Origin of the sequence: Sphingomonas radiodurans (genome assembly GCF_020866845.1) — a bacterium.
Classification (GTDB): Bacteria; Pseudomonadota; Alphaproteobacteria; order Sphingomonadales; family Sphingomonadaceae; genus Sphingomonas; species Sphingomonas radiodurans.
In genome coordinates, this window is sequence record NZ_CP086594.1 from 3,328,629 (window position 1) to 3,386,111 (window position 57,483).

Sequence of the window (57,483 nt, forward strand, 5' to 3'; positions counted from 1 at the left end):
GCCTCCTCCGCCTCGCGCGGATCGGCTGCGCTGACATTTTCGCGGCGCAGGCGAGGGCGGTCGGCCAGTGAGCGGCGAGGGCGATCAACCCCAGGCGATCCGCAAGCTCGCGCCCGGAAAGCTGGTGATTGCCAGCCACAATCCGGGCAAGGTACGCGAGATCACGGCGTTGCTCGAAGGCCACGGCCTCGATGTCGTCTCGGCTGCCGAACTTGATCTGCCCGAGCCCGAGGAGACCGGCACCACCTTCGTCGCGAATGCCGAACTGAAGGCGCGCGCGGCGGCGGACCTGTCGGGGCTTCCCGCGCTCGCCGACGACAGCGGGTTGTGTGTCGAAGCGCTCGGCGGCGATCCGGGGATCTTCTCGGCGCGCTGGGCTGGGGAAAGCAAGGACTTCGGCGAAGCAATGCGCCGGATCGAAACCAAGCTCGCCGCGATTGAGGGCGCTTCGCGGACGGCGCATTTCGTCTGCGCGCTCGCACTTGCCTGGCCCGACGGCCATGTCGAATGGTTCGAAGGCCGCGTCGACGGCACGCTGGTCTCGCCACCGCGCGGCGACCGGGGCTTCGGCTATGATCCGATGTTCGTCCCCGACGGCCGCACCGAGACGTTCGGCGAAATGGACCAGGACGAAAAGCACACGATCAGCCACCGCGCGGACGCGTTCCGGCAGATGGTGGCGGCGGTGTTCTGACGGCCAAAGATGGCCGTCACCCCGGCCTCGAGCCGGGGTCCCGCTTCTTCTGCTCGTCCAGCGACGAGTTAGCGGGACCCCGGGGTCAAGCCCGGGGTGACGAAATTTGAGATGCTTGCTCGCTTTATTCGTACGTCCCTTACCCGCTCGCTCTCACCCGAACGTCAGCTCCACCATGATTTCCCCCGAGATCTCCTCCAGCGCGGCGATCACCGTGTCGCTCTCCATCTCGGCCGGCAGGCGCAACGTCGCCGTCGCGCGAAACATGCGCTGGCCGGACTCCGCGCCGCTATCCACCCGCGTGTGAAGATCGTCGATGTTCACCCCGAGGTCGGCCAGCACTGCGGTTACCTCACGCACGATCCCCGGCCGATCCTGGCCGACCAGGTCGAGCGCCAGCGTCGGCCCGGCGAACTCTTCCGGCCCGGTGGGCAGCACGCTCACCGTCAACCCCCGCATGTCGATCGCGCGCGCCGACGCCTGCAGATGCGGAACCGCATCCTCGGCCAGCTCGACCAGTACCGATCCGACATATTTCCCGCCCAGCGTCGCCAGGTGGCTCTCCAGCCAATTGCCGCCCGCCGCGAGCACCGCATCGGCCAGCGCCTGCGTCAGTCCCGGCCGGTCGCTGCCGGCGACGGTCAGGATCACCTGCGTCGTCATCTCTTCTCTCTCCCCCAACGCCAACTGGCCGATCCGATTCGTTGATCAGAACGCCCGCTCGCCTACCACGTTGCCGCTTGGGCTGTAGCGGCAGACGAGAAATCGTCGCGCGCGTTCGATGCGAATGCGCAGCCGACCCGCGTCGTCCGCCGCCAGACGATCTGCGTGTAGTGCGCCACATCCTGCCAGCGCCCTGTGCGGCTGAACATCGGCGTTGCGCCATTCACGAAATCGCGCTTCTCGGCGACCCAGTAACCGATCATCTCGTCATAGGCATAAGCGTTGCGCGTGCCGGTCCACAGGTTTTCGCCCTCGCGCGTCGGCCCGTGCGGCTGCGCAGCGTGTTCGAACCGCCCGGTGCGCGCCATTTCCCGCGCATAGCCAAGCGCCGTCGTGACGAGCGCCTCGTCCCACACCAGCGGCGGAAGGCCCACATCGGCGCGCGCGCGATCGTGCGCGGTCAGCATCGTCCGGCGCAACAGTGCCTCGCTGCGCCGCGCGGGCAGCTCGTTGACGCGCTGCTCCACCACACGGTCCGGCGGGCGTTCCGGCCCGCGCTCCACCCCCGGCGCGCAGCCGGCGAGAAGCAATGACAAGGCGATGAGGTGGCGTCGGGCGATCATCGCCGCCATATCGGCGCCGCCATGGCCTCCGACAATCCTCTCGCGCTCTACATCCACTGGCCGTTCTGCGTCTCGAAATGCCCCTATTGCGATTTCAACAGCCATGTCCGCGAGGCGGTCGATCAGCAGCGCTGGCGCGACGCGCTGCTCGCCGATCTCGCGCACGAGGCGGCGATGCTGCCCGGCCGCGAGCTCGGGTCGATCTTCTTCGGCGGCGGCACGCCCTCGCTGATGCCGCCTGCGACGGTCGCAGCGCTGATCGGCGCCGCGGCGCGGCACTGGCGCTTCGCCCGCGGGATCGAGATTACGCTGGAGGCGAACCCCTCGTCCGTCGAAGCGGCGCGCTTCGCTGATCTCGCCACCGCCGGGGTCAACCGCGTGTCGCTCGGGCTGCAGGCGCTCGACGATGTCGCGCTGCGCTTCCTCGACCGCGCGCATGACGTGAACGAAGGGCTCGCCGCTCTCGGCATCGCGCAATCCGTGTTCCCGCGCGTCAGCTTCGACCTGATCTATGCCCGCCCTAGCCAGACGCTCGCCGCCTGGGAGGCGGAGCTGACCCGCGCGCTGAGCTTCGGCACCGAACACCTCTCGCTCTACCAGCTGACGATCGAACCCGGCACGCGTTTCGCCACCGAGGCGGCAGCGGGCCGGCTCACCATCCCCGACGAGGATACCGCCGCCGACCTGTTCGAGAAGACGCGCGCGATGACCGCCGCGGCCGGCATCCCGGCCTATGAAATCAGCAACCATGCCCGCCCCGGCGCGGAGAGCCGCCACAACCTAGCATACTGGCGCTACCGCGATTACGCCGGGGTCGGCCCCGGCGCGCACGGGCGTCGGGGCGGGCTGGCGACGGTGCGGCGGCGCAAACCCGAGAACTGGCTCGCCGCGGTCGACCGTAACATGCACGGGATCGAGATCGAGGAGCCGCTCGCCCCCGGCACGCGATCGTCGGAGGCGCTGCTGATGGGGCTGCGACTGCGCGAAGGCGTCGATCTCGCCCGCGTCGCGCGGCTCGCGGGCGCCGAGATCGCCGACGTCGTCGACGAACGCGCGATCGCCCGGCTGCCCGATTTCATCCAGCGCGACGGCGATCGCCTGCGCGTTACCGACCGCGGGATGCTGCTGCTCGATGCCATCCTGCCGCAAGTGGTGAAGGACGTGGTGCCGGCATAAACTCTTCGTCACCCCGGACTTGATCCGGGGCCCCGCTCTCTAACCGGCAGAAGAAGCGGGGCCCGGGATCAAGTCCGGGGTGACGGATAATGGGCGTGACGCAAGCGAAGTCACAAACCCCACCACACCAGCACCATCAGCACCAGCGCCACCACCACGAACGCCAGATGCCCCCGCCCCGGATCACGCTCGGGTCGATCGACGAAGATCGCCGGCGCATCGGGATCGGGGATGCCGGGCGGCGGGCCGTCGAGCGGCGGTTCGCGTCTGTCGGTCATGCGATCAACTCCCCACCGTCGGCCAGCCACGCCGTCATGCGTGGTGCAGGCCGCGCTGGTCAACCGGTGACCGCGGTCGCCTCGCGCAGCCACTGGCTCACCGCCTGGATGCGCGGCGCGGTCTGGCCGTCGGCGTGCGTCACGAACCAGAAGGCGCGCGTCAGCACTAGATCGGGCAGCACCGACACGAGCGCCGCATCCTTCGCCGCGACGAAATCGGGCAAAATCCCAATGCCGGCGCCCGATCGTACCATCGCATGCTGCACGTTGATGCTGGTCGATCGCAGCCGCGCGACCAGCCCGTCGTGGACCTCCGACAGATAGTCGAGCTCGGGCGCATGAATATGTTCGGGCACGTATCCGATCAGCACATGCCGCTCGAGCGCCGCGCGATCGGCGGGCGTTCCATGCGCCGCCAGATGCGCCGGCGTTGCGTAAAGCCGCAGGCGATAGTCCGCGAGCCGTGTGGCGATCAGCTGCCGGTTGCGCGGCCGGGCGAGCATCACCGCGATATCCGCCTCGCGCTTCGACGGATCGAGGAAGCCCGACGCGGTGATCAGGTCGAGCCGAATACGCGGATGCGCCGCCTGAAACCGCGCGAGCCGCGGCGCGAGCACATGCGTCGCCAGCCCCTCCGCGACGCTCAGCCGCACATGCCCCGCCACCCCGCTGCCGCGCTCTCCTTCCGTTGCGGACAGGATCGACGCGTCGATCGTCTCGGCGTGCTGCAGCAATTGCTGCCCCGCTTCGCTCAACCGCCGTTCGCCACCGACCGTCTCGAACAGCGGCTGCCCGATGCTCGCCTCCAGCCGCTGGAGCCGACGCCCCACCGTCGTCGTATCGATCCCCAGCGCCCGCGCCGCCGCCGCGATCCGCCCGGCATGCGCGACGGCGAGGAAGATGCGCAAATCGTCCCAATTCTTCATGCGTTCACCACCTTGGTCGCTGTCCTAACCTCCGTTCGTGCTGAGGAGGTACTGAGCCGAAGGCGAAGTGCCGTCTCGAAGCAGATGGCGGGGCATGCCCTTCGAGACGGCATCTCGCTACGCTCGGCACCTCCTCAGGGAGAACGGAGGTGGCGGGGCAAGACGGGCCTGAAGCGAATGTCTTGCATTTTCGCACCCCCACCCTGCGAAATCAACCTCTTGTATGCAGAAACGCCCAGCGGCTACAAGGCGGCAACGATATTCCGGAGAGACCCATGCGCATCATCGATCACTATATCGCCGGAGCGTCCGGCGCAGCCGGCGGGCGCACCTCCGACGTATTCGATCCCAACACAGGCCAGGTGCAGGCAACGGTGAACCTCGGTACGCAGGCCGATCTCGACCGCGCCGTCGCCGCCGCGCAAGTCGCGCAGCCAGCCTGGGCCGCGACCAATCCGCAGCGCCGCGCGCGCGTGATGTTCGCGTTCAAGGCGCTGGTCGACGCGCATATCGACGAACTCGCACACATGCTGTCGTCCGAGCACGGCAAGGTGATCGCCGATTCGAAGGGTGACATCCAGCGCGGCCTCGAAGTGATCGAATTCTGCTGCGGCATCCCGCACGTGCTGAAGGGTGAATACACGCAAGGCGCCGGCCCCGGCATCGACGTCTATTCGATGCGCCAGCCGCTCGGCATCGGCGCGGGCATCACGCCGTTCAACTTCCCCGCGATGATCCCGCTGTGGATGAGCGGAGTCGCGATCGCCACCGGGAACGCCTTCATCCTGAAGCCATCGGAGCGCGATCCCAGCCTCCCGGTCCGCCTCGCCGAACTGTTCCGCGAGGCCGGGCTGCCGGAGGGCATCCTGCAGGTCGTCAATGGCGACAAGGAAATGGTCGACGCGATCCTCGATCACCCCGCGATCTCGGCCGTCAGCTTCGTCGGCTCCTCCGACATCGCGCATTATGTGTACCGCCGCGGCGTCGCAGCGGGGAAGCGCGTCCAGGCGATGGGCGGCGCGAAGAACCACGGCATCGTCATGCCCGACGCCGATCTCGACCAGGTCGTCGCCGATCTGTCGGGCGCCGCCTTCGGCTCTGCCGGCGAGCGCTGCATGGCGCTGCCCGTCGTCGTCCCTGTCGGCGAGAAGACCGCCATCGCGCTGCGCGAAAAGCTGCTTCCCGCCATCGCCGCGTTGCGCGTCGGCGTCTCGACCGACAATGATGCGCATTACGGCCCGGTGGTGAACGCCGCGCACCGCACCCGCATCGAGAACTGGATCCAGACAGGCGTCGACGAGGGTGCCGAGCTGGTCGTCGACGGTCGCGGCTTCCAGCTGCAAGGCCACGAGCAGGGCTTCTTTATCGGGCCGAGCCTGTTCGATCACGTCACGCCCGACATGAGCGCGTACAAGGAAGAGATCTTCGGCCCCGTCCTCCAGATCGTCCGCGCGAAGGACTTCGAGGAAGCGGTGCGCCTGCCGAGCGACCATCAATATGGCAACGGCGTCGCGATCTTCACCCGCAACGGCCACGCTGCGCGCGAGTTCGCCGCGCGCGTCAACGTCGGCATGGTTGGCATCAACGTGCCGATCCCGGTGCCGGTGGCGTACCACACCTTCGGCGGCTGGAAGCGCTCGGCGTTCGGCGACACCAACCAGCACGGCATGGAAGGCGTGAAATTCTGGACGAAGGTGAAGACGATCACGCAGCGCTGGCCCGATGGCGGCACCGGCGACGCCGCCAATGCGTTCGTCATCCCGACGATGGGGTGAACGGCATGATTAGGACGATTGTGACAGGGCTGGGGGTGTTGCTGCTCGCTGGCTGCGAAGTGCCGATGCCCGAGCAGGCGAACGATACGCCGATGACCGAAGGTGGCTTCAACATGGTCCACGCGGCCGATGCCAGCGTGCCGACGGTGGAGCCAAGCGCCGACACGGCCGGTCGATTGCCGGCGGCGTTCCTGGGCCGCTGGGGCCTGGTGCCGGCCGATTGCACCTCCACGCGCGGCGACAACAAGGGGCTGATGACGGTCGAGGCCGATCGCCTCAGCTTCTACGAATCGCGCGCGACGATCGCGAAGCTCGCAATCATCTCCCCCACCGAGCTACGCGCCACGCTCGCCTTCACCGGCGAAGGGCAGGAATGGACGCAGGATACGCCGCTTATGCTCGAGCATGAAGGCAATGTCCTGACGCGCTTCGCCGACGGACAGACCTTGCGCTACACCCGCTGCGGCGTTTGAGAGACCCAATGGAAAATCAGTTCGACCTCACCGATGACCAGCGCGAGATCCAGGAGCTGGCGCGCCGCTTCACCGCGGACCGGATCACGCCGCATGCCGCCGAGTGGGACGAGAAGCACATCTTCCCGCGGGACACGATCAAGGCCGCGGCGGAGCTGGGTTTCGCCGCGATCTACGTGAGCGAGGAGAGCGGCGGGATTGCGCTGGGCCGGCTCGAAGCCGCGCTGATCATGGAAGCTATGGCCTATGGATGCCCCGCGACCAGCGCGTTCATCTCGATCCACAATATGGCGGCGTGGATGATCGACCGCTTCGGTTCAGACGACGTGAAGGCGCGCTATCTGCCCGATCTCGTCACGATGGAGCGGATCGCGAGCTATTGCCTCACCGAACCCGGCTCGGGCTCGGACGCCGCCGCGCTCAAGACCAGCGCACGGCTCGACGGCGATCATTACATCGTCAACGGCTCGAAGCAGTTCATCTCGGGCGCGGGCGAGAACGAAGTCTATGTCACGATGGTTCGCACCGGTGCGGACGGGCCGAAGGGCATCTCATGCCTGGTCATTGACAAGGACATGCCCGGCGTGTCGTTCGGCGCGAACGAGCGCAAGCTCGGCTGGCACGCGCAGCCCACACGGCAGGTTCTGTTCGACAATGTGAAGGTGCCCGTCGCCAACCGCGTCGGCGCGGAAGGCGAGGGGTTCCGCATCGCGATGATGGGGCTCGACGGCGGCCGGCTCAACATCGGCGCCTGCTCGCTGGGCGGCGCGCAACGCTGCCTCGACGAGGCGATCGCCTACACCAAGGATCGCCAGCAGTTCGGCAAGCCGATCGCGGACTTCCAGAACACCCAGTTCATGCTCGCCGACATGGATACCGAGCTGCAAGCCGCGCGCTATTTGCTGTACGTTGCCGCCGCAAAGGTCAGCGCGAACGCGCCCGACAAGACGCGCTTCGCCGCCATGGCAAAGCGGCTCGCGACCGACACCGGATCGGGCGTGGTCGATCGCGCGCTGCAGTTGCACGGCGGCTACGGTTATCTGATGGATTACCCGATCGAACGCTTCTGGCGTGACTTGCGCGTCCATTCGATCCTTGAAGGGACGAACCAGGTGATGCGGATGATCGTCGGGCGCGAGCTGACGCGACAGTAAATTTATAGATCCTCCCCGGAACGGGGAGGGGGACCATGCGAAGCATGGTGGAGGGGGGCCGCCACAGACGGTCAGGTGGGGGCAAGCCCCCTCCACCACCGGCTTCGCCGGCGGTCCCCCTCCCCGTGCCGGGGAGGATCGATGACGCAAGACCTGATCGTTACCACCGAAGGCGCCGCCGGCCGCATCCGGCTCAACCGTCCCAAGGCGATTCACGCGCTCAACACCGCGATGTGCGACGGCGTGCTCGAAGCGCTCGAAGCCTGGCGCACCGACGATGACGTCCGCGCAGTGATCATCGACCATGCCGAGGGGCGTGGCTTCTGCGCCGGCGGCGACATCCGCATGCTGGCCGAAAGCGGTGCCAAGGATGGCGTCGAGGCACGCCAGTTCTTCCACACCGAATATCGCATGAACCACCGGCTGTTCACGTACGCCAAGCCGGTGATCGCGTTCATGGACGGCATCACGATGGGCGGCGGCGTCGGCATCTCGCAGCCGTGTGACTATACGATCGCCACCGAGAATACGAAGCTCGCCATGCCCGAAACCGGCATCGGCCTGTTCCCCGATGTCGGCGGCGGCTGGTATCTGTCGCGGCTGCCGGGGCGGATCGGCCAGTACCTCGCGCTCACCGGCCACCGGCTAGACGGCGCAGAATGCTATGCGCTCGGCCTCGCGACGCACTTCATCCCCGCCGCGAAGCTAGAGACGGTGAAGGCGCATATCGCCGAGGATCCCGCGCTGCTCGACGCGATCCTGCTCGACGCCTCGGCCGATCCCGGCAAGGCCAAGCTGCTCGACCGCCGCGCGGAGATCGATCGCCTGTTCGCCTCCGATGCGCTCGAAGAGGTGTTCGCCGCGCTCGAAGCCGATGACAGCGATTTCGCGCGCGAGACGTTCGCCACGCTCAAGACGAAGTCGCCACAGACGATGAAGGTCAGCCTCAAGCTGCTGCTCGACGGCGCGACCATGCCGACTTTCGAGGACGAGATGCGCCAGGAATATGCCGTCGGCGCGAAGGTGGTGCAGCGCCACGATTTCCTTGAAGGCGTCCGCGCGGTGATCGTCGACAAGGACAATGCCCCGCAGTGGGCCCCGGCGACGCCCGAAGGCGTGAGCGACCACGTCATCGACCAGATCTTCGCGCCGCTGCCCGATACCGAGGCGTGGACGCCCGAGTAACACTCGTCATCCCAGCGAAAGCTGGGATCTCGTGCCACATGGGTCGCATTCGCGGCCAGCGATCCCAGCTTTCGCTGGGATGACGGAGGGACCAATGACCACCTACGCCAACATCCTCGTCGAACAGCGTGAAGCCGTCACGCTCGTCACGCTCAACCGCCCGCAATCGCTCAACGCGCTCAACACCGACGTGCTCGCCGATCTCGCCGCCGCGTTCGGCGCCTATGACAAGGACGAAAGCCAGCGCTGCCTCGTCCTCACCGGCGCCGGCGAAAAGGCGTTCGCGGCGGGCGCCGACATCAAGCAGATGGCCGATCTGCCCGCCGCCGACTTTTTCCTGCAGGATTTCTTCGCCGGCTGGCAGACCGGCGTCGTCGCAACGCGCAAGCCGTGGATCGCCGCAGTCAACGGCTTCGCGCTGGGCGGAGGCTGCGAACTCGCGATGATGGCCGACTTCATCTATGCCGCCGATACGGCGAAGTTCGGCCAGCCCGAGATCAAGCTCGGCGTCGCGCCCGGCATGGGCGGCTCGCAGCGCATGACGCGGGCGATCGGCAAGGCCAAGGCAATGGAAATGTGCCTCACCGGCCGCATGATGGACGCCGCCGAGGCCGAACGCAGCGGGCTCGTCGCCAAGGTCGTCCCCGCCGCCAGCTTGATCGAGGAAACGCTCAAGACCGCCGCGCTCATCGCATCGATGCCGCCGATGGCCGCGATGGTGAACAAGGAAATGGTCAACACCGCGTTCGAAACGAACCTAGCCCAAGGCATCCTTACCGAGCGCCGCTTGTTCCAGATCCTCACCGCGACGCAGGACAAGGCGGAAGGTATGGCCGCGTTCATCGAAAAGCGCGCGGGAGTGTGGACGGGGCGGTAACGTCACAAGGCTCAAGCCCCTCCCCTTCAGGGGAGGGGTCGGGGTGGGGGCTCTCCACAAGCGCCCGGCCTGCGGATGTAGGTCTCGGTGAGACGGGCAGCCCCCACCCCAACCCCTCCCCTGAAGGGGAGGGGAGTTTCTAGGAGAATCAGAATGGCACGCGTCGCATTCATCGGTCTGGGCAACATGGGCGGCGGCATGGCTGCCAACCTCGCGAAGGCGGGGCATGACGTGCGTGCGTTCGATCTCAGCCCCGAGGCGCTCGATCGCGCCAAGGCTGCCGGCTGCCTCCCCGTCGCCAGCGCCGCCGAGGCGGTCGATGGCGCCGAGGCGATCATCACCATGCTCCCCGCCGGCAAGCACGTCGCGCAGGTCTATGCCGAGGCGGTGTTCGGCAACGCGCCACCCGCGGCGATCCTGATCGATTGCTCGACCATCGACGTCACCACCGCGCGCCAAGTCGCGACCGACGCACAGGCGAAGGGGCTGGAGGCAGTCGACGCGCCCGTGTCGGGCGGTATCGCCGCGGCGAATGCCGGCACGCTCACCTTCATGGTCGGCGGCTCGCAATCGGCGTTCGAGCTGGCGCAGCCGTTCCTCGAAGCGATGGGCAAGGCGGTGATCCACGCCGGCGCGAGCGGCGCGGGGCAAGCGGTGAAGATGTGCAACAACCTGATCCTCGGCGCGACGATGATCGCGACGTGCGAAGGCTTCGCGCTCGCCGAGAAGCTCGGGCTCGACGCACAGACCTTCTACGACATCGCCAGCAAGGCGACCGCGCAGAGCTGGTCGATGACGAGCTACTGCCCGGTTCCCGGCGTCGGCCCGGAAAGCCCGGCCGATCGCGATTACCAAGGCGGCTTTGCGGCGGCGCTGATGCTCAAGGATCTGCGGCTCGCGATGGATGCGGCGGAACAGGCCGGCGCGACCGTGCCGATGGGCACCCGCTCGCGTGACCTGTACGAGGCGTTCGCCGACGCCGGCCACGGCAACCTCGATTTCTCCGCGATCATCAAGACGTTCCAGAGCGCTTCAGTTCAGGGCACGTCATGAGCGTTGCGTTCCGCCGCGAGAGCGACGAGGAGCATAAGGAACCGCGCTTCGAACTGCCGCTCCCCACGGGGCCGAACCTCGTCACCGCGCGCGGCGAAGCGTTGATCGACGAACGCATCGCGGCGCTCGACGCCGAGCAGCCCGGCGACGACGAACTGCGCAAGGCGGAGATCGCGCGCGAGCTCCGCTATTGGAAGACGCGCCGCGCAACCACCGTCCTCGCACCGCTGCCGCCGCCGGACGAAGTCGCCTTCGGCAGCCGCGTCCGCTTCCGCCTCAACGGCAAGGAACAGGAAATCACGCTGGTCGGCGACGACGAGGCCGATCCCGCCGCCGGCCTGATCGCCTTCTCCGCCCCGCTGGCGCGCGCGATGATGGGCGCAGGCGAGGGCGAGCTGGTCGCGTTCAACGGCCGCGAGGATGCGATCGAGGTGCTGGCGCTGCTCACCTGATCACGGGGAGCATCCGGCACCAACGCCCCACTCCCGCGTTGCTGTCGTTCGAACCACAGGGAGTAACGACATGAGTATCTTCGGCGCGATCAAGAAGGCGATCTTCGGCGACCGCGGCCCATTGGGCGGCCAGTTCTCCGGCAAGCCCGCTCCCGCACCCCAGGCGGCGCCAGCGCCAAGCGCTCCCAAGCCGACCCCGGCACCGACGGCAGCACCCGCAGCTCCCAAGCCGGCGCCTGCACCAGCGGCCGCCGCCGCCCCGGTCGATGTCGAAAAGGTACTTACCGACATCGACGCCAAGAACGGCAGCCAGGCTCTCAACTGGCGCACCTCGATCGTCGACCTGATGAAGCTGCTCGGCATCGATTCCAGCCTCGCCAACCGCAAGGAACTCGCCACAGAACTCGGTTACACCGGCGCGAAGGACGGCTCGGCCGAAATGAACATCTGGCTCCACAAGGCCGTGATGCGCGAGCTGGAGAAAAACGGCGGCGTCGTCCCCGCTGGCCTGAAGGACTGATCCGGAGCGCCGCGAGCGCCCACCTCCGTTCGTCCCGAGCATCGTCGAGGGACATCCCGCGAGGTGCCTCGACTGCGCTCTGCACGAACGGAGCGAAGTACACGCGCAGACTGCTTGCCGCCCCCTCCCGTTGCGCTAGACGAACAGCAACAAGGGAGGGGGCGCAATGACGACGACCGCGGCAATCGACGAGCAGGTTGAACCGGCACCGGATGACATCCGGCTGGTCATCTCGGCCTCCGCGCTCGGTACCGTGTTCGAATGGTATGATTTCTTCATTTACGGCACGCTCGCCGCATCGGGCATCATCGGCCGCACCTTCTTCCCCGCGGGGAACGAGACGGTGCAGACCTTGCTCGCCTGGGCGGGCTTCGCGGTCGGCTTCGGGTTTCGCCCGCTCGGCGCCGTGGTGTTCGGCTATCTAGGCGACCGGCTGGGCCGCAAATACACCTTCCTCGTCACGATCGCGCTGATGGGCGTCGCCACCGCCGCCGTCGGGCTGGTCCCGTCCTATGAGGCGATCGGCATGGCGGCGCCGATCATCATCATCTTGCTGCGCATCGCGCAAGGGCTCGCGCTCGGCGGTGAATATGGCGGCGCGGCGGTCTATGTCGCGGAGCATTCGCCACCCGGAAGGAGTGGCTTCTATACCAGCTTCATCCAGGCCGGCGTGGCGGGCGGCTTCATCCTCAGCCTTGCCGTGGTGCTCGCGTTCAAGGCGCTGATCCCGGCCGACGCCTGGGGCGAGTGGGGCTGGCGGCTGCCGTTCCTGTTCTCGGTCGTGCTGCTCGCGATCTCGCTGTGGATGCGCGTGAAGCTTTCCGAAAGCCCGGTGTTCAAGAAGATGCGCGCCGCCGGCGAGATCGAGGCGAACCCAGTGCGCGCGGCCTTCACCTATCCCGGCAATCTCAAGCGCATGTTCGTCGCGATGATCGGCATCGCCGCGGGGCTGACGGTGATCTGGTACACGTCGATGTTCAGCGTGCTCTCGTTCCTGCAGACGACGATGCGCGTCGATGAAACGACGGCGCAATTGCTGTCCGCCGCCGGCGCGCTGATGGGCCTGTTCTGGTTCGTCTATTTCGGCCGCTTGTCCGATCGCATCGGGCGCAAGAAGCCGATCGTGATCGGCTATGTCGCGACGCTGATCCTGCTATTCCCGATCTTCTGGCTGATCGCCGCCGCCGCCAACCCCGGTCTCGCGCGCGCCGGCGAGACATCGCCGGTCGTCGTCTCCGGCCCCGACTGCGCCTACAGCCCGTTTTCGGCCAAGCAGGAGACCGAATGCGGTAGCCTGCTCGATGCCCTCTCGAAGAAGGGCGTGCCCTACACCACCGCCGTAGCGCCGCAGACCGGCATCACGATCGGCGCCCGTCCGCTAGCCGATCGCTCGCCGCAAGCGATCGACGCTGCGCTCACCGCCGCCGGCTACGATCTCACGAAGGTCGTGCCCACCGCGAGCAACATCGCGCTGATCCTGCTCGCGATCCTCGGCATCACCGGCCTCTCGGGAATCACCTACGGCCCCGTCGCCGCGGCGCTTGCGGAAATGTTCCCACCCGCAATCCGTTACTCGTCACTGTCGATCCCCTACCATCTCGGCACCGGCTATTTCGGCGGGTTCCTGCCCTTCATCAGCCAGTATATCGTCGCCAAGACGGGCGATCCGTTCGCCGGCCTCTGGTATACTTGGGGGATAACGCTGCTGGCGTTGATCGTCTGCCTGATCTGGCTGCGCGACGATGCGCAGGGACGCGCCACAGTGGCGTGATCGCGCGCACGCCGCTAGGCCCGCGCCGATGACCGCACCCGCCCGCCTGCGCCTCGACGGCGCCGCCCTCGTTGAAAACTGGCGCGCATTGGCGCGGATGAGCGGCACCGCGGCGTGCGGCGCGGCAGTAAAGGCCGACGGCTACGGGCTCGGCGCGCGCGAGGTGGTCCAGCGGCTGGCCGCAGCGGGATGCCGCAACTTCTTCGTCGCCACCTGGGCCGAAGCCGCGTCACTCGCCGATCTCGGCGTGCCGCTCGCCGTCCTGCACGGCGTCCGCGCCGCCGATCTGCCGCTCACCGGCCACCACGCCCGCCCGGTGCTCAACTCGACCGCGCAGGTCCAGCGCTGGCGCGAAGCCGGGCAGGGCGCCTGCGACGTGATGGTCGACACCGGCATGAACCGCCTCGGCATCTCGCTCGAGGATGTCGCCGCCGGCCTGCTCGATGGCCTGACGATCGACACGTTGATGAGCCACCTCGCCTGTGCCGACGAAGACGCCGCGATGAACGCCGGCCAGCGTGCCGCTCTACAGTCGCTCGCCGGCCGCACGAGCGCCCGTCGCCTCAGCCTCGCCAACTCCGCCGGCATCGCGCTCGGCCCGGACTATTCCTTCGACCTGACTCGCCCCGGCCTCGCGCTCTACGGCGGGGTCCCGAGGGCCAAACTCGCCGCGATGATCCGCCCGGTCGTGACGATCGAAGCCGAGGTGCTGCAACGCCGCCACGTCCCCGCCGGCGCCCGCGTCGGCTACAACGCCACCTGGATCGCGACGCGCGACAGTCAGGTCGCGGTCGTCAACCTCGGCTACGCCGACGGCTACCGCCGCGCCTTCTCCGACCGCGGCACCGCCTTCGCGGGTGATCGAGCACTGCCGGTAATCGGCCGCGTCTCGATGGACCTGACCGCGATCGACATTACCGGCGTCGAGGTAGGCGAGGGCGACTGGCTCGCGTTCGACCCGGATCTCGCCCGCGCCTCCGCCGCGTCAGGCGTCTCGCAATACGAACTCCTCACCGGCCTTGGCCACCGCTTCGACCAGGTCTGGATGTAACTACCACACTCGTCATCCCGGCCTTGAGCCGGGATCCCGCTTCTTCTCCCTCGCAGCCAAGGCAGCGTGACCCCGGATCAAGTCCGGGGTGACGGGGATGGGCACGCTCCCCAACCAATCCCGCAACGGCTCCCACAATTGCGCCCGCGCGCGGCTGCCCACCACCATCCCGACATGCCCCGCGCCCAGATCGCACCGCTCAGGCAGCCCGATCGCAGTCGCGGCCGGCACAATCCGATCGCTCAGCGAGACGAACTCGATCGCCGGGCAGGGCAGCGCCAGCGGATCGACGACCGCCCCCGCCACCCGCCACGCGCCGCGCCCCGGCGCATCGTCCGCCAGCATCTGCTCGAACAACTCCGCGCCCGCCGCATAGGTCAGCGGCGCGCCGGCATTCGCCCAATCCTCCATCGCCACGAACATCCCGGTCTCGGGCTCCGGCATCGCCGCAAACGCCTCGTACTTGGCGATGGTGCGGGCGGGATCGAGCTTCCAGAACCCCGATTGCAGCACCTCCATCGGCACCAGCCCCAGCTGCGCGCAAGCGGGCTTAGCCGCCCCCCACAGCGCCGCCATGTCCTTGCGCCCCGCCGCGCCATAACCGTCGAACCGCCACGGCGAAGCGATCGTCGCCACCCCAGCAAGCAGCCCGCTCGCCGCCGCCGCGACGCTCATCGTCCCGCCGAGACAATAGCCGACCACGATCGGCGGCGTCTCGAACCGCCGCAGCAACGGCAGCAGCAAGCGCTCGACATGCCCCGCAACGTCGAGGCCGTGATCCGCCGGCCTAGGTTCCCCCCAATCGAGCAGCCACGCGTGAAAGCCCTGCTCGGCGATCCACCGGACGAGCGATCGCCCTTCCATCAGGTCGAGGATGAAGGGCGGGTTGATCAGCGACGGCACGAACAACACTGGCCGCCCCGTGCCGCCGTAATCACGCAACCGTGCTCGACCCTGCCGCCGCCGCGCCGGCGCCATCCGCCGCAACCGTCGTGGCGCCTCCTGATACCGCGTCAGTCCAGCCAGCGCCGCCGCCTGTCGATCATCATTTGCTGCGGTTTCGCTGCGCAGCAAATCGAGGAACAGGGGCAGCGGCCGGGGTCCGTGTTGCGGTGCCGCATAAGATGCTGTAGCGCCTTGAACCATATTGGGTGGGGCCTTGCGATGAAGAAACAGCACGACGTGAACGGCGTGGTCGTCATCAAGAAATACGCCAATCGTCGGCTCTACAACACCGAAAGCTCATCCTACATCACGCTCGAGCATTTGGCCGCGATGACGCGCGACGGGCGCGAGTTCAAGGTCGTCGACGCCAAGTCCGACGACGATATCACGCATAGCGTGCTCACCCAGATCATCATGGAAGAGGAAGGCCGCGGCAACACGCCGATGCTGCCGGTGAACTTCCTGCGTCAGCTCATTGCGATGTACGGCGATTCGATGCAGGCAATGGTGCCCGGCTATCTCGAAGCCTCGATGGAAAGCTTCCGCCGCAACCAGGCGCAATTCAAGTCTGCGGTCGAAGGCGCCTTCGCCGGCTCGCCCTTCGCCGAAATGGCCAAGCGCAACATGGCGATGTTCGAAGTCGCCACCAGCGCCTTCAAGCCCAAGCCTGCGGCAACCACCGGCACCGTTCCGGCCGTCCACCACGGTAGCAAGGATGACGAGATCGCCGCGCTGAAGGCCGAACTCGCGAACCTGCAGGACAAGGTGAACAAGTTGGCGCAGTAATGCGTCAGTCATTCACCGCTCTGTCACTCCGGCCTTGAGCCGGGGTCCCGCTTCTTCATCGGGCGGTCAGGTCACCGTCACCCCGGATCAAGTCCGGGGCAACGGCGCAATCCTCACTTCGGCTTGACGAACTTCAGCGTAAACCGATCGCTCTCGCCGATTGCCGCATACTTTGCCTTGTCGACATCCTTCAGCCGATAGTTCGGCGGCAGCGTCCATACGCCCTCGGGGTGATCGTGCGTGTCCTTCGGGTTCGCATTGACGCGGCTCTCGCCTGCCAGCTTGAAGCCCGCCGCCTGCGCCAGCCGCACCACGGTCGAGCGCTTGATATAGCCGCTCTTCTTCTCCAGCGCGGTGTCCATCGTCTCGGGCAGGCGGTGATCGACCACGCCCAGCGTGCCGCCCGGCTTCAGCGCCGCGAAGAATGCAGCGAACGTGCGGCCAGCGACTTGCTGGTCCTCGCCCATCAGCAGATTGTGGACGTTGCGGAACGTCAGCACGACATCCGCGCTGCCCGCCGGAAGCGTGCTGACGCCGGTCGCCGGATCGATTGTCGCCACCGTCGCCGGGCCGAACCATGCTTCCTTCGTCGTCAGCATCTTCTGCACGCCCTCGGCATTCCGGGTCGGCACGAACGCGACATAGCGGCCCTTGCCCTTCACCATCGGCGCGAGGATCTCGGTATACCAGCCGCCGCCGGGGATGAACTCGACGACCGTGTCGGTCGGCTTCACGCCGAAGAAGGCGAGCGTTTCGGCCGGGTGGCGATAGCGGTCGCGCGCGCGGTTCGCCTCGCTGCGCTGCGTGTCGGCGATCGCTGCCTTCACCGCGGTAGTGGGCGCTGTTGCGGTCTGCGCGACGAGCGCGGAGGCACTGGCGAGCAGAACGGTCGCAATGGCGATGGTGCGCATGTATCTCTCTCCCGAAGGTTGTGCGCGAGGTGTGGAGGCAAGCCGATGGTAACGCAAGCGGGCGCGCGGTGACGCCGCCGATCTTTCGGCCGGCCGGCGCCGGTGCGCTGCTGGCGGACTTCGGCGGCGCGATCGACGAGGCGGTGTTCGCTCGCGTCGTCGCGCTCGATCGTGCGCTGGCGCACGCCGCGCCGCCTGGCCTGATCGAAACGGTGCCCGCCTATACCAGCCTGCTGCTTGTCTTCGATCCCCTCGCCACCGATCACGCCGCGATCGAGGCGCTCGCCGCGCCGCATGCCGCAGCGCCCGCCGCTGACTTCGCCAATGTCGCGACGCACGAGGTGCCGGTCTGCTACGACTGCGCAGACGCGCCCGATCTCGCCGCAGTCGCCGAACGGCTCGCGATGCCGCCGGAAGCGGTGATCGCCGCGCATCTCGCGGGCGACTATCGCGTGTTCATGTACGGCTTCGCGCCCGGCTACGCCTACCTCGGCGGCGTGCCCGAGGCGCTCCACCTGCCACGCAAGCCCGCCGCCGTACGCGGCCATCCCCTCGGCAGCGTGATGATCGCCGGCCCGCAATGCCTGATCACGACGCTGCCGATGCCGACCGGCTGGTGGGTGATCGGCCGCACGCCCCTGCGCGTGCTCGACGCCGCCGCCGAGAAGCCGTTCCGCTTCGAGCCGGGCGACCGCGTCCGCTTCACCCGCATCGCTGCGGCATGACCAATGCGCGCGTCCGCATCGTCGCGGCGGGTCCGCTCACCAGCGTGCAGGATCGCGGCCGCGCCGGCTGGCGCCGCTTCGGCGCTCCCCCATCAGGCCCGATCGACCGCCGCGCCTTCGCAGCCGCGCTGGCCGCGCTAGGTCTGGCGGCCGACGCAGCAGCGATCGAGTTATCACTCGGCGGCCTCACGATCATCGCCGAGGACACGCCCGTCGCCATCGCGCTCGCCGGCGCCGCGACCGCCAGGATCGACGGCATCGCGATCGGCGGCTGGTGCGTGACGACGCTGATGCCCGGTTCGCAATGCCGCATCGAGCCGACCAGCGCCAACTGGGGCTATTGCGCACTGGCGGGCACGATCGAGGCGCCCGCCTGGCTCGACAGCCGCTCGACCCACCTGATCGCCGGCCTAGGCGGCGGCCGGCTGGCGGCCGGCGACACACTGACGATCGCCACCGCGCGCGACGACCTCGCCGCCACCGCCATCCCCCCGCCCGAGCGCGATCCAATCACCGAAGCGCGCATCATCCTCGGCCCGCAACACCGCTTCTTCGATACCGACGTGCTGGCCCGGCTCACCGACCAGCCCTTCACCACCAGCGCCCGCTTCGACCGCATGGGGCTCGTCCTCGACGGCCCCCCGCTACCCCCCAACCGCATCGACATGCCAAGCGAACCCGCCATCCGCGGTGCGCTGCAAGTGGACGGCGACGGCCGCATCAGCCTCCTCACCGCCGATCACCAGACCACCGGCGGCTACCCCCGCATCGCCGTCGTGGTGGAACCCGACATCGACCGGGTGGCGCAACTGTCGCCTGGCTCGCCGCTGCGGTTCGTGGCGATCGATGCGTCAAAAGCCATCGCCCTGACGCGCGCGGCGGCGGCGCACGACGCCGCTTGGCTCACCCGCATCGCAGACGCCCGCCGCCCGCGCCCATCGTTGCTGACCGTCAACCTTATCGGCGGGGTGGTGGATGCGCTGGGCGATCCTGGCACGCCCTCATAATCATGGATGCTCGATCATGACGCGCCTCGGCTACACGCCTTACGAACCCCAGCTCGTGCCGGTCGAATGGGCAGAGAATATCTGGACGGTCGAAGGGCCTGAAGTCGCGTATCGGTTGGCCGGCATGGCCATTCCTTGCCCAACCCGGATGACCGTCGCGAAGCTCGCCGATGGCGGGCTGTGGCTACATTCGCCAGTGGCCTACACGGCGGCGCTCGATCAAGCATTGGCAAAGCTCGGACGCGTTTCGGCTTTGATCGCGCCGAACAGCTATCACTATCTGAACGTCAAACCCTGGGCGGAAGCGCACCGCGAATCAGCCGTCTTCGCCTCGCCTGATGTCGTGCAGAAGATCGATCTCGCGAGGTGCATCGCACTTGTAACCGACACGTCACCGAAACGGGCGACCGAGATCGAACAGGTCTCGATTGATCTGGGCAGTTTCAAAGAGACGGTCTTCTTCCATCGAGCATCGCGCACGCTCATCGTAACCGACCTGATGCAGACCTTCGAAGAGTCACGCATCCGGAGCCTTCCGATCAAACTGCTGCTGAAAGCCGGCGGCGCAACCGGTCCGAACGCCCGCCCATCGATCGAGATCAGGCTCGCCGCCCGCAGCCATCGCGAAGCGTTGCGCGCGGGTGTGGAACGGATGATCGAATGGAACCCAGAACGGATTATCCTGTCGCACGGTCGGTGCGTTCAGACCAACGCGGTCGCGGAGATAGAACGGGCGTTCCGCTGGGTCGCGTGAACGAACGACTGCTTTTCTGGGGCGGCGTTAGCGGTTGAGGTCAATACTCGGTGGTTGGCGGACCGTCTGCTTTCGGAGCAATGGCGTAATTAGCGGGCCTCGATACGTTCGACGCGAGCATAGAAGTCGAAAGATACCTTGCGCGCCATGCAGGTGAGCGCGCGTTGTCCCGCACGGCTATTTGCGATCAGCATCTCGTTGCTGTGGTCGTAGTTCAAGCCGCGCCATCGAAAGCGCCGCTGTCCGCAATTCAACGCTGCTTTGGTCAAAGCTCGAACGGGATCGACTTCTGCCGGTAGGCCCTTCTGATTAACCCCGCGCCACGTTCCCCTAAAAATTCGCCCGGCATACGGATCTTGTTCACGTGGGTTCGGAACACCGGGCAGACTTATCACCAGCCACGAATTGCCTCCTGTCTGCACCTCCGTGTGAGCGTGAATGGGCAGTAGATACAAAAAGCTTGCGAGGAAGATGAGGCGCGTCAAGACGCTATCATGCCGTCCTGATCGAACGTCTGCAATCAAGAAGCCAGAAGCTCTCTCCAACCGTCAGAAAGTGGGCGGGAGCCGCCCGGCCGCTTTTCCTCCCGAGAGCGGACGGTCCGGTTTCGGGAACGTGGCTAGATCGCCAGCGGTTTGAACGTCGCGAGTTGGTGGTTACCTGCCGTTCCACTTTACGGTTTCGGCACATAGCTGCCGCCCGTTTCGCAAGCTTTGTACAGCGAAAACCCCGACTCGAACTGTACGCCGTTTTCCGGTTTCGTCGTATTTAGGCTCACCGTAATCAAGAGTCTGAACGTCATACGAAGAAGCACCACGGACCTCGACGATCAGTTGATTGCCGCCCTCCCAATGTAGAAGCGGCTGATCCGACTTGGCAGCAGACACAATCGTACTGCCAGCCAGCGGTGACCCTGATAATTGGCGAATAAGCCGGACCCGTACATGATCGCTGTTGGACGCTGGTGCGCCCTTATACTCGGCCACCGCCACATAATCTCCATCGGGAGACTTCGCGCTACTTTTCTGTGTCCATTCAGAACGACCGCAACCGCTAATAGCAAGCGTCATTGCAACGAGAGCGGGAAGCGGTCGCATCATAAATGCCGTAGCGGAAGGGCGAGAGACCGCATACACACGCTAGAACGGTGAAAACAAAAGTCCGGAAGTGGGCGCTAGCAGCACGTCCCCCTACTGCCCGAACCCACCCTCGCCAGCCCGCGTAACCGCCTCGCGCGCCGCCGCCAGCAGTGCGCCGGCCTTCGCTTCGCACTCGCGCTGTTCGTAAACCGGGTCGCTGTCGGCTACGATCCCTGCGCCCGCCTGCACGTGGATCGTCCCGTCCTTCACCACCGCGGTGCGCAGCACGATGCACGAATCCATCGATCCGTCGGGCGAGAAATAGCCGACGCCACCGGCATAAGCCCCGCGCTTCTCGCCCTCCAGCTCCGCGATGATCTGGCACGCCCGCACCTTGGGCGCGCCGCTGACGGTGCCGGCCGGAAATCCCGCGAACAGCGCGTCGATCGCATCGTGCTTGTCATCCAGCCGCCCGGTCACGTTCGACACGATGTGCATCACATGGCTGTAGAATTCGACCATATAACTGTCGGTCACGTGCACCGATCCCGCCGCCGCCACCCGCCCGACATCGTTGCGCCCGAGATCGAGCAGCATCAGATGCTCGGCGCGCTCCTTCGGGTCGGCGAGCAGGCTCGCGCGGTTCGCCTCGTCCTCGCTTGCGGTCTTGCCGCGCGGCCGGGTGCCCGCGATCGGCCTAATCGTCACCTCGCCATCGCGAACGCGCACGAGGATCTCGGGGCTCGATCCGGTCAGCGAGAACCCCGGCAGATCGAGGTGATAGAGGAACGGTGACGGATTGATCCGCCGCAGCGCGCGATACAGTTCGAACGGCGGCAGCGCGAACGGCGCGGTGAAGCGCTGCGCCAGCACCACCTGGAACACGTCGCCCGCGACGATATAGTCCTTCGCCGCCAGCACCATCTCGGCATAGCGCCCCGCCGGCAGCGTCGGCGTCAGCGCGATCTCGACCGGCTCGGCGCGCACCCGCGGCGGCAGCGTCGCAAGCGCGAGCCGCGCCTCTACCGCATCCAGCCGCTCCTCCGCCGCCTCGACGATCGCCGCCGGATCGCGCGTCGCATCCGGCCACACCGGCGCCACGAGGAACAGCGCGTCCGCGAGCCGGTCGAACACCAGCACCACCGTCGGCCGCACGAACATCATGTCGGGCAGCCCGAGCGCATCCACCTCGCGTACCGGCAGCGTCTCGACCAGCCCGATCGTCTCGTAGCCGAAATAGCCGACGAGGCAGGCGAGCGCGCGCGGCAGTTCGGGCGGCACGTCCATCCGGCACGATGCGACCAGCTCGCGCAAAGCATCGAGCGTCGGGGCAGGGCAGGGCGCGAACGCGTCGCGATCGGTCAGCCACGTCCGGTTGATCGCCGCCGCATTCCCCTCGGCACGGAACACCAGATCCGGCGCCAGCCCGATCAGGCTGTGCCGCCCGCGCACCGCGCCGCCCTCGACCGATTCGAGTAGGAAATCGCCGCGCCCCGGCTCGATCAGCTTCAGCGCCGCGGCGACCGGCGTCTCGGTATCGGCAATCCGCCGCCGCCAGACGAGCGCCGGCGCGCGAGCCGCGAGCGCATCCAGAGGCTTACGGATTGGAGCCACCCGTCAGGCTGGCCTTCACCTTGGCAATCGCATCGGCATTGCGCGTCACCTTCAGCTGCGCCTTCACCGCCTCGGTGAATTGCTGCGCATATTCCGCGCCGACCACCTGGCCGAGATCCCGCCGCGTCGCGGTGATCACCGGCGGCGCCTTGGCCGCATCGCCCGCCGCGATCTGATCCAGCTTGATCACCATCCAGCCCTGGCCGCCCGGCGCTTCGAGCATCTTGGCCGTGCCGCCCTTCATGCTGAACAGCAGCGCCAGCGCCGCATTCGGCCCGCGCGGATCGGCTTTAATCTGTGATCGCGCCGCAACGATCCGCTCGACCTTGCCGCCCGTGACACCCGAGCCGGCGAGCGCCTGCGCCACCGGCGTGCCCTTGTTGATCGCCGCCAGCACCTTGGTCGCCGCGACCCGCGCCGCGCGCCGGGCACGATCGGCGATCACGTCGGCGGTCACTTGCGCGCGCACTGCCGCCAGCGGCCGCGGCGCTGCACGCACGATCCGGTCGAGCGCCACCAGCGCGAAGCTGCCGTCCGCCGCGGTCTGCACCACTTGCGGATCGTCGCCTTCCTCGGCCTGGAACGCGGCCTGGACCAGCGGCGCCAGCTCCGGCGCCGGCCGGTACGCCGGGTTCTCCGGATCGGCCCCTTGGGTAGTCAGCGCCGGCGTCGTCGCCGCGGTCAGCTTCTGGTCGGCCACCAGCTCGGCGAAATTGCTGTTGTCACCGATCCCGCCTTCCAGCGCGTCGCGGATCGCGTTCAGCGCCTCCGCCGTCCGCGTCTTGGTCAGCTCCTCCACCAGCGTGCCGCGTGCCTCGGCGAGCGTCTGGCCCGGCACCTGCGCGACCGCATCCACCTTGCCGACGATGAACCCGATCGGCCCACGCACCGGCCCGACGACGCCATTCGCGCCCGCCGCAAACACCGCATCGGCCACCGCCTGCGACGTCGCGCTCGCCAGCGCCGCCTTATCCTGCCCTGCGAGCGTGCGCGCCTCAAGCCCCGCAGCGCGCGCCGCGTCCGCCACCGACGTCCCGCCACGCACCTTACCGGCCAGCGCGTTCGCCGCATTCTGGTCGAGCACCGTCACCAGCGACACCGATCGCGTCTCGCGCGCCGCCCAGCGCGCCTTGTCGCCGTTATAAGCCTTGGCGATGTCCGCCTCACCCGGCGTCGCGCGTGCCTTGACGCTCTCGGGCGTCACCAGCGCATAGCGCACCACCCGCCGCTCGGGCACCGAATAGCGCGCGATGTTGCGGCCGTACCAGGTTTGCAGCTCGGCATCGGTCGGTGCCGGCCCTGCCGGCACGCCGGCGGTCGGGATCATCGCCGCTTGCCCCGCGCGCCGCTCCAGCAGCAGCGAGGCATAGGGCAGCGCCAGCGTCTCGGGCACTTGGCTCGCGCCGACTTGCGGCCGCACGAGGAACTGCACCATCGTCTCGCGCGCGATATCGCCCTGCACCTGCGCGTCGGTCAGCTTGTTGCGCGCCAGCACCTGTTCGTAGATCGCCTGGTCGAAATTGCCGGTCGGCCCCTTCAGCGCGGGAATGTTGCGCAGCTCGCTGCCCACCAACGCGCGGCTCACCACCATGCCCTGCTGCTCGCCATAGGCCTCCAGCGCGAGCCCATTGAGCATCCGGTCGAGCACGCTTTCCACGCCGCCGGCGGCGACGAACTGCGCCATGTCGACGTTGGGATTGCGCTGCTGCGCGCCCTGCAGCTCGCTCTGTACGCGCTCGGTCAGCTCGCGCTCGGTCACCTTGGCACCGCCGACGCTCGCCACCGAGGTGCCGGTGAGCCCGCTCGTCTGTAGCCCGGTCACGTCGCCCAGCGCGAACGCCAGCGCGATGATGCCGAGCACCAGCCCGGAGATGATGACGCCGAGGCGCGAATTGATGATCCGACGGAAGAAACCGAGCATGAAGCGCCAATCTGTTGAACGGCGCTCGCTTTAGAAGGGCGCCTTCGTTACCGCAACGGCCGCGGAAGCTAAGGAGAGCGGGTACATGCGGCGCAAGTTCGTGGCGGGCAACTGGAAGATGAACGGCAGCCTCGCGGCACTTGCCGAACTCGAAGCGATCGCCGCCGCGATCGATCCGCGCGTCGATGTCGCCGTGGCCGTTCCCGCGACGCTGATCCACGCCGCGAACGCGCGCGCGGGCTTCCCGATCGGCGCGCAGGACGTCCACGCCGCCGATAGCGGCGCGCACACCGGCTGCCTCTCCGCGCCGATGATCGCGGAAGCCGGCGCCGCCTTCGCGATCGTCGGCCATTCGGAACGCCGCCAGGGCCAGCACGAAACCGATGCGGACGTGAAGGCCAAGGCCGAAGCGCTCCACCGCCACCGCCTCGATGCGATCCTGTGCGTCGGCGAAACGCTCGACCAGCGCGAGGCTGGCCAGGCCGAAGCCGTCGTTACCGCGCAAGTCCTCGCCTCGCTCCCCGAAGGCGCCGCCGGCGACTGGCTTGCGATCGCCTACGAGCCGATCTGGGCGATCGGCACCGGCAAGGTCGCCACCGTCGCCGACGTCGAGACAATGCACGCCGCGATTTGCAGCGCGCTCGTCGAAGCGCTGGGCCAGGAAGCCGCCGACGCGATCCGCCTGTTGTACGGCGGGTCGGTCACCGCCGAGAACGCCGCCGGCCTCCTCCACGCCGCCGAAGTCGACGGCGCGCTGGTCGGCGGCGCCAGCCTTACCGCGGCGAAGTTTGTGCCGATCATAAAGGCAGCGGCAGGATAGCAAAACCCCCTCTCCCCTTGTGGGAGAGGGAACGGGCCCGCTCGCGTCAGCGAGTGGGAAGGGTGAGGGTAGAGCATAGCCACGCCCTCGACTCAGCCTAACGCAACCGCCAAACCTCTCCCAAACCCAGCCCACCCGAGGCCAGGATCAGGAGAGCCCCATGCCCCAACCGTTGCCGCCACTACGCCGCATCGTCACCGCGATCGACGAATCCGGCCAATCCTACATCGCCGAATCCGGCCCAAGCCTAGCAACGCTGGAACTCCCCGGCAGCCCCTATCGCAACGCCAACCTCTGGCGCACGCAGGCCGCCCCCAGTCCGATCGAAGCCCCCGACACGATCACGCAGCACAAGGGCGTCCTCCCGCCCACATCAGGCACCGTCCTGCGCGCAATCGACTTCCCCCCGATGGCCGCCTCCCGCGAGGAACAGGCCGCGCTCACCGCCAAGGTCTTTGCCGAGCTATATCCCGACGCCGACCACCACGCCGATTCCACCCGCAGCGCCAGCATGCACACCACCGACACGATCGATTACGCGATCGTCCTCGCCGGCGAGATCTGGGCCATCATGGATCGCGACGAGATGCTGATGAAGGCCGGCGACATCCTGATCCAGCGCGGCACTGCCCACGGCTGGGAAAACCGCTCGACCGAGATGGCGCGGGTGGCGTTCGTGCTGATCGATGCCACGCGGGGTGGGGGGGTGATGCCTGATCGCACCACGGCCTGTATCGAAGGCTAGCCCAGGCTAGATTGCTTGCCTTGACGAAAACACCACCAAGGTAAGTATCGCGCCGGGGCCGGCTCAGTTGCAGCAAGCGTCAGTCCAACTCGCGCTCCAGCGCGCTTACTGCCCGGCTGAGAGACTCGTTCCGCGCACAACCCGTGCCGCACTTCTCCTGCTGGCTGCGCAGCTTGCCCAGGATGTCGCGTGCCGCGTCTTCGTTGCCGAGGCTGAGTTCCGCCGCTGCCAACCCAGTAAGCGCGCTGGGATCACGGTATCGTGTGATCTTCGCGGCCCTCAGGAACCGCCACCGTGCAGCATCCGCATCACCCAGCTTCAATGACGTGATGCCTTTCAGCAGGTTGGTCTCTGCTGTGGTCTGCCGCACATAGAAGTGGTCGAGCACCCGGTCCGCCTCGGCGTATCGGCCCTCAAGGATTAACTTGCGCGCCGCCTCTACCGGAAAATAGCGCTTGGTGCTGCCGGGAAAATAGGGTGTCGGCTGAAGCGCGCTGTTGGCCGGAACGCCGAGTGCGCTGGCGGGAGCACCGGGCGAGCCATAGCCCGGCCCGATCGAGACCTGCGCCACGGCAGGTGCGGCAGCGATCACTGCAAGTGGAAACAGCCAAGCCAACCGCATGACATTCTCCTATCCGTGCATCGCCGCCGATGTGCCGACGAGTCAGCTAGAGGATGCATGAAACTGGCGATTGTTCCAATCTTTCAGCCTCGAACTCACAGCCGAAGTAACGCGCCCTTACCCGAACCGCGCCTTCAACACCCCCCACGCCGCGCGCAGCCCAAGCGCCTCGCCGCCCTTCGGCCGCCCCGGCTTCGCCGCCGGCCGCCACGCGAACGTATCGACATGCGCCCACGCCACCCCTCTCGGCACGAACCGCCGCAGGAACAGCCCCGCCGTCACCGCGCCGGCAAACCCGCCATCGGGCGCATTCACCAGATCCGCGATGTCGGACTTCAGCATCTCGTCATACCCGTCCCACAGCGGCAACTGCCACAACGGATCGTGCGCCGCCGTCCCCGCCGCGAGCAACTCCGCTGCCAGCGCCGCGTCATCCGAGAACAGCGCCGGCAAGTCCGGCCCCAGCGCCACGCGCGCCGCGCCGGTCAGCGTCGCAAAATCGAGCATCAGCGTCGGCGACCCTTCCGCCGCCTTCGTCAGCGCATCGCCCAGGATCAGCCGACCCTCGGCATCGGTATTGGTATTCTCCACGGTCAAACCGAGCCGCGTCTTGAGCACGTCGCCCGGCCGGAACGCATTGCCCGCGATCACATTCTCCACCGCCGGCACCAGCAGGTGCAGCCGCACCTTCAGCTTCGCCGCCATCACCAGCCCGGCAAGCGCGATGGTATGCGCCGCGCCGCCCATGTCCTTCTTCATCGCGCGCATGCCCGCCGACGGCTTGATGTCGAGCCCGCCCGAATCGAAGCACACCCCCTTGCCGACCAGCGCTACCCGCGGATGCGTGGGATCGCCCCATTCGAGCTCGATCAGCCGCGGCGCGCGATCCTTGCTCGCCGCCTGGCCCACGGTGTGAATCATCGGATACCCGGCGGCGAGCGCATCGCCGCGCGTCACCTCGACGGTGGCGCCATGCTTCCTCGCCAGCGCCTCGACAATCGCCTCCAGCTCCGCCGGCCCCAGATCCGACGCCCCGGTATCGACCAGGTCGCGCACCTGCGCAGTCGCCTCCGCCAGCCGCACGATCTCCTCGATCCGCGCCGGCTCCCCCGTCAGCAGCACGCGCGCACCAACCGGCTCGGTCTTGCGATATCGCGTGAAGCGATGCTGCGCGAGGCACCAGCCGAGCATCGCCGCCCCCGGCTCGCCCTCCGCTAGCCGATACGTCCCCTCCGGCAAGCCATCGCCGAGCGACGCGATCCGCCACGGCGAGGTCACGTCCTCGTTGCACACCAGCAGCATCGCCCAATCGTCCGCCGCATCCCCCGGCAGGATCGCGCGATTGCCGGGCTTGCCGACCACCTTGTTCGCCGCCACCGCCGCGCGCGTCCGCGCCGGTTGCCGCGCGAGCCAGTCGGCATATTGGTCGGGGTGAACAACATGAATGGCGCGCGCGGTCTGGCCGCGATCGGCGGCGAGGAAGCTGGTAAAATCCGTCATCGCTACTTTCTTCTCCCCTCCCGCTTGCGGGAGGGGTCGGGGGAGGGGCTGTCACGAAACTGTCGCCATCGGACATGCCCTCCCCCAACCCCTCCCGCAAGCGGGAGGGGAGTTATGGGGCGTTCCCTTACCCACGGCTGCATCCTACATCGCACGCATGATCACTCATTCGACTCGCATGCTCATCCTCGGCTCCGGCCCCGCCGGGCTGTCAGCGGCCATTTACGGTGCGCGCGCCGGCATGAATCCGATCCTCGTCCAGGGCATCCAGCCCGGCGGTCAGCTGATGACCACCACCGATGTCGAGAACTACCCCGGTTTCGCGGACGTCATCCAGGGCCCCTGGCTGATGGAGCAGATGCAGAAGCAGGCCGAGCATGTCGGCACGAAGCTGATGTGGGACACGGTCGTCGAGGTCGATCTCACCCGCCGCCCGTTCCGCCTCACCGGCGACAGCGGCGACGTGTACGAAGGCGACGTGCTGGTGATCGCCACCGGCGCGCAGGCCAAGTGGCTCGGCCTTGCCAGCGAAGAGGCGATGAAGGGCAAGGGCGTCAGCGCCTGCGCCACCTGCGACGGCTTCTTCTACCGCGGCAAGAAGGTCGCGGTGATCGGCGGCGGCAATACCGCGGTCGAGGAAGCGCTGTACCTCACCAACCATAGCGACGACGTGACGCTGATCCACCGCCGCAGCACGCTGCGCGCCGAGCGGATCCTGCAGGAACGCCTGTTCGCGCACCCGAACGTGACGGTGCTGTGGAACAAGGAAGTCCGCGAGTTCGTCGACGGCGGCGGGACGAAGGGCCTAGTCGCCCTCGACCTGCTCGATAGCGAGACGGGCGAACACAGCCGGCTCGATGTCGACGGCGGCTTCGTCGCGATCGGCCACCATCCCGCGACCGAGCTGTTCCGCGGCCACCTCGAACTGGACGAGGATCATTACATCAAGGTCGAAACCGGCTCGACGCGCACCAGCATCCCCGGCGTGTTCGCGTGCGGCGACGTGATGGACAAGGTGTACCGCCAGGCCGTCACCGCCGCCGGCACCGGCTGCATGGCCGCGCTCGATGCGGAACGCTTCCTCGCCGAAGCCGAGTTTGAGGCGATGGCCGAAGCGGCGGAATAAGCCTTCCCCGTCACCCCGGGCTTGACCCGGGGTCCCGCTTCTTCTTCTCTAAGCGACAGAAGAAAAAGCGGGATGCCGGCTCAAGGCCGGCATGACGGAAGTAGGGGGTACGCTTGAAGTTAAAGATCGCACTGGCGCTCGGCGCCACACTCATCGCCGCGCCACTCACGGCGCAGGACAAGCCCGACACCAAGTCCGAGGCAAAGGCCGAAGCCTCCGCGATCCCGCCCCCCACCGTCTCGATCACCCGCCACTCCGGCACCTTCGGCGGCACCCGCATCAATTACCGCGCCATCGCCGGCGATACGTACCTGAAGGACAAGGACGGCAAGCCGCTCGCGTCGATCACGTCGTACAGCTACATCAAGGAAGGCCCGGTCGATCCCAAGCGCCCGGTAAGCTTCATCTGGAACGGTGGCCCCGGCTCGGGCTCGCTCTGGCTCCACATGGGCGCCTTCGGCCCGCGCCGCGTCGTGATCCCGTCGGATGCCAAGGACGACGGCGCGCCACCCTATCCTATCGTCGAAAACGCCGATTCGCTGCTCGACGTCACTGACATCGTCTTCATCGATCCGGTCGGAACCGGTTTCAGCCGCGCACTCGGCAAGACCGATCCGAAGGATTATTGGGGCGTCACCAAGGACGCCAAGTCGATGGCGGAGTTCATCCGGCTATGGCTCAACGAGCACGGCCGCTGGAACGCGCCCAAGTTCATCGGCGGCGAAAGCTACGGCACCACGCGTTCGGCCGCGGTGATCAACCAGCTCGAAGGCGCCGGCTTCACCGATGTGTCGATCAACGGGATCATCCTGATCTCGTCGATCCTCGATTTCAGCGCCGCGGCGGATGTGCCGGGCAACGAACTCGGCTACGTCACCAACCTGCCGTCGATGGCCGCGACCGCGTGGTTCCACGACAAGGTCGCGAACAAGCCTGCGACCGTCGAGGAATTCGTCGCCGAGTCCAAGGCATTCGCCATCGGCCCCTATGCCTCCGCCCTCCTCAAGGGCAACGCGCTCACCGCGCCCGAACGCCAGGCGATCCTGCCCCAGCTCGCGCGCTACACCGGCGTGTCCGAGGCGTATCTCGCCCGCGCCGACCTGCGCCTCTCGCCCGGCCGCTTCTACAAGGAGCTGCTGCGCGATCGCGGCCAGACGATCGGCCGGCTCGACACGCGCTATCTCGGCAAGGACTATGACGACGCCGGCGAGGAGCCCGACAACGATCCCAGCTTCTACGCGATCGACGGCGCCTACACCGCGGCGATGAACCAGCATTCGCGCGAATTCCTGAACTACTCGCCCGACCTGACCTATTCGTCGATCGGCGGCGTGCGAGATTGGGATTGGCAGATCGGCGGCGGCCCGCGCGGCGGATCAGGCTATCTCAACGTCGCGCCGTACATCGGCAAGGCGCTGCGCGAGAACAGCGGCCTGCGCGTGTTCGTGGGCCAGGGCTATTACGACTTTGCGACGCCCTTCTTCGGTGCCGAATATTCGCTCAACCGCACCGGCATCCCCAACGACGGCCGCATCAGCTGGCATTGGTATCACGCCGGCCACATGATGTACGTCCGCGACGAGGATCTGCGGAAGCTTTCGAGCGACATCCGCGCCTTCATCCGCGCGCGTTGATCACGGATCGGATCGCCGCCTCCAGCGCCGCCGCATCGCCGGCCCGCGCGAAGCTGTGCGATCCGGTATCGATGGAAACGGTGCGCTGCTTGAGCCCGTGGCGATTGGCTGCATCGGCGTAAGCAATCGCGGTCGCATCGCCAGCAGCGAGCACCACCGTCGCCGCATCGCCCCAAGCAGCAATCGCATCGAGCGTCCGGCTCGCAAGATCGTCACGGCGGGGCGGTGAAGCGATACTGCGCACCCCGCGCACCAGCTTCGTCACCGAAAAGCCCCCACGGATCACCTGCCACCACGCCGCGGGATCGCGCAGCCGCGCCGCATAATGTGCCTTGATCGCCGCCGGCGGTGGAAGATCATCGACCTTTGCTACCACCCACGGATTCGCCAGAACAACCGCGTCACACCCCGCCTCACGCCCCCACCAGGCGAGCGTCGTCGCCGCATCGCAATTCCCGAACCCCACGATCCGTTCGACCGACGGTGCAGCGGCACGGAAAGCAGCCGCCGCCGCAATCAGATCCTCGTGCGAGCCCGCGAACCCAGCGTTATCGCCGCCCGAATCCCCAACACCGCGGCGGTCATACCGAAACACCGCCACCCCGCTCGCCGCCAGCCGCCCCGCGAGCAGCGCCATCCCTCGATGCGCCCCAACGCGGACTTCGTTGCCTCCGGTGACGATCAGCAAGCCAGTAGCGCCGCCCGCATCGTCCAGCGTCCCGACCAGCGTCTCGCCCGCGCAGTCGAACATAAGGATCCGACGCTCGGTCATACCCCTAGCGTAATGCCGGCCCCGTGCCGGCATCCACCCATCCACGAGCCCCACCTGCGTAGAATGCGCGGCCACGTGGATGCCGGGACGAGCCCGGCATGACGGCCGTGAGCTGAACGCATCAGGAGTTTACCCAGTCGAAGACATCGTCGGCGATCACCGCCTGCAAGCTCGCATCGATGCCCGGCTCCACTGTCCGCCACAACGCCGCCCCCGGCACCTTCCGGTCCGCCGCCTTCGGATCACTCTCCAACCGCACCACGCGCAACGGCCCGGCCGTAGCGACCTCCGCCACCGCCATCCCCTCGATCATCCCCGCCGAAAGCACATTCCCGGCGAAATCCTCGCCCCCCGCCACCCGCCGCACCCGCTCAAGCTCCCGCACCAGCCCAGCCCCAGACTGCGGCGCCAGATACCACCGGCTCGCCACCACCGCCTCGCCATCCACCAAAGCGCCTCCGCGCCAGGCGACCACATGCACCGCCCCGCCGACCGCGCTGCAAGCCGCAGCAAAGGCGGCACGCCAAATCGCCAAAGTCGCATCGGAAGTCGCCCAAAGGCTCTCGCCCGTCCCCGGCAGGTCAGGCAACACACCCGCAATCCCCCGCGCCGCCAGCCGTCGCAGCACGTCCACCATCGCCGCGCGCGTCCTGTTGCCCTCCTCGAACAGCGGCAGCGCGGCGACGACCACAGGCGCGCCGTCCTCAGGCCCGAAGCGCAGCATCGCCTCGCGCCCACCAGCCCAATCATAGTACGCGATCCGCGGGCCGGGCTCACCGGCCATCAGCGTCAGGCCAGCGCCTTGTCGGCCGCGAACCGCGTCAGCGCGCCGAACGTCTCGAGCATTTCGCCGTCGACCTCGTCATCGTCGATCACGATCCCCAGCCGATCCTCGATCTCGGTGAGCACGCCGGCAACGGCCATCGAATCCAGCTCGGGCAGCGCGCCGAACAGCGGCGTCGTCTCGTCGAACGCGGCGACGCGCGCATCGGAAAGTCCCAGAACATCGCGGAGCACCGCGCGGACCGTCGTGTCGACCTGTGCCTTTGCTACCGAAATCACCCAAGTCCCCGAATTGTTGCAGCGCCGTTAAGCCGGGGGGATGAATTCCGCAACGCCCCGGCGCTATGGGGGCGTGATGGTGCCGCTCGATCCTGTCCCGAAACCGATCGATCACGTGCTGGCCGGCGCGCCCGATGCGCCGGCGCTCGTCGATCGCGCCGGCACGCTGAGCGTCGCGCAAGCCGAGGAGCGCGCCGCCCAGCTCGCCGGCTGGCTCGCCGCGCAGCGCTTCGCCCCCGGCGACCGCGTCGCAACGTGGCTGCCCAAGACCCGCGAGGCATGCCTGATGCCGCTCGCCGCGCCGCGCGCCGGGCTGGTCCATGTGCCGATCAACCCCCTGCTCAAACGCCCGCAGGTCGCGCACATCCTCGCCGACAGCGGTGCCCGACTGCTGCTGACGCAACCTGCGCGCGCAGCCATGCTCGAACCCGGCGACTCGTCAGGCGTTGCGGTCCACACGCAGGCAGGGCAGGGCGATCCCCTCCCGCGCTCCACCGCCGATCCGCAAGCGCTTGCGGCGATCCTCTACACCTCGGGCTCGACCGGCCGGCCCAAGGGCGTGATGTTGAGCCACGCGAACCTGTGGCTCGGCGCCAACAGCGTCGCACATTATCTCGGCCTTGTTCCGGAAGACGTCGTGCTCGGCGTCCTTCCGCTCAGCTTCGACTATGGCCAGAACCAGCTCTTCTCGACCTGGGCGGCAGGCGCGACGGTCGCGCCGCTCGACTATCTCACCGCGCGTGACGTGGTGAAGGCGGTCGACCGCGTCGGCGCGACGACGCTCGCTGGCGTGCCGCCGCTGTGGCTGCAATTGCTCGACGCCGACTGGCCCGCCGACACCGCGGCGAAGCTGCGCCGCCTGACCAATTCGGGCGGCGCGCTGACGGTGCGGATGGTGCGCAGCCTTCGCGAACGCTTCCCCGCGGCCGATCTCTACCCGATGTACGGTCTCACCGAAGCCTTCCGCTCGACCTATCTGCCGCCCGCGCTGGTCGATGCGCATCCCGATTCGATGGGCCGCGCGATCCCGCACGCCGAGGTCATGGTCGTCCGCCCCGACGGCACCAGCGCCGCGCCGGGCGAGCCGGGCGAACTCGTCCACGCCGGCCCGCTCGTCGCGCACGGCTATTGGAACGATCCCGAGCGCACCGCCGCCCGCTTCCGCCAGGCGCCCGGCTTCTCGCAGGCCGGCGGCACCGCGGTCTGGTCCGGCGACACGGTGGTAGCGGACGCCACAGGCCTGCTTCGCTTCGTTGGCCGTGACGACGAGATGATCAAGTCCGCCGGCAACCGCATCAGCCCGGCGGAAGTCGAGGAAGCGGTGATGGCAGGCGGCGAAGCGGCCGAAGCCGTCGCGATCGGCATCCCGGACGCGCGCCTCGGCCAGGCGATCGTCGTCGTCGCGCGCGGCGATGCGTCGGACGAGGCTGCGTTGCGCGAACGACTCAAGCGCGAACTGCCCAACTTCATGCAGCCGGCGCGCTTCGAGTGGCGAAGCGAACTGCCGCGCAACGCCAACGGCAAGCTGGATCGCGCCGCGATCCGCGACGCCGTACGATTGGGGGAGGGCGCACCATGAGCAAACCATTTGGCCCGCTGCCGCCCGAATTCGCGGATCAGACCGGCGCGCTCACGATCGCCGGCCGCCCCGCCGCCGACTGGACCGCCGATCACGGATCCCCGCTGTTCGTCTACGATCCCACAATCGTCGCCACCCGCGTCGCAGGCTTCCGCGCCGCTTTCCCGAGCATCGACCTCCATTACGCGATCAAGGCCAACCCCTGGCCGCCGTTCCTCGCCGCCGTTGCCCCGCTGGTCGATGGCCTCGACGTCGCCTCCGCCGGCGAACTCGCCACCGCACTCACCGTGAAGCCGGCAAAGGCAATCAGCTTCGCCGGCCCCGGCAAGCGCGACGCCGAACTCGAAGCCGCGATCACCGCCGGTTCCACGCTCAACGTCGAGTCCGCCGGCGAAGCCCGCCGCGCGCTCGCCATCGGCGAACGCATCGGCGTCACCCCGCGGCTCGCGGTGCGGGTCAATCCCGACATGGAACTCAAGGGCTCGGGCATGAAGATGGGCGGCCGCCCGTCGCCGTTCGGGATCGATGCCGAGCATGCCGCCGCGGTGGTGCGCGAGATCGTCGCGGCGGGCGCCGACTGGCGCGGCTTCCACATTTTCGCCGGCAGCCAGGCGCTCGACACGCAGGCGATCATCGACACCCAGGCCGCAACGCTCGCGCTTGCCGCCCGCCTTGCCGAGGAAGCCGGCGCCCAGCCACTGCTCGTCAACCTCGGCGGCGGCTTCGGCATCCCCTATTTTCCCGGCGACACCCCCGTCGACATCGCCCGCATCGGCGACGCGCTCGCACAAGCGCTCGCCGGCCGCCCCGATATCCTCGCCAACAGCCGCTTCGCGATCGAACTCGGCCGCTGGCTCGTCGGAGAATGCGGCGTGTATCTCGCGCGCATCGTCGATCGAAAGGAAAGTCGCGGCGAGACCTTCCTGGTCGTCGACGGCGGCCTCCACCACCAACTCGCCGCCAGCGGCAATTTCGGCACCGTCGTGCGCCGCAACTATCCCGTCGCGATCGCGCACTGCATGAACGCCGAGCCCGAAGAGACCGTCTCGATCGTCGGTTGCCTGTGCACCCCGCTCGATCGCCTCGCCGATCGCGTCGCGCTGCCGCGTGCCGAAGTCGGCGATATCGTCGCGATCTTCCTCGCCGGCGCCTATGGTCTTACCGCCAGCCCGGCCGGCTTCCTCGGCCACCCGGCGCCCTCGGAAGTCCTTGGGCGAGCTTCCTAAACGCTATCTTCACCTCTTCCTTTCATAGCCGTTGGTGAGCGCAACCGGCCGTGGAGCAGTTTTCCACGTCCGGCTGATGAGCGCCGACGGAGGTTTTGCGATGCGTTTCTCGCGTGGTTCCAAGGTGTTGCTGGCAGCATCGCTGGCATCGACCGCACTTTCCGGCTGCATGAGCGCGGGGCCGGCCGGCGAGCTGCCGCCCGCTGCCTTCGTGGCGAGCAAGGAACAGCCCGGTGAGGAATATGTCATAGGCCCATTGGATTCGCTGCAGATCTTCGTCTGGCGTAATCCCGAACTGTCGTCGAAGGTGCAGGTCCGCCCCGACGGCCGCATCACGACGCCACTCGTCAACGACATGCCCGCCGTCGGCAAGACGCCCGCGATGCTCGCCGACGACATGAAGCTGGCGCTGCGCGAATATATCAAGGATCCGATCGTCAGCGTCATGGTCGACAGCTTCTCTGGCACGTACAGCCAGCAGGTGCGGATCGTCGGCGCGACCGAGAAGCCCGCCTCGCTGCCGTATCGCGCCAATATGACGCTGCTCGACGCGATGATCGCGGTCGGCGGCCTCAACGAATATGCCGCGGGCAACCGCGCGCGCCTCGTCCGCTACGATCGCGCGACGGGCAAGCAGAAGGAATACAATCTTCGCCTGGGCCGCTTGCTCAAGAACGGCGATTCGAGCGCGAACGTGCGGCTGGAGCCGGGCGACGTGATCATCATCCCCGAGAGCATGTTCTGAGGCCGCTGGCGTGAACGGCATCTTCGAAGAATTCAGGATCGCGACCCATGCGATCTGGACTCGGCGCTGGCTGGCGCTGGGCGTCGCTTGGGGCATTTGCGTGCTCGGCTGGCTGGTCGTCAGCCAGGTGCCGAGCCGCTATGAAAGCCGTGCGCGCGTCTTCGTCCAGATGCGCTCGATCCTCCCGCCCGGCACCGATGGCGCCGCGATGGGGCAGGATCAGCGCGACGTCGATACCGTGCGCCAGACGCTCACCTCGGCGGTGAACCTCGAAAAGGTCGTCCGCGGCACCGATCTCGCCAAGACGGTCTCCACCGATCGCGACATTGCCGATCGCGCCGCCGGCTTGCAGCAGTCGATCAAGATCACCGCGCAGCAGGACAATCTCTTCGAGATCGTCACCACCGCCGCGACGCCCAAGCTCGCCACCAGCATCACGCAGAAGCTGATCGACATCTTCGTCGAGACGAACCTGTCCGGCGATCGCATGCAGAACAGCCAGTCGCTGCAATTCCTCGACGGGCAATTGCAGTCGCTCGGTGCGAAGCTGCAGGATGCCGAGGCGAAGCGCGCCGATTTCCAGAACCGCTATCTTGGCTCGTTGCCTGGCACGGGATCGGTCAGCGATCGGATGGGCGCGGCGCGCGCTCAGATGAGCCAGGTCGACAACGATCTGGGGGCGGCCAGTTCCAGCCTTGCGGCATTGCAGGGCCAGCTCGCCGGCACGCCGCAGAGCATCGCCGGCGCGGGGATCGCGCCCGGCGTCGGCCCGGCGCGCGCACGCGTCGCTGCGATCCAGGGCCAGCTCGCCGATGCGCGCGGCCGCGGCTATACCGAGAATCACCCAGACGTCGTCGCGCTGAAGGCGCAGCTGTCGCAGGCGCAGGGCGCCGCGCGTGGCGAGCCGATGACAGGTGGTGCTGGTGGCGGCATGCCTAATCCGGCGTATCTCTCGCTGCAGTCGATGCTCGCCGATCGTCAGGCGAGCGTCGCCGCGCTGCGCATGCGCAAGGCGCAGCTGCAGGGCGATCTCGACACGCTCAACGCAAAGCTCGCCGGCGATCCCGAAGTCGCCGCGCAGCAAGGCGAGATCGAGCGCAACTATACCGTGCTGAAGGACCAGTATGATCGCCTGCTGGCGCAGCGCGAACAGGTGAACCTGCGCAGCCAGGCGCAGACGCAGACCGACGCGGTGAAGTTCAGCGTGATCGATCCACCGACGCAACCACGCACGCCGACCGCGCCCAATCGCCCGCTGCTGCTCACCGGCGTGCTCATCGCGGGCCTGTTCGGCGGGATCGCCGCGGCCTTCGCGATGGCCAAGCTCCAGGCGACCTTCGCAACGGCGCAGCGGCTCGAGAAGGCGTCGGGCATGCCAGTGATCGGCTCGGTCGGCGAGATGCTGACGCGCTTCCAGGCCGAACAGCGCAAGAAGCAGCTCAAGCTCTTCGCCGGCGGGCTCGGCGCGCTTGGCGTCGGCTATGTGGCGCTGCTCGGCGTCGAAATGCTCCAGCGGGGTCTAGCGGCATGACGAACGCCACCAAGCGCCACGAGGATTCGCTCATCGAGCGGGCCGCCAAGGTCTATGATTTCGGCGCACACCTGCGGCGGCGTGATCCCGCACCGCAGTCCGATGCTGATACTTCTCACCGTCACCCCGGCCTTGAGCCGGGGTCCCGCTCGCCTTTGGACGCGGGAAACAGCGGGACCCCGGGTCAAGCCCGGGGTGACGAGGATACGGGTTCGCTCGATCTAACCCTAGACCTCATCCACGCCGCGCCACCCCCGCCGCTCGGCGCCGAGAAGCTGTCGCCCGAAGCCGCCGCCACGCTCGCCGCGATCCCGCCCGAGTTGCGCGCCGGCGCCGAGCCGACAACCGAGGGCGAGTTGCTGCCCCCCGGCATCGCGCACATCGATCGCACGATGTTGGCCGAAAAGGGCATGCTCGTTCCCGGCGCACCGATCGGCGCGCTGGCCGAGGAATTCCGCCTCGTGAAGCGCCAGCTGCTGCTCAATGCCCGCGCGATCGTGCAGGGGCCGCTCGGCCAGCGCGCGCGCACCATCCTCGTCGGATCGGGCAAGCCGGGCGACGGCAAGACCTTCTGCGCGATCAACCTAGCGATCAGCCTCGCCGCCGAGCGCGATGTCGAAGTGGTGCTGGTCGACGGCGATTTCGCGAAGCCCGACGTCATGGCCTCGCTTGGCCTCGACGATTCGACCGGCTTCCTCGACATGCTCGGCGATCCGACGGTCGATCCCGAAAGCTGCATCGTGCGCACTGATGTGCCGCAGCTGTCGCTGTTGCCCGCCGGCAAGCGGACGCACGCCGATACCGAGCTGCTCGCCAGCGCGCGTACCGGCGAGATCATCGATCAGCTGCTCGCCGCCAATCCGCAGCGGATCATCGTGTTCGATACGCCGCCCGCGCTCGCGGCGTCGCCCGCTTCGGTGCTGGCGCTGCTCGTCGGCCAGGTGATGCTGGTGGTCCGCGCCGATCGTACGACGGAGGCCGACGTGCGCGAGGCGGTGAACCTGCTCGACGGCTGCGAACGCATCAGCCTCGTCCTCAATTCAGTATCTTACGAGCCCGGCCGCGGCCGGTTCGGCAGCTATTACGGCCAGGAGAAGTGACGTGTTGAGGCCTCGGAACCAGACGCTGGGCTACGGCATCGCGCTGGCGATGATCCTAGTCGCCAGCGGCGCGCAGGCGCAGGCGCAGGCGCGCAATCGTTATGTGCAGCCGTATATCGAGCTCGCGCAGATCATCGACGCCGATCTCACCAACGACGATGTCGTCACCTATTCGCAGATCGCGGTCGGGATCGACGCCGGCGTCACTGGCCGTCGCGCCGAGGCGCAGGTCAGCTATCGCTACGAACGCCGCATCCAGTGGGATGATCGCCTCGCCGACGACGATGTCCACACCGGCCTCGCGCGTGCGTCGGTCACCGTCGCGCCGGGCTTCTCGCTTGAGGGCGGCGCGGTCGCGACGCGCTCGCGCGTCGACATCCGCGGCGCTGCGCCCGGCAATCTGACGGGCAACGTCGACAATATCACGCAGGTCTATTCGGTCTACGCCGGCCCCAGCGTGTCGACCGCCGTCGGCCCGGTGCAGATCGCCGGCTCGGTGTTCGGCGGCTACACCAAGGTCGAAGTCCCCAACGCGACCGGGGTCGCGGCGGGTGGCGAGCGGCTCGACTATTTCGACGATTCCAAGAACGTCGTCGCGCAGGCCTCTGTCGGCGTCGCGGCGGGCACCGTCCTGCCGGTCGGCGTCACCGTCAGCGGCGCCTATGAGCGCGAAGAGGCGGGCCAGCTCGATCAGCGCTACGAAGGCTGGTTCGGCCGCGGCGACGTGACGCTGCCGGTCAGCCGCACTGTCGCGATCCGCGGCGGCGTCGGCTATGAGAAGATCGAGACGAGCCAGCGGGACGCGCTGGTCGATGCGAATGGCGATGCGGTGGTCGACGGCAATGGCCGCTTCGTCACCGATCCCAACTCGCCGCAACGCATCGCCTACAACACCGATGGCCTGATCTACGACGCTGGCGTCATCTGGCGCCCGAGCCCGCGGCTCGAGCTGACCGCAAATGCCGGCTGGCGTTATGGCGGCGAGACCTACACCGGCACGCTCAGCTGGGCGATGGCGCGTGACACGGGCCTGCAGGTGTCGGTGTACGACGGCATCGAGACGTTCGGCCGCCAGCTCCGCGATGGCCTGCGCGACACGCCAACCGCGTTCCAGGGCAACGCCAGCCCGTTCGGCCAGCAATTCAACGGCTGCGTCTTCGGCAGCCAGCCCGGCGAAGGCGGGCAGGGCGCGGGCGGCTGCCTCAACGACGTGTTCCAGTCGATCTCCACCGCCAGCTATCGCGCGCGCGGGATCGACGGCGTGGTCTCCACCACGCGCGGCCGCACGAGCTACGGCGTCGGCGCTGGCTATGCCAACCGCAAGCTTTACGCGCCACGCGTCGCGCCGGGGACGACCGTGTTCGGCGTCACCGACGAAAGCTATTACGCGCAGCTGTTCTGGTCGCGCGCGCTCAGCCGCGTGTCGCAACTCGACGCTAACCTGTTCGCCAATTATTATGAGAGCGGCCTGCCCGGGTCGGATGGCGTGGTCGGCGTGAACGCCACCGGCACCTACAGCCACCAGTTCGGCCGGCTCGGCACGATCGCGTCGCTGGGTGTCTACACCTTCGATCAGGAAGGCATCGATAGCCAATGGTCGGCGCAAGCGTTGCTCGGCGCTCGGTACACGTTCTAAGGAAGCGAACGGCATGTACGAAGAACATTTCGGCCTAACCGACAAGCCGTTCCAGCTGACGCCGGACGCGCGTTTCTGGTTCGATTCGGCAACGCACCGCAAGGCGATGGCGTATCTCGGCTATGGCCTCGCGCAGGGCGAGGGCTTCATCGTCATCACCGGCGATATCGGCGCCGGCAAGACGACGCTCGTCGCGCATGTCACCGAGCAGATCGATCCCGCGAACCTCAACGTCATCAAGATCGTCTCGACCGCGATCGAGGCGGAGGATCTGCTGCGCATCGTCGCGACCGGGCTCGATATCGACGCGCCGGGCAAGTCCAAGGCCGAGCTGCTGACGATGATCGAGTGCGGGCTCCACGCCATCGCACGCACCGGTCGCCGCACATTGCTGATCGTCGACGAGGCGCAGGCGCTCCCCGTGTCGGCGCTCGAAGAGCTGCGCATGCTCTCGAACTTCCAGGCCGGCGGCCGCGCGATGCTGCAGATCTTCCTGCTCGGCCAGCCCGAATTCCGCGAGCGCCTCAACGGCTCTGACCGGCTCGAGCAATTGCGCCAGCGTGTGATCGCGATCCATCACCTAGATCCGATGGATCCCGACGAAATCGCCGATTACATCGGGCATCGCCTCCGCATCGCTGGCTGGCAGGGTTCGCCCGATTTCGCCGAGAACGCCTTCCCAGTGCTGCATCGCGCCACTGGCGGCGTGCCGCGGCGGCTGAACCAGCTTATGGGCCGCGTCATGCTGCATGCTGCGATCACCGATGCGAAGCTGATCGATGCGTCACTCGTCAACGCGGTGCGCGCCGATGCCGCGCGCGATCTACCCAGCGCCGCGCGCACCGCCCCGATCATGCGCGCCGTTCCCTCCGATCCACCCCCGGCCGCCACCCCCGCAGCCCCCGAGATCGCCGCGGCAGATCCGCAGCTCGTCGCGCGGATCGCAGCACTGGAAGCGCGCGTCGAGGAACAGGATGCCGCGCTGCGCCGCGTCCTGACGCTACTAGTCGACTGGGTCGAAAGCGATGCGCCGGCACCGCGCGGCGGCTTGGAGGCGGTGCGCGGCGCCGCGGCGTGACGTGAACGCGCCGTTCAAGCTCCCCGAGGCCCGGACGGCGATCGTCAACGGCATGTCGGTCGATGTTGAGGAATATTTCCAGGTCGGCGCGTTCGAGCGCACGATCCCCAAAAGCACGTGGGATCAATTCGATAGCCGCGTCGCGACCAACACCGGCATGGTCCTCGACCTGTTCGCCGAAAGCGGCGTGCGCGCGACCTTCTTCACGCTCGGCTGGGTCGCGCACCGCCACCCCGCGCTGATTCGCCGCATCGTCGCCGAAGGCCACGAGATCGCCAGCCACGGCTGGGATCACCAACGTGTCTTCACGATGAATCACAATCACTTCCGCGCCGATCTTGCGAAGGCGCGCGAGGCGCTGGAAAATGCCGCCGGCGTCGCCGTGACCGGGTACCGGGCGCCCAGCTTCTCGATCGATGCCCGCACCCCCTGGGCGCACCAGGTGCTCGCCGAGGAAGGCTATGCCTATTCCTCCAGCGTCGCGCCGATCGCGCACGATCACTACGGCTGGCGTGATAGCCCGCGCTTCCCGTGGCGCCCGCTCGCCGACAGCGACCTCATCGAACTCCCTGTATCCGTTGCCGAACTGGCCGGACGGCGCATGGCGGTCGGCGGTGGCTTCTTCCGACTGCTCCCCGCGGCGTTGACCGACGTCGCCGTCCGCCAGTCCAATAGCGCCGGTCACGGCGGCATGTTCTATTTCCACCCTTGGGAAGTCGACCCCGGCCAGCCCCGCGTCGCCGGCGCGCCGCTGCGCTCCAAAGTCAGGCATTACAGCCGCTTGAGCGCGATGGCTGGCAAGCTGCGCAAGCTGATCGCCCGCCACCATTGGGGCCGCGTCGACGCCGTCGCCGCGATGGAGCGCCGCTGGTGAACGCCCACACCGCGATCCTCGGCGAGCTGACCGTCCGCGAAGCGGCTGGCGACGACGCCCGCATCGCCGCGTTCGTCCGCGCGCACCCCGACGCGACGCCATTCCACCTCCCCGCCTGGAGCCGCGCGGTCGAGCGCGGCTGCGGCCAGCGCGCGCGCTTCCTGATCGCCGAACGCGAGGGGCGCATCGTCGGCCTGCTGCCACTCACCGAGATGCGCTCGCCTCTGTTCGGCAAGGCACTGGTATCAGCCGGCTTCGCGGTCGACGGCGGCATCCTGGGTGACGGCATCGAGCCACTCGCCGCCGCCGCGCGCGCCTTCACCTATCCCTCGATCGAACTGCGCGGCGGCCCCGCGCCGAGCGGCTGGGCGACCGACACTACCACCTATCTCGGCTTCACCCGCCCACTCGCCGCCGACGACGAGGCCGAACTCCTCACCATCCCGCGCAAGCAGCGTGCCGAGGTGCGCAAGGCGCTCGCGAACGATCTCGAAATCGTCATCGGCGGGCCGGACCTCGCCGACGAACATTACCGGATCTACGCCGAGTCCGTCCGCAACCTCGGCACGCCGGTCTTCCCGCGCCGGCTGTTCCGCGAAGTCCTTGCCACGATGGACGCCGACATCCTCACCGTCCGCCACCAGGGCGTCGCGGTCGCCAGCGTCCTCAGCCTGTACTTTAATGGCACCGTCTATCCCTATTGGGGCGGCGGCACCGAGGCGGCACGCGGGCTTCGCGCCAACGACCGGATGTATTTCGCGTTGATGGCGCATGCCCGCGCGCGTGGCTGCACGCGCTTCGATTTCGGCCGCTCGAAGGCCGGCACCGGCCCGGCCGCGTTCAAGAAGAACTGGGGCTTCGAAGGCGTCCCGCTCGCCTATGCCAAATGGTCGTCCGGCCCCGCGCGTGAGGTCAATCCGCTGAACCCCAAATATGCGCTAATGGTGCGCACGTGGAAAAAGCTGCCGCTGCCGGTCGCGATGCTGATCGGACCGTGGATCAGCCGCGGGCTTGGCTAGGTGGAAGTCCTTTTCTTGGCGCACCGCGCGCCGTTCCCGCCCGACCGCGGAGACCGGATCCGCAGCTACAACATCTTGAAATACCTCGCCGCACGTGCCCGCGTGCATCTCGTCGCATTTACCGACGATGGCACCGAAATCGCCCCCCAGCACCGCGCAATGGTCGACGAATGCGTGCTCGTCCGGCGCACCAAATCCCAGTCACGCGCCGCGATCGAAGCCCTCGCGACCGGCAAACCAGTATCGCTAATCGCCTTTGCAGACCCGCGGCTCGCTTCAGCGGTCGCCGACATCCTCGCCCGCCGCCCGATCGACGCGATCTACGCCTTCTCCGGCCAAATGGCGCAATACCTGCCAGCCACCGGCCCCCGAGCCGTGATGGATTTCGTCGATCTCGATTCCGCCAAGTTCGCCGCCTACGCGAACGACGCGCACGGCCTGATGCGCTGGATGATGCAGCGCGAGGCGCGCCTGCTCGGCGCCTACGAGCGCACGGTGGCCGCTAAGGTCCACGCCAGCCTGTTCGTCAGCGCCCCCGAAGCCGCGCTGCTTCCTGGCAGCCGCACGCTCGAAAACGGCATCGACACATTGTTCTACGACCCCGCGACACTCCCGGTCGCCGCGCCACAGCCGCTGTTGGTCTTCACCGGCCAGATGGATTACCGCCCGAATGTCGATGCGGTGATCTCGTTCGCGCGTGAGGTGCTACCGCAGCTGCCGACCGCGCATTTCGCGATCGTCGGCCGCGCGCCGACCCCCGCCGTTCGCGCGCTCGCGAGCGAGAACGTCACCGTCACCGGCGAAGTCGCAGACGTTCGCGGCTGGCTCGCCGCGGCAGACGTGGTGGTTGCGCCGCTGAAACTCGCCCGCGGCATCCAGAACAAGGTGCTCGAAGCGATGGCGATGGCGCGCCCGATCGTCGCCAGCCCCGCCGCCGCCGAGGGGATCGACCATGCCGGCACGATCCGCGTCGCCGACGACGCCACCGCCTTCGCCGCAACGATCGCCGCCCTGATCGCCGATCACCCCGCCGCGCAAGCGCTTGGGCACGCCGCCCGACGGCAAGCCATCGCCCGCTACGGCTGGGACGCGCGCCTCGCCCCGCTCGACGCCTTGCTCGCGCTATCGCACACCAAACGCGCTGCGGCATGACGGTCGCGCTCCCCCGCTCGACCTTCGCGATGCCCGCGATCTGGCGCCGTCACCTGATCGCGCTCGCGCTGGTTGCAGTGGTGATCCTGCTGCTCTTCCGCCGCGATCTCGACGATCTGCTGACGATCTGGTGGACCAGCACCACCTACAGCCACTGCCTCTTCATCGCCCCCGTCGTCGCCTGGCTCGTCTGGGCGCGCCGCGCCGAGCTCGCGCAGCTTCAGCCGCAATCCTGGTGGCCCGGTCTCGCGCTCGTCGGCGCGGGCGGCTTCGGCTGGCTGCTCGGCGAAGCGGCCGGCGTCGCCTTCGCGCGCCAGTTCGGGCTGGTGATGATGCTCCAGGGCGCGGTCATCACGATCCTCGGCCCGCACGTCGCCCGCGGCCTCGCCTTCCCGCTCGCCTACGCCTTCTTCATGGTCCCGTTCGGCGAATCGCTCGAACCGCCGCTCCAGGCGGTGACGGTGGCGATGGTGATGCCGCTGCTCCACCTCGTCGGCGTGCCCGCCGAGGTCGATGGCGTCCTGATCCACGCCGGCCGCTATTATTTTGAAGTGGCCGAGGCCTGCTCGGGCTCGAAGTTCGTGCTCTCGATGCTTGCATACGGCGTGCTCGTCGCCAACGTCTGCTTCCGCTCGTGGACACGCCGCGCGCTGTTCATGGTCGTGGCGCTCGTCGTGCCGATCCTCGCCAATGGTGTCCGCGCGTTCGGCACGATCTACGCCGCCGACCTGACCAGCCTCGAGGCCGCGACCGGCTTCGATCACATCGTTTACGGCTGGGTCTTCTTCGGCCTGGTAATGCTGGCGGTGATGGCCGCCGGCTGGCGCTGGTTCGATCGCGCGCCTGACGATCCCGCGTTCGACCCAAGCACGCTCACCCCGCCGCGCCGTCACCGCCTCGCGCTCGCCCCCGCCGCATTGCTGGTGCTCGCAACCGCCGCGATTGCCCCAAGCTGGTCCGGCGCGATCGCCGGCCGCGCCCAGCCGCTCCCGCCCCGCCTGTCACTCCCACAAGTCCCCGGCTGGACCCGCGCGCCGGTCAGCACGCGAGCCCCGTGGGAACCGCACTATCCCACCGCCGACCACCGCCTATTCGGCCGCTACGTCGACCGCCAAGGCAATGCCGTCGATCTAGCCGTCGCCGTGTTCGCCGAGCAGCACGAGGGCAAGGAGATCGTCTCCTACGGCACCGGCGTGCTGCGCGAAGGTGATCGCTGGATCCGCGTCGCCGATCTCGCGCCGATCGACGGCGGTTCGGCAATGCGCATGACCGCGCCCGGACCAGTAGAGCGCGTGGTTGCGACGTGGTACCGCGTCGGCGGAATCGTGACCAACCAGCCCATCACCGTCAAACTCGCCACGCTGAAGGCGCGCCTCATCGGCGGCGAACCCGCCGCTGTCGCGCTACATCTGTCGGCGGAGACGCGACCCGGCCGCGACCCCGCCGTGGCGGTCGCCAGCTTCCGCGCCGCGCTCGGCCCGATCGATCAGGCGACCGCGCGGATCCTGCGCTGATGTGCGGGCTCGCCGGCCTCTATTATCCCGAGACTCCCAAACCGGTCGATCCCGCGCGCATCCGCGCGATGACCGACGCGATGGCCGTCCGCGGCCCGGACGGGGACGGGGTGTGGACCGCGCCCGGCGTCGGCCTCGGCCATCGCCGCCTCTCGATCATCGACGTCGCCGGCTCGCCGCAGCCGATGCACGATGCGTCGGGCGCGCTGTCGATCCTCTTCAACGGCTGCATCTACAACTATCAGGAATTGCGCGTCGAACTCGCCGCCAAGGGCTGGGCATTCCAGACCGCGGGTGACACCGAAGTCCTGCTCGCTGGCTGGGCGATCTGGGGCGTGCGCATGCTCGATCGCCTCAACGGCATGTTCGCCTTCGTCATCCACGATGCGCGCACGCAGCGCCTGTTCATGGCGCGCGATCGGCTCGGGGTGAAGCCGCTCCACTATGCCCGGCTCGCCGATGGCGCGCTCGCCTTCGCCTCCGAGCTGAAGGGCCTGATCGCGCACCCGCTGCTCCGCCGCGTGCCCGATATCCGCGCGGTCGAGGATTTCCTCGCCTTCAACTACGTCCCCGACGATGCCTGCATCGTCGCCGGCGTCCACAAGCTCCCCGCCGGCCATTACCTGCTGATCGAGCGCGGCAAGCCAGTGCCCGCGCCGGTGCAATGGTGGGACGTTTCCTTCGCCGACCGCGCGAAGGGTTCCGCGAAAGCGCTCGAGGAAGAACTCGTCGAACACATGCGTACCGCCGTCCGCTCGCGATTGGTGTCGGACGTGCCGCTCGGCGCCTTCCTCTCGGGCGGCGTCGACAGCAGCGCGGTCGTCGCACTGATGGCCGAAGAAACGCCGCACGCCGTGCGCACCTGCACGATCGGGTTCGACGAGGCCGGGCATGACGAACGCGCCTACGCCGCCGCCGTCGCCGAGCGCTTCCACACCGACCACCGCTCGCGCGTCGTCCGCTCGGACGATTTCGCGTTGCTCGATCGGCTGGTTGCCGCCTTCGACGAACCCTTCGCCGACGCCTCCGCGCTCGCCACGTACCAGGTCTGTGCGCTCGCCCGCGAAAAGGTCACCGTCGCGCTATCGGGTGACGGCGCCGACGAGATCTTCGCCGGCTACCGCCGCTATCGCTTCCAGGCCGCCGAAGAGCGCGTCCGCAGCCTCGTTCCCGAAGGCTTCCGCGCCCGCGTCTTCGGCGGATTGGGCGCGGCCTATCCCAAGGCCGATTGGGCACCACGCGCCTTGCGCGCCAAGACGACGCTCCTCGCGCTCGCCGAGGATGGCGCCGAAGCCTATGCCCGCTCGGTCGGCGTCACCACGCCCGCCACCCGCGCGCTCCTCTTCAGCGACGCCGGCAAGCGCGCACTAGGCGGTCACCGCGCCGAAGATCGCTACCTCGCTGCGATGCGCAACGCCCCAGCGCGCGACGCGATCGACCGCGCGCAATATGCCGACATCAAGATCTGGCTCCCCGGCGACATCCTGACCAAGACCGACCGCACCAGCATGGCCGTCAGCCTCGAAGCACGCGAGCCGCTGCTCGACCACCGTCTCGTCGAGTTCGCCGGCACGCTGCCCGCCAATCTCCGCTTGCGCCGCGGCGAGGGCAAATGGCTGATGAAGAAGGCGATGGAGCGCTATTTGCCCAAGCAAGTGCTTTACCGCCCCAAGATGGGCTTCGTCACCCCCGTCAGCGCCTGGTTCCGCAGCGCGCTCGCGACCGAAGCCGCCGGCCTCGCCCGCTCGCGCACGCTGGCCGACACTGGCTGGTTCGATCTCGAAGCGCTCGGCCGCCTCGCCGAAGCCCACCGCTACGGCCGCGCCGACCACGGCCGGACGCTGTGGCAATTCGTGATGCTCGAACGCAGCCTCAAGCGGGTATTCGGCTGAGGCGTTGAATCTAGCCACCCCCGTCATGCCGGCCTTGTGCCGGCATCCACGTTTCCGCAGACCCCGCGGGCGTAGGAAGCGCGGGACGGTGGATGCCGGCACAAGGCCGGCATGACGAAAGCAACGGGCGTCGCTACTTCCGCGCCTTCGCCTGCCACGCCTGAAACTGCTCCACCGCCACCGACCGCCGCAACACCCGCGCCAGCGGATCGACCACGACATGGGTGCCCGCCGGCACCATCACCTCACCGCGCCCGCCATCCATCGCCACCCGCTCAATCCGCTCGCCCACGCGCACCTCCACCGGCATCGGAAACGCACCGCCCGCCCGCCACTCCAGCCTAAGCCGATCCCCCACCCGCGTGTCGATCAGCTCCGGCAACGCCGCACGCCGCAGATACGCGTCGAAGAACCACCCCAGATCGCGCCCCGTCTCCTCCGCCACGATCGCCTGAAACTCCCGCGTCGAGCCGAACCGCGGCGCAAAATTCCCCGGCTTCGGTTCCACCCGCCCATAAACCAGCCGCCGCGTCGCGCGGAAGAACGCCGCATCCCCGATCAGCCAGCGCAACGTGTGCAGCGTCCACGCGCCCTTGAAATAGATGTCGCCGCCCGCACCCCCCTGCGCCGGCTCGTATACCTCCTCCTCGGTCAGCAGCTTGTCGCGCACCACTGGCGCGCCGTTCGTGATCCGGTTGCGCTGCGCCTCCAGCATCACCGCATAGCGCGCGTCGCCCTCGCGCCACTGGCCGAACAGCGGCTGCATGTAGTTCGCGAAGCCCTCGTGCAGCCAGTAATCGTCCCAGTTCGCCGCGGTCATCTGGTTGGCGAACCATTCGTGGCTGAACTCGTGCTGGAACAGCCAGTCGAACCCCTCGGGCGCCTTGGCATAGCCGTTGCCGTAGGCGTTGATGGTCTGGTGCTCCATGCCCATGTGCGGCGTCTCGACTACGCCCAGCTTCTCGTCGCCAAACGGGTAGGGGCCGATGACTTCCTCGAAGAAGTCGAGCGTCGGTGCGAACTCGTCGAACAGCGCTTTCGCCTGCGCCGCCTTGCCCGGCAAATGCCAGTAATGCAGCGCGATCTCATTGCCGAAGCGGCTGCGATAGGTGCCCCGGATCTCCTCATACGGCCCCACCGCGAGCGCGATCGCATAGGTGTTCGGCTGCCGCGCGCGCCAGTTCCAGCGCGTGCGCCCGTCGGGCAGCGCATCCACGCCAAGCAGCCGCCCGTTCGCCGGCGCCTTCAGCCCCGCCGGCACGACGATGTGCAGGTCGACCGACTTCGGCTCCCCGGCGGGAAAATCGAGGCACGGCCACAGCAAGTCACAGCCATAGCCCTCGGTCGTCGTCGCGACCCACGGCTGGCCGTCCGGCGTCGCCGACCAGACCACGCCATCGTCCCACGGCGCATTGCGCGCGACATGCGGCGTGCCGCCATACGTGATCCGCACGCTCACTTTGTCCCCGGCGGCGAGCGGGCCGGGGAGGGCGATCGTCAGCTGCCCCTCGGGATTGCTCCACGCCGCCTTCGCCAGTTCGCGCCCGTCGATCGCGATCGCTGATACCGGCAGGTTGCGATCGAGGTCGATCACCAGCCGCGTCAGCGGCGCGCGCGCGGTGAAGTCGAGCGTCGCCACGCCATTGATTCGCTGCCGCTTGGGCAACACTTCGAACGCGAGATCGGCGTGCTCGAACGTCACCGCGGTCTGCTCCGCCGGCCGCGCCCCACCCGACCGCTGCGTCTGCGCGGTCAGCGGCGGCTCGCCCTTGGCAGGCAGCGCGGCGGCGGCCACGGCGAGCAGGAAAGTGACTGTCATCATGCCTTACAAACGCAGCGATTGATGGATGCGTCTTTCGCCCCATATAAGCCGTAGCTGCCGCGTGTTCGAAGCGGCGTCGGAGTTTTCATGACCCAGACATTCCCCGTATTGCCGCTGCGCGATATCGTTGTTTTTCCACACATGATCGTGCCGCTGTTCGTTGGCCGCGACAAGTCCGTCGCGGCGCTCGAAGCAGCCATGGCCGCGGACAAGGAAATTTTCCTCGTCGCGCAGCTCGATCCGGCCGAGGATGATCCCAAGGCCGACGATCTTTATGACATCGGCGTCACCGCGACGGTGCTGCAGCTGCTGAAGCTGCCCGACGGCACCGTGCGGGTGCTCGTCGAGGGCAAGCAGCGCGGCCGGCTCGGCGGGCTGATCGAGACCGAGACGTACGTCACCACCGAAGTCACGCCGATCGAGGAAATCGAGGCCGAGGGCACCGAAGTCGCCGCGCTGATGCGTTCGGTCGTCGATCAGTTCGAGAATTACGCCAAGCTCAACCGCAAGCTGCCGGCCGAAACCGCGGTCCAGTTGAGCGAGATCGAAGACGCCTCGCGCCTCGCCGATGCGGTCGCCGGCAACATCTCCATCAAGGTCGCCGACAAGCAGTCGCTGCTGATCGAGGGTGATCCCTCGCGCCGGCTCGAGATGGTCTTCGCCTTCATGGAAGGCGAGCTCGGCGTCCTGCAGGTCGAGAAGAAGATCAAGAGCCGCGTCAAGCGCCAGATGGAGAAGACGCAGCGCGAATATTACCTCAACGAACAGTTGAAGGCGATCCAGCGCGAACTCGGCAACGAGGGCGAGGACGGCGATCAGGACGAGGTCGCCGAGCTGACGCAGAAGATCGCGACGCTGAAGCTCTCGAAGGAAGCGCGCAGCAAGGCGACCGCGGAACTCAAGAAGCTTAAGACGATGGCGCCGATGAGCGCCGAGGCGACCGTCGTGCGCAACTATCTCGACGTGCTGCTCGGGCTCCCGTGGGGCAAGAAGACCAAGCTCAAGCGCGATCTGGTCGCGGCGCAGGCCGTGCTCGACGACGATCATTATGCGCTCGAAAAGGTGAAGGACCGGATCGTCGAATATCTCGCGGTCCAGGCGCGTACCAACAAGCTGAAGGGGCCGATCCTGTGCCTCGTCGGCCCGCCCGGCGTCGGCAAGACCTCGCTTGGCAAGTCGATCGCCAAGGCGACCGGGCGCGAGTTCATCCGCCAGTCCTTGGGCGGCGTGCGCGACGAAGCCGAGATCCGCGGCCATCGTCGTACCTATATCGGCTCGCTCCCGGGCAAGATCGTGACGAACCTGCGCAAGGCGGGCGCGGCCAACCCGCTGTTCCTGCTCGACGAGATCGACAAGCTCGGCCAGGATTTCCGCGGCGATCCGGCGTCGGCGCTGCTTGAGGTGCTGGATCCCGAACAGAACGGCAAGTTCAGCGATCATTACCTCGAGATCGACATCGATCTGTCCGACGTGATGTTCGTTTGCACCGCGAACACGCTCAACCTGCCGCAGCCGCTGCTCGACCGGATGGAGATCATTCGTCTGGAGGGCTACACCGAGGATGAAAAGGTCGAGATCGCCGAGCGGCATCTGATCGCCAAGCAGATCGAAGCGCACGGCCTCAAGGAAGGCGAGTTCACGCTGACCCACGAGGGCCTGCGCGCACTCATCCAGCGCTACACGCGCGAGGCCGGCGTGCGCACGCTGGAGCGCGAGATCGCCCGGCTGGCGCGCAAGGCGCTGCGCCAGATCCTCGAAGGCAAGCTGACCAGCGTCACGATCACGCCCGACAACCTCCACGAATATGCCGGCGTGCTGAAGTTCCGTCACGGCCTGTCCGAGGAGGAGAACCAGATCGGTGCCGTCACTGGCCTCGCCTGGACCGAAGTTGGCGGTGAGCTGCTGACGATTGAAAGCGTCACCGTCCCCGGTAAGGGCGCGATCAAGCTCACCGGCAAGCTGGGTGACGTGATGAAGGAATCGGCGGAAACGGCGATGAGCTTCATCAAGGCGCGCGCCCCGTCATACGGGATCAAGCCGAGCCTGTTCCACCGCAAGGACGTCCACGTCCATCTCCCTGAGGGCGCGGTGCCCAAGGATGGCCCGTCCGCCGGCATCGGTCTCGTCACCGCCATCGTCTCGACGCTCACCGGCGTGCCGGTCCGCCGCGAGATCGCGATGACGGGCGAAGTGACGCTGCGCGGCCGCGTACTGCCGATCGGCGGGCTCAAGGAAAAGCTGCTCGCCGCGATGCGCGGCGGCATCACGACGGTGCTGATCCCGCAGGAGAACGAGAAGGATCTGGCGGAAATCCCGCAGAACATCCTCGATGGCCTGAAGATCATCCCCGTCCTGCATGTCGATGAAGTGCTGCGGCTCGCGCTCACCGAGCCGCTCGAGGCGATCGACTGGACCGACGCGGACGAGCTGGCGGCGCTGCCGCCCGCACCGATCGCCCCGGTCGGGGGCGAACGTCACCACTGATCTGCGTTAAGTCGGTCGCAAACCACGGCAGTTCGTCGCAACTGCCGTGGTTTCGTTTGACACCGCCGGGGGCAAAAGCCTTACTGGTCGGATCGGCTTTCGCGTGCCGAATCCATATTTTCCAAGAACACGCACAGTCAGACGGGGGTCGGTGCATGAACAAGCAGGAGTTGATTGCGGCGGTCGCGAACGTGTCCGGGCTCGCCAAGGGCGATGCCGGCCGGGCAGTGGAGGCAGTGTTCGATACGATCGGTGCACAGTTGAAGAAGGGGGACGAGGTTCGGTTGGTTGGCTTCGGCACGTTCGCCGTGTCGAAGCGCAAGGCATCCACCGGGCGCAATCCGCGCACTGGCGAACCCATGACGATCAAGGCGTCGAGCCAGCCCAAGTTCAAGGCGGGCAAGGTGCTCAAGGACTCGCTCAACTAAGCAGGTTTGACAGCGGGTTTCTGGCGGGCTGGACAGGTCGGCACGTGCCGCCTAAAGGCCCGCTTCCGGTTTTCACCGACAGGTGTTCCGGGCGCGTAGCTCAGCGGTAGAGCACACCCTTCACACGGGTGGGGTCACAGGTTCAATCCCTGTCGCGCCCACCATATTCAGCCCCGTCGGCCCTGCGGCCGGCGGGGTTTTTCTTTTCTTACCCGTTCTTAACCTATCACCGAGGGAAAAGCGGCTGTTGTCACGCAACCGCAACAGTTCCGTCACGCTTGCGTCTCGAAACGTGCACGCAGCTGTCACGCGCCACGCTTAGCGCCCGTTTCGGAGGGGGAACGGGCAGACGGCTCGACTCGCACCTGGTCCGGGGGACGGACCAAAGTTCAACGGGAGTGACACATGCTGAGCATCAGCCGCCGCAATCAGTTTCTTGCGGGTACCGCCTGCCTTCTGCTCGCCGCATGCGGTGGCGCTGACGGCGTCGCCTCACCGGGCGCAGGCAACATCGACGTGATCGTCACGCCTGCCCCAACGCCGTCGCCAACGCCGACCGGCACGCCGACGCCGACCGCGCTGACTGCGGCACAGTTCGCGCTCGCGACCACGCAGAGCGGCGTCACGGTAACCGCGGAAGAGCAGCTCGCGCTCGTCACCGGCGGCACCAACAACAACGTCAACGGCTTCGGCGGCCTCAACGGTGTGTACCCGGTCAGCGCCACGTCGCTTACGCCGGCGAGCAACCCGGCCTCGCAGGGCAGCTTCTTCACCGCGACCAACTATGTCGGCGCGACCAACGGCCCGACGGACAACGCCTTCCAGGGTTGGACCTGCAACTCGACCGCCGCCAACTTCGGCGGCACGACCGCGGCCTGCACGGCGGTGCCGAACGTCGGCACGCTCGCGGCCGGCACGGCGTGCCCGACCGGCACGATCGACGACAGCGTCACCGTCGGCGGCTTCAAGGCTTGCCGTCTCCCCGCCGTCATCACGACGAGCCTGACGCTGCCGAAGATCGCCGGCGTGTTCTATCGCTTCCGCGGCCAGACCGATGTCGGCGTCGACGTCGGCACCACCGCCGCTTACTCGGGCGTCACGCTGACGATCGCACCGGGCGTCGTCCTCGCCGCCGACGCGAGCGAATCGTCGAACGACTTCATCGTCGTCAACCGCGGCAGCCGCATCAACGCGGTCGGCACGCTCGAAGCACCGATCGTGTTCACGTCGCAGCAGAACCTCTCCGCCAACGGCGTCTCGGATGCGACGCAGGGCCAGTGGGGCGGCGTCGTCCTCCTCGGCCAGGCGCCGACCGCGGTCTGCGCTTCGGGCACCGGCCCGAACGATGCCGGCGGCACCAGCGCGACCTGCCAGGGCCCGATCGAAGGCATCCCGGGCCGCTTCTTCGGCGGGCCGGATCAGGCGAACAACTCGGGCACGATGCAGTTCGTGCAGATCCGCTTCACCGGCATCGCGATCAGCGAAGGCAACGAGCTTCAGGGCCTGACGCTCGGCGGCACCGGCACCGGCACGACGATCGATCACGTCCAGAGCCACAACTCGGCTGACGACGGCATCGAGATCTTCGGCGGCACCACGAACCTCAAGTATTTCGTGGTCACCGGCGCCGACGACGACGGCTTCGACGTCGACAACGGCTGGCGCGGGTTCATGCAGTTCATCATCGGTGCGCAGAAGGCATCGGGTGCGACCGCCGACTCGTTCGCAACCGAGATCGACTCGAACGGCGCCGAAGATCTGCTGCCGCGCACGTTCGGCCGCTACGCCAACTTCACCTTCATCCAGAGCGGTTCGTCGGCCCCGGCCGCCATCCGCCTGCGCGGTGGTGCGGACTTCTCGTTCACCAACGGCGTCGTGCGGACCGCATCGGGCCAGGCTTGCGTCAACATCGTCGCCGGCGCTGGCACGGGTGCCGATCGCACCACGATCCGCGCCGCGAACGCTGCGTTGCAGGATGTCGGCCCACCGACCTTCAACTCGGTCTACTTCCAGTGCCAGGGCCGCTGAGCCTCGGCCAGCATTCGTGATTAAGGCGGGCCCCGGCGTGCGTACCAACGCCGTCTGGGGCCCGTTCACTGCCAATCGACTGGAAGGCCCGATCATGCGCCAGCGCACCGCCTACGCATCACTACTACTTCTGACGACCTTCATGGTCGCCCCCGCAGCGCTGGCGCAGACGGCGCCATCCGGCGGCGCGCCGACGCCCGCCGCGCCACCGCAGGCCGGCCCCGCCACCACCGGTGCAGACGCATCGACGCCAGACGCGTCGTCGCCGGATGCGCAGGCTGATGCCGATCAGGCCGCCGAAGTCTCCGCCCCTGGCGTCGACACGTCGGCGGGCGAAGACATCATTGTCGTTGGTCGCAACATCCCGAACTCGGTGCGCTCGACCGCGCAGGTCATCAACGTCGTCTCCAGCGCCGATATCGCGCGGACCGGCGAAGGCGACATCGCCGGCGCGCTGAACCGCGTGACTGGCCTGTCGGTGGTTGGCAACGGCTACGTCTTCGTGCGCGGCCTGGGCGATCGCTACTCGTCGGCGCTGCTTAACGGTTCGCCGTTGCCAAGCCCCGAGCCGCTGCGCCGCACCGTGCCGCTCGACATCTTCCCGACGTCGATCGTCGGCTCGGCGCTCGTCCAGAAGACCTATTCGGTCAATTATCCCGGCGAATTCGGCGGCGGCGTCATCAACCTGACGACCAAGGCGATCCCGGACGAGAACTTCCTCACCATCGGTGCCTCGGGCGGCATCGATACGCAGACGACGGGCAAGTTCGGCTACACCTATTACGGGTCGAAGAGCGACTGGCTCGGCTATGACTCGGGTGAACGCGATGTGCCTGGGTTCATCAAGAACGCACCAAACGGTTCGGGCGTGATCCCGACCGCGCAGGTCGCGCAGCTTTCCAACGCGCGCACCACCTTGCTGCAGCAGAATTTCGACATTCCGGCCAATTGGTCGGGCACTGTCGACGTCGGCCTCGTCGGCGATCTCGGCGGCGGGCGCGTCGGCATGATCGCGACCGGCGGCGTGTCGAACACGTGGCGTACGCGTGCGACGACGCAGCAGGATACGGTCTCGGCCAACGGCGCGCTCCGCAACGACTTCAACACGCTGATCACCGACAATCGGGCGGTCGTGAATGGCCTGCTCGGCTTCGGCTACGAGTTTGACCGGAACCGCATCCGCTGGACGAATGTGTACATCCACGACACGCTCAAGCAGGCGCGTGGATCGGCAGCGACCGTGTACAACAACTCGGTCGGTGATCCGATCTTCTTCCAGAACACCAATTGGTTCGAACGCCAGCTGATCGAGACGCAGCTGGTCGGTGAGTTCAAGCCGATCGACGATCTGTCGGTCGACGTGCGCGGCGCTTATGCCAATTCACAGCGCAACTCGCCGTACGAGCGTCAGTTCATCTACAATTGCGCGACCAACCTCAACATCCGGGTCAACGAGCCGGTTGTCGGCAGCGGCGTGAATTGTCCCGGTGTGTGGCAGTCGTCCAACTCGTTCGGGCGGCCCGCGACGGTCGTGTTCAGCGAGCTGGACGAGGATCTCTACTCGGGACAGGCCGATCTGTCGTACAAGCTGCCGGGCGATCGCCCGTTCACGCTCTCGGCGGGTTACTATTATTCGCAGAACGAGCGTACCTCGATCCGTCTGCCGTTCACCTATCAGACAGGCACTGGCGGCGCGATCCCGTTCCCCTGCAACCTGTTCCGCCCCGATTTCCTGCTGTCGCCGGAAGTCCTCGCCGGCTGCCCGGTCGCGACCAGCGGCACGGCGGCGGACAATGCGGTTCAGCTTCGCCTCGACGCGGGTCTGAACGGCTCGTTCGCTTATGATGCCAGCCTGCTCATCCACGCCGGCTACGTCCAGGCCGAGGCCGAAGCGATCGACGGCGTCCGCGCGATCATTGGTGTTCGCTACGAAACCGCCAAGCAGGTCGTGACCCCGCTGGGCGCCGCCTCGACGCGGTTGAACAACGATTACTTCCTGCCGGCCGCGACCCTGACCTGGAACTTCGCGTCCGACATGCAGCTGCGCCTTGCCGCTGCCAAGACGATCGCACGCCCGCAGTTCCGCGAGCTCGCGCCGCAGGCGTTCCGCGACTTCGAGTCTGATCGCCTCTTCCTGGGTAACCAGCGGCTGCAAGATTCGGAATTGTACAATCTCGAAGCGCGCTATGAATGGTTCTTCGATCGCGATCAGCGTTTGACGGCGGCTGGTTTCTACAAGGAAATCAACCGTCCGATCGAGCAGGTCGGCTTCTATCCATCGACCGACGCGCGGCTGCAGACCGGCTTCACCTATCTCCCCAAGGCGACCTTGTGGGGCGGTGAATTCGAGGTGCAGAAGTTCGTGCCGCTCGACTTCATCTCCGACGGAATGGCCGGCAAGCGCGCGGTGTTCATCGCGAACTATACCTATACGCAGTCGAAGATCACCGCGAACAGTGAGTGCGTCCCGACCGTTCTCGGCGAAAGCGTATCGCTTGGCGGTTGCGCACCCGGCTTCGCGCCTGCCAATCTGCAGTTCCGCGATGGTGCGCCGCTCACCGGCCAGTCGGATCACCTCGTGAACCTTCAGATCGGGTATGAGGACAAGGAGAATGCCACGCAGGCGACGCTGCTGTTCAACTACGCCAGCGAGCGGGTGACGAACCGTGGCCCATCCAACC

General features: G+C 67.6%; 52 protein-coding genes and 1 tRNA gene (2 of these 53 running past the window's edge). 38 read left to right on the plus strand and 15 right to left on the minus strand.

The features are described from left to right. Positions 1 to 71 carry the 3' end of a ribonuclease PH gene (gene rph / locus LLW23_RS15695; RefSeq protein WP_228946429.1) on the plus strand. Its footprint begins 646 nt before the window's first position, so 71 of the gene's 717 nt are visible here — the last part of the coding sequence; the start codon falls outside the window, past its left edge; it ends in the stop codon at positions 69 to 71. Beyond that, positions 68 to 694, plus strand: coding sequence for an RdgB/HAM1 family non-canonical purine NTP pyrophosphatase (gene rdgB, locus LLW23_RS15700; protein ID WP_228946430.1), 627 nt, complete (start codon positions 68 to 70; stop codon positions 692 to 694). The genes rph and rdgB overlap by 4 nt, the downstream gene beginning before the upstream one ends. 153 nt (positions 695 to 847) lie before the next feature. On the opposite strand, the gene LLW23_RS15705 is transcribed toward rdgB, so the two are convergent. Then, entirely contained in the window at positions 848 to 1,357 is a 510-nt protein-coding gene (locus LLW23_RS15705) for a glycine cleavage system protein R (protein ID WP_228946431.1), read from the minus strand. A 62-nt stretch (positions 1,358 to 1,419) separates the two neighbouring features. Then, complete coding sequence (locus LLW23_RS15710; RefSeq protein WP_228946432.1) at positions 1,420 to 1,989, minus strand: CAP domain-containing protein; 570 nt, start codon at positions 1,987 to 1,989, stop codon at positions 1,420 to 1,422. A 12-nt stretch (positions 1,990 to 2,001) separates the two neighbouring features. On the opposite strand from LLW23_RS15710, the gene hemW reads away from it, so the two are divergent. Further along, entirely contained in the window at positions 2,002 to 3,156 is a 1,155-nt protein-coding gene (gene hemW / locus LLW23_RS15715) for a radical SAM family heme chaperone HemW (RefSeq protein ID WP_228946433.1), read from the plus strand. 110 nt (positions 3,157 to 3,266) lie between these two features. Here the strand turns inward: hemW and LLW23_RS15720 are convergent, their stop codons facing one another. Together LLW23_RS15720 and LLW23_RS15725 are read right to left on the minus strand one after the other, a co-directional pair. Next, a complete protein-coding gene (locus tag LLW23_RS15720; protein ID WP_228946434.1) occupies positions 3,267 to 3,434 on the minus strand; it encodes a hypothetical protein in 168 nt (55 codons plus the stop codon). A gap of 59 nt (positions 3,435 to 3,493) precedes the next feature. Next, positions 3,494 to 4,360 carry a LysR substrate-binding domain-containing protein gene (locus LLW23_RS15725; RefSeq protein WP_228946435.1) on the minus strand — a complete coding sequence of 289 codons (867 nt, stop codon included), beginning with the start codon at positions 4,358 to 4,360 and terminating at the stop codon, positions 3,494 to 3,496. 275 nt (positions 4,361 to 4,635) lie between these two features. Between LLW23_RS15725 and LLW23_RS15730 the strand changes: the two genes are divergently transcribed. The 10 genes from LLW23_RS15730 (at position 4,636) to alr (ending at position 14,671) form a co-directional block, all read left to right on the plus strand. Beyond that, the gene (locus LLW23_RS15730; protein WP_228946436.1) at positions 4,636 to 6,135 is read left to right on the plus strand and encodes a CoA-acylating methylmalonate-semialdehyde dehydrogenase; all 1,500 of its coding nucleotides are present in this window, start codon (positions 4,636 to 4,638) and stop codon (positions 6,133 to 6,135) included. A gap of 5 nt (positions 6,136 to 6,140) precedes the next feature. Beyond that, a complete protein-coding gene (locus LLW23_RS15735; RefSeq protein ID WP_228946437.1) occupies positions 6,141 to 6,608 on the plus strand; it encodes a hypothetical protein in 468 nt (155 codons plus the stop codon). 8 nt (positions 6,609 to 6,616) lie between these two features. Continuing rightward, complete coding sequence (locus LLW23_RS15740; protein WP_228946438.1) at positions 6,617 to 7,762, plus strand: acyl-CoA dehydrogenase family protein; 1,146 nt, start codon at positions 6,617 to 6,619, stop codon at positions 7,760 to 7,762. 141 nt (positions 7,763 to 7,903) lie between these two features. Then, positions 7,904 to 8,947 carry an enoyl-CoA hydratase/isomerase family protein gene (locus LLW23_RS15745; protein ID WP_228946439.1) on the plus strand — a complete coding sequence of 348 codons (1,044 nt, stop codon included), beginning with the start codon at positions 7,904 to 7,906 and terminating at the stop codon, positions 8,945 to 8,947. A 94-nt stretch (positions 8,948 to 9,041) separates the two neighbouring features. Then, positions 9,042 to 9,824, plus strand: a complete 783-nt coding sequence (locus tag LLW23_RS15750; protein WP_228946440.1) for an enoyl-CoA hydratase-related protein — start codon at positions 9,042 to 9,044, stop codon at positions 9,822 to 9,824. Between the two features lie 153 nt (positions 9,825 to 9,977). Next, positions 9,978 to 10,877, plus strand: a complete 900-nt coding sequence (gene mmsB, locus LLW23_RS15755; protein WP_228946441.1) for a 3-hydroxyisobutyrate dehydrogenase — start codon at positions 9,978 to 9,980, stop codon at positions 10,875 to 10,877. Next, on the plus strand, positions 10,874 to 11,329 hold the full coding sequence (locus tag LLW23_RS15760) for a GreA/GreB family elongation factor (protein WP_228946442.1): 456 nt from the start codon (positions 10,874 to 10,876) through the stop codon (positions 11,327 to 11,329). The genes mmsB and LLW23_RS15760 overlap by 4 nt, the downstream gene beginning before the upstream one ends. A gap of 70 nt (positions 11,330 to 11,399) precedes the next feature. Then, a complete protein-coding gene (locus tag LLW23_RS15765) occupies positions 11,400 to 11,849 on the plus strand; it encodes a DUF3597 domain-containing protein (protein WP_228946443.1) in 450 nt (149 codons plus the stop codon). Positions 11,850 to 12,015: 166 nt separating this feature from the next. Next, positions 12,016 to 13,620: an MFS transporter gene (locus LLW23_RS15770; protein ID WP_228946444.1), complete on the plus strand. Its 1,605-nt coding sequence runs from the start codon at positions 12,016 to 12,018 to the stop codon at positions 13,618 to 13,620. Between the two features lie 28 nt (positions 13,621 to 13,648). Further along, complete coding sequence (gene alr / locus LLW23_RS15775; RefSeq protein WP_228946445.1) at positions 13,649 to 14,671, plus strand: alanine racemase; 1,023 nt, start codon at positions 13,649 to 13,651, stop codon at positions 14,669 to 14,671. Between the two features lie 12 nt (positions 14,672 to 14,683). On the opposite strand, the gene LLW23_RS15780 is transcribed toward alr, so the two are convergent. Beyond that, on the minus strand, positions 14,684 to 15,745 hold the full coding sequence (locus LLW23_RS15780; protein WP_228946446.1) for an alpha/beta hydrolase: 1,062 nt from the start codon (positions 15,743 to 15,745) through the stop codon (positions 14,684 to 14,686). A gap of 90 nt (positions 15,746 to 15,835) precedes the next feature. On the opposite strand from LLW23_RS15780, the gene phaR reads away from it, so the two are divergent. Then, positions 15,836 to 16,402 carry a polyhydroxyalkanoate synthesis repressor PhaR gene (phaR, locus tag LLW23_RS15785; protein ID WP_228946447.1) on the plus strand — a complete coding sequence of 189 codons (567 nt, stop codon included), beginning with the start codon at positions 15,836 to 15,838 and terminating at the stop codon, positions 16,400 to 16,402. A 113-nt stretch (positions 16,403 to 16,515) separates the two neighbouring features. On the opposite strand, the gene LLW23_RS15790 is transcribed toward phaR, so the two are convergent. Next, positions 16,516 to 17,313: a class I SAM-dependent methyltransferase gene (locus LLW23_RS15790; RefSeq protein ID WP_228946448.1), complete on the minus strand. Its 798-nt coding sequence runs from the start codon at positions 17,311 to 17,313 to the stop codon at positions 16,516 to 16,518. A gap of 68 nt (positions 17,314 to 17,381) precedes the next feature. On the opposite strand from LLW23_RS15790, the gene LLW23_RS15795 reads away from it, so the two are divergent. The 3 genes from LLW23_RS15795 to LLW23_RS15805 are packed head-to-tail and all read left to right on the plus strand — an operon-like array spanning position 17,382 to position 19,799. Then, the gene (locus LLW23_RS15795; RefSeq protein WP_228946449.1) at positions 17,382 to 18,038 is read left to right on the plus strand and encodes a 5-oxoprolinase subunit B family protein; all 657 of its coding nucleotides are present in this window, start codon (positions 17,382 to 17,384) and stop codon (positions 18,036 to 18,038) included. Further along, the gene (locus LLW23_RS15800; RefSeq protein WP_228946450.1) at positions 18,035 to 19,045 is read left to right on the plus strand and encodes a 5-oxoprolinase subunit C family protein; all 1,011 of its coding nucleotides are present in this window, start codon (positions 18,035 to 18,037) and stop codon (positions 19,043 to 19,045) included. The genes LLW23_RS15795 and LLW23_RS15800 overlap by 4 nt, the downstream gene beginning before the upstream one ends. 16 nt (positions 19,046 to 19,061) lie before the next feature. Then, complete coding sequence (locus tag LLW23_RS15805; RefSeq protein WP_228946451.1) at positions 19,062 to 19,799, plus strand: DUF4336 domain-containing protein; 738 nt, start codon at positions 19,062 to 19,064, stop codon at positions 19,797 to 19,799. A gap of 89 nt (positions 19,800 to 19,888) precedes the next feature. On the opposite strand, the gene LLW23_RS15810 is transcribed toward LLW23_RS15805, so the two are convergent. The 3 genes from LLW23_RS15810 to LLW23_RS15820 form a co-directional block, all read right to left on the minus strand. Then, positions 19,889 to 20,284 carry a hypothetical protein gene (locus tag LLW23_RS15810; protein WP_228946452.1) on the minus strand — a complete coding sequence of 132 codons (396 nt, stop codon included), beginning with the start codon at positions 20,282 to 20,284 and terminating at the stop codon, positions 19,889 to 19,891. Positions 20,285 to 20,989: 705 nt separating this feature from the next. Then, positions 20,990 to 22,492: an anthranilate synthase component I gene (gene trpE / locus LLW23_RS15815; RefSeq protein WP_228946453.1), complete on the minus strand. Its 1,503-nt coding sequence runs from the start codon at positions 22,490 to 22,492 to the stop codon at positions 20,990 to 20,992. Further along, positions 22,476 to 24,413 (minus strand): peptidylprolyl isomerase, encoded by a 1,938-nt coding sequence (locus LLW23_RS15820; RefSeq protein WP_228946454.1) that lies wholly within the window; start codon positions 24,411 to 24,413, stop codon positions 22,476 to 22,478. Before LLW23_RS15820 ends, trpE begins: the two co-directional genes overlap by 17 nt. Positions 24,414 to 24,498: 85 nt before the next feature. Here LLW23_RS15820 and tpiA point away from each other — a divergent pair, with 85 nt between their 5' ends. Beyond that, positions 24,499 to 25,233, plus strand: coding sequence for a triose-phosphate isomerase (gene tpiA / locus LLW23_RS15825; protein ID WP_228946455.1), 735 nt, complete (start codon positions 24,499 to 24,501; stop codon positions 25,231 to 25,233). 160 nt (positions 25,234 to 25,393) lie between these two features. Next, positions 25,394 to 25,978 (plus strand): cupin domain-containing protein, encoded by a 585-nt coding sequence (locus tag LLW23_RS15830; RefSeq protein ID WP_228946456.1) that lies wholly within the window; start codon positions 25,394 to 25,396, stop codon positions 25,976 to 25,978. Between the two features lie 79 nt (positions 25,979 to 26,057). On the opposite strand, the gene LLW23_RS15835 is transcribed toward LLW23_RS15830, so the two are convergent. Further along, positions 26,058 to 26,600 (minus strand): tetratricopeptide repeat protein, encoded by a 543-nt coding sequence (locus LLW23_RS15835; RefSeq protein ID WP_228946457.1) that lies wholly within the window; start codon positions 26,598 to 26,600, stop codon positions 26,058 to 26,060. A 117-nt stretch (positions 26,601 to 26,717) separates the two neighbouring features. Then, positions 26,718 to 28,100 carry a leucyl aminopeptidase family protein gene (locus tag LLW23_RS15840; protein ID WP_228946458.1) on the minus strand — a complete coding sequence of 461 codons (1,383 nt, stop codon included), beginning with the start codon at positions 28,098 to 28,100 and terminating at the stop codon, positions 26,718 to 26,720. A 178-nt stretch (positions 28,101 to 28,278) separates the two neighbouring features. Between LLW23_RS15840 and trxB the strand changes: the two genes are divergently transcribed. Next, on the plus strand, positions 28,279 to 29,226 hold the full coding sequence (gene trxB, locus LLW23_RS15845) for a thioredoxin-disulfide reductase (RefSeq protein WP_228946459.1): 948 nt from the start codon (positions 28,279 to 28,281) through the stop codon (positions 29,224 to 29,226). Between the two features lie 113 nt (positions 29,227 to 29,339). Continuing rightward, complete coding sequence (locus LLW23_RS15850) at positions 29,340 to 30,860, plus strand: S10 family peptidase (protein ID WP_228946460.1); 1,521 nt, start codon at positions 29,340 to 29,342, stop codon at positions 30,858 to 30,860. Here the strand turns inward: LLW23_RS15850 and LLW23_RS15855 are convergent. The 3 genes from LLW23_RS15855 to LLW23_RS15865 all read right to left on the minus strand — a co-directional run bounded on the left by LLW23_RS15855 (position 30,844) and on the right by LLW23_RS15865 (position 32,694). After that, positions 30,844 to 31,632 carry a hydrolase 1, exosortase A system-associated gene (locus LLW23_RS15855; RefSeq protein ID WP_228946461.1) on the minus strand — a complete coding sequence of 263 codons (789 nt, stop codon included), beginning with the start codon at positions 31,630 to 31,632 and terminating at the stop codon, positions 30,844 to 30,846. The two genes, LLW23_RS15850 and LLW23_RS15855, sit on opposite strands and share 17 nt — an antisense overlap. Before the next feature lie 121 nt (positions 31,633 to 31,753). Beyond that, the gene (locus tag LLW23_RS15860) at positions 31,754 to 32,416 is read right to left on the minus strand and encodes a hypothetical protein (RefSeq protein WP_228946462.1); all 663 of its coding nucleotides are present in this window, start codon (positions 32,414 to 32,416) and stop codon (positions 31,754 to 31,756) included. A 5-nt stretch (positions 32,417 to 32,421) separates the two neighbouring features. Then, complete coding sequence (locus LLW23_RS15865) at positions 32,422 to 32,694, minus strand: acyl carrier protein (RefSeq protein WP_228946463.1); 273 nt, start codon at positions 32,692 to 32,694, stop codon at positions 32,422 to 32,424. A 76-nt stretch (positions 32,695 to 32,770) separates the two neighbouring features. Between LLW23_RS15865 and LLW23_RS15870 the strand changes: the two genes are divergently transcribed. The 12 genes from LLW23_RS15870 (at position 32,771) to LLW23_RS15925 (ending at position 48,040) form a co-directional block, all read left to right on the plus strand. Beyond that, positions 32,771 to 34,273 (plus strand): AMP-binding protein, encoded by a 1,503-nt coding sequence (locus tag LLW23_RS15870; RefSeq protein ID WP_228948606.1) that lies wholly within the window; start codon positions 32,771 to 32,773, stop codon positions 34,271 to 34,273. Further along, a complete protein-coding gene (locus LLW23_RS15875) occupies positions 34,270 to 35,499 on the plus strand; it encodes a pyridoxal-dependent decarboxylase, exosortase A system-associated (protein WP_228946464.1) in 1,230 nt (409 codons plus the stop codon). Before LLW23_RS15870 ends, LLW23_RS15875 begins: the two co-directional genes overlap by 4 nt. A gap of 100 nt (positions 35,500 to 35,599) precedes the next feature. Then, positions 35,600 to 36,244 (plus strand): XrtA/PEP-CTERM system exopolysaccharide export protein, encoded by a 645-nt coding sequence (locus LLW23_RS15880; RefSeq protein WP_228946465.1) that lies wholly within the window; start codon positions 35,600 to 35,602, stop codon positions 36,242 to 36,244. A 10-nt stretch (positions 36,245 to 36,254) separates the two neighbouring features. Next, positions 36,255 to 37,775 carry an XrtA system polysaccharide chain length determinant gene (locus tag LLW23_RS15885; protein WP_228946466.1) on the plus strand — a complete coding sequence of 507 codons (1,521 nt, stop codon included), beginning with the start codon at positions 36,255 to 36,257 and terminating at the stop codon, positions 37,773 to 37,775. Then, positions 37,772 to 38,875 (plus strand): P-loop NTPase, encoded by a 1,104-nt coding sequence (locus tag LLW23_RS15890; protein WP_228946467.1) that lies wholly within the window; start codon positions 37,772 to 37,774, stop codon positions 38,873 to 38,875. Before LLW23_RS15885 ends, LLW23_RS15890 begins: the two co-directional genes overlap by 4 nt. Before the next feature lies 1 nt (position 38,876). After that, the gene (locus LLW23_RS15895; protein ID WP_228946468.1) at positions 38,877 to 40,511 is read left to right on the plus strand and encodes a hypothetical protein; all 1,635 of its coding nucleotides are present in this window, start codon (positions 38,877 to 38,879) and stop codon (positions 40,509 to 40,511) included. Positions 40,512 to 40,524: 13 nt separating this feature from the next. Next, positions 40,525 to 41,589 (plus strand): ExeA family protein, encoded by a 1,065-nt coding sequence (locus tag LLW23_RS15900; RefSeq protein WP_228946469.1) that lies wholly within the window; start codon positions 40,525 to 40,527, stop codon positions 41,587 to 41,589. A 52-nt stretch (positions 41,590 to 41,641) separates the two neighbouring features. Continuing rightward, positions 41,642 to 42,463, plus strand: coding sequence for an XrtA system polysaccharide deacetylase (locus LLW23_RS15905; RefSeq protein ID WP_228948607.1), 822 nt, complete (start codon positions 41,642 to 41,644; stop codon positions 42,461 to 42,463). After that, on the plus strand, positions 42,460 to 43,482 hold the full coding sequence (locus LLW23_RS15910; protein WP_228946470.1) for a FemAB family XrtA/PEP-CTERM system-associated protein: 1,023 nt from the start codon (positions 42,460 to 42,462) through the stop codon (positions 43,480 to 43,482). Before LLW23_RS15905 ends, LLW23_RS15910 begins: the two co-directional genes overlap by 4 nt. Then, entirely contained in the window at positions 43,483 to 44,634 is a 1,152-nt protein-coding gene (locus LLW23_RS15915; protein WP_228946471.1) for a TIGR03087 family PEP-CTERM/XrtA system glycosyltransferase, read from the plus strand. After that, positions 44,631 to 46,148, plus strand: coding sequence for an exosortase A (gene xrtA, locus LLW23_RS15920; RefSeq protein ID WP_228946472.1), 1,518 nt, complete (start codon positions 44,631 to 44,633; stop codon positions 46,146 to 46,148). Before LLW23_RS15915 ends, xrtA begins: the two co-directional genes overlap by 4 nt. Continuing rightward, positions 46,148 to 48,040 (plus strand): XrtA/PEP-CTERM system amidotransferase, encoded by a 1,893-nt coding sequence (locus LLW23_RS15925; protein ID WP_228946473.1) that lies wholly within the window; start codon positions 46,148 to 46,150, stop codon positions 48,038 to 48,040. The genes xrtA and LLW23_RS15925 overlap by 1 nt, the downstream gene beginning before the upstream one ends. A 133-nt stretch (positions 48,041 to 48,173) precedes the next feature. Here LLW23_RS15925 and LLW23_RS15930 read toward each other — a convergent pair whose 3' ends face one another. Continuing rightward, the gene (locus tag LLW23_RS15930; protein WP_228946474.1) at positions 48,174 to 49,862 is read right to left on the minus strand and encodes a M1 family metallopeptidase; all 1,689 of its coding nucleotides are present in this window, start codon (positions 49,860 to 49,862) and stop codon (positions 48,174 to 48,176) included. Between the two features lie 87 nt (positions 49,863 to 49,949). On the opposite strand from LLW23_RS15930, the gene lon reads away from it, so the two are divergent. From lon to LLW23_RS15955, 5 genes are all read left to right on the plus strand, one after another. Beyond that, positions 49,950 to 52,346 (plus strand): endopeptidase La, encoded by a 2,397-nt coding sequence (lon, locus tag LLW23_RS15935; RefSeq protein ID WP_228946475.1) that lies wholly within the window; start codon positions 49,950 to 49,952, stop codon positions 52,344 to 52,346. Between the two features lie 155 nt (positions 52,347 to 52,501). Beyond that, positions 52,502 to 52,774: an HU family DNA-binding protein gene (locus tag LLW23_RS15940; protein ID WP_228946476.1), complete on the plus strand. Its 273-nt coding sequence runs from the start codon at positions 52,502 to 52,504 to the stop codon at positions 52,772 to 52,774. An 89-nt stretch (positions 52,775 to 52,863) separates the two neighbouring features. After that, a tRNA-Val gene (locus LLW23_RS15945) sits at positions 52,864 to 52,938 on the plus strand. 241 nt (positions 52,939 to 53,179) lie between these two features. After that, the gene (locus LLW23_RS15950) at positions 53,180 to 54,802 is read left to right on the plus strand and encodes a hypothetical protein (RefSeq protein ID WP_228946477.1); all 1,623 of its coding nucleotides are present in this window, start codon (positions 53,180 to 53,182) and stop codon (positions 54,800 to 54,802) included. Between the two features lie 94 nt (positions 54,803 to 54,896). Then, positions 54,897 to 57,483 carry the 5' portion of a TonB-dependent receptor domain-containing protein gene (locus LLW23_RS15955; RefSeq protein ID WP_228948608.1) on the plus strand. 236 nt of this gene lie beyond the right edge of the window, so only the first 2,587 of its 2,823 coding nucleotides appear in the window; it begins with the start codon at positions 54,897 to 54,899; its stop codon lies beyond the right edge, outside the window.

Coding starts and splice junctions, on each gene's coding strand:
- LLW23_RS15705 (WP_228946431.1), bottom strand. CDS start 1,357: ATGACGACGCAGGTGATCCTGACCGTCGCCGGCAGCGACCGGCCGGGA.
- LLW23_RS15710 (WP_228946432.1), bottom strand. CDS start 1,989: ATGGCGGCGATGATCGCCCGACGCCACCTCATCGCCTTGTCATTGCTT.
- hemW (WP_228946433.1), top strand. CDS start 2,002: ATGGCCTCCGACAATCCTCTCGCGCTCTACATCCACTGGCCGTTCTGC.
- LLW23_RS15720 (WP_228946434.1), bottom strand. CDS start 3,434: ATGACCGACAGACGCGAACCGCCGCTCGACGGCCCGCCGCCCGGCATC.
- LLW23_RS15725 (WP_228946435.1), bottom strand. CDS start 4,360: ATGAAGAATTGGGACGATTTGCGCATCTTCCTCGCCGTCGCGCATGCC.
- LLW23_RS15730 (WP_228946436.1), top strand. CDS start 4,636: ATGCGCATCATCGATCACTATATCGCCGGAGCGTCCGGCGCAGCCGGC.
- LLW23_RS15735 (WP_228946437.1), top strand. CDS start 6,141: ATGATTAGGACGATTGTGACAGGGCTGGGGGTGTTGCTGCTCGCTGGC.
- LLW23_RS15740 (WP_228946438.1), top strand. CDS start 6,617: ATGGAAAATCAGTTCGACCTCACCGATGACCAGCGCGAGATCCAGGAG.
- LLW23_RS15745 (WP_228946439.1), top strand. CDS start 7,904: ATGACGCAAGACCTGATCGTTACCACCGAAGGCGCCGCCGGCCGCATC.
- LLW23_RS15750 (WP_228946440.1), top strand. CDS start 9,042: ATGACCACCTACGCCAACATCCTCGTCGAACAGCGTGAAGCCGTCACG.
- mmsB (WP_228946441.1), top strand. CDS start 9,978: ATGGCACGCGTCGCATTCATCGGTCTGGGCAACATGGGCGGCGGCATG.
- LLW23_RS15760 (WP_228946442.1), top strand. CDS start 10,874: ATGAGCGTTGCGTTCCGCCGCGAGAGCGACGAGGAGCATAAGGAACCG.
- LLW23_RS15765 (WP_228946443.1), top strand. CDS start 11,400: ATGAGTATCTTCGGCGCGATCAAGAAGGCGATCTTCGGCGACCGCGGC.
- LLW23_RS15770 (WP_228946444.1), top strand. CDS start 12,016: ATGACGACGACCGCGGCAATCGACGAGCAGGTTGAACCGGCACCGGAT.
- alr (WP_228946445.1), top strand. CDS start 13,649: ATGACCGCACCCGCCCGCCTGCGCCTCGACGGCGCCGCCCTCGTTGAA.
- phaR (WP_228946447.1), top strand. CDS start 15,836: ATGAAGAAACAGCACGACGTGAACGGCGTGGTCGTCATCAAGAAATAC.
- LLW23_RS15790 (WP_228946448.1), bottom strand. CDS start 17,313: ATGCGCACCATCGCCATTGCGACCGTTCTGCTCGCCAGTGCCTCCGCG.
- LLW23_RS15800 (WP_228946450.1), top strand. CDS start 18,035: ATGACCAATGCGCGCGTCCGCATCGTCGCGGCGGGTCCGCTCACCAGC.
- LLW23_RS15805 (WP_228946451.1), top strand. CDS start 19,062: ATGACGCGCCTCGGCTACACGCCTTACGAACCCCAGCTCGTGCCGGTC.
- LLW23_RS15820 (WP_228946454.1), bottom strand. CDS start 24,413: ATGCTCGGTTTCTTCCGTCGGATCATCAATTCGCGCCTCGGCGTCATC.
- tpiA (WP_228946455.1), top strand. CDS start 24,499: ATGCGGCGCAAGTTCGTGGCGGGCAACTGGAAGATGAACGGCAGCCTC.
- LLW23_RS15830 (WP_228946456.1), top strand. CDS start 25,394: ATGCCCCAACCGTTGCCGCCACTACGCCGCATCGTCACCGCGATCGAC.
- LLW23_RS15835 (WP_228946457.1), bottom strand. CDS start 26,600: ATGCGGTTGGCTTGGCTGTTTCCACTTGCAGTGATCGCTGCCGCACCT.
- LLW23_RS15840 (WP_228946458.1), bottom strand. CDS start 28,100: ATGACGGATTTTACCAGCTTCCTCGCCGCCGATCGCGGCCAGACCGCG.
- trxB (WP_228946459.1), top strand. CDS start 28,279: ATGCTCATCCTCGGCTCCGGCCCCGCCGGGCTGTCAGCGGCCATTTAC.
- LLW23_RS15855 (WP_228946461.1), bottom strand. CDS start 31,632: ATGACCGAGCGTCGGATCCTTATGTTCGACTGCGCGGGCGAGACGCTG.
- LLW23_RS15860 (WP_228946462.1), bottom strand. CDS start 32,416: ATGGCCGGTGAGCCCGGCCCGCGGATCGCGTACTATGATTGGGCTGGT.
- LLW23_RS15870 (WP_228948606.1), top strand. CDS start 32,771: ATGGTGCCGCTCGATCCTGTCCCGAAACCGATCGATCACGTGCTGGCC.
- LLW23_RS15875 (WP_228946464.1), top strand. CDS start 34,270: ATGAGCAAACCATTTGGCCCGCTGCCGCCCGAATTCGCGGATCAGACC.
- LLW23_RS15880 (WP_228946465.1), top strand. CDS start 35,600: ATGCGTTTCTCGCGTGGTTCCAAGGTGTTGCTGGCAGCATCGCTGGCA.
- LLW23_RS15890 (WP_228946467.1), top strand. CDS start 37,772: ATGACGAACGCCACCAAGCGCCACGAGGATTCGCTCATCGAGCGGGCC.
- LLW23_RS15900 (WP_228946469.1), top strand. CDS start 40,525: ATGTACGAAGAACATTTCGGCCTAACCGACAAGCCGTTCCAGCTGACG.
- LLW23_RS15905 (WP_228948607.1), top strand. CDS start 41,642: ATGTCGGTCGATGTTGAGGAATATTTCCAGGTCGGCGCGTTCGAGCGC.
- xrtA (WP_228946472.1), top strand. CDS start 44,631: ATGACGGTCGCGCTCCCCCGCTCGACCTTCGCGATGCCCGCGATCTGG.
- LLW23_RS15925 (WP_228946473.1), top strand. CDS start 46,148: ATGTGCGGGCTCGCCGGCCTCTATTATCCCGAGACTCCCAAACCGGTC.
- LLW23_RS15930 (WP_228946474.1), bottom strand. CDS start 49,862: ATGATGACAGTCACTTTCCTGCTCGCCGTGGCCGCCGCCGCGCTGCCT.
- lon (WP_228946475.1), top strand. CDS start 49,950: ATGACCCAGACATTCCCCGTATTGCCGCTGCGCGATATCGTTGTTTTT.
- LLW23_RS15940 (WP_228946476.1), top strand. CDS start 52,502: ATGAACAAGCAGGAGTTGATTGCGGCGGTCGCGAACGTGTCCGGGCTC.
- LLW23_RS15950 (WP_228946477.1), top strand. CDS start 53,180: ATGCTGAGCATCAGCCGCCGCAATCAGTTTCTTGCGGGTACCGCCTGC.